At 47.2% G+C, this 57671-nt stretch carries 49 protein-coding genes (1 of these 49 running past the window's edge); 28 read left to right on the top strand and 21 right to left on the bottom strand.

The window, feature by feature from the left end:
* The 3 genes from KVT36_RS24680 to KVT36_RS24670 all read left to right on the top strand — a co-directional run.
* Window positions 1-460, top strand: partial view of a CinA family nicotinamide mononucleotide deamidase-related protein gene (locus KVT36_RS24680; protein ID WP_368670046.1) — the final stretch only. The gene continues 782 nt to the left of window position 1, outside the view; only the last 460 of its 1242 coding nucleotides appear in the window; its start codon lies off the left edge, out of view; the stop codon is at window positions 458-460.
* Between the two features lie 75 nt (window positions 461-535).
* Complete coding sequence (locus KVT36_RS24675; RefSeq protein WP_217606120.1) at window positions 536-1918, top strand: dihydrolipoamide acetyltransferase family protein; 1383 nt, start codon at window positions 536-538, stop codon at window positions 1916-1918.
* Window positions 1919-2221: 303 nt separating this feature from the next.
* Window positions 2222-2863 carry a response regulator transcription factor gene (locus tag KVT36_RS24670; protein ID WP_217606119.1) on the top strand — a complete coding sequence of 214 codons (642 nt, stop codon included), beginning with the start codon at window positions 2222-2224 and terminating at the stop codon, window positions 2861-2863.
* 383 nt (window positions 2864-3246) lie between these two features.
* Here the strand turns inward: KVT36_RS24670 and KVT36_RS24665 are convergent, their stop codons facing one another.
* Window positions 3247-3576, bottom strand: a complete 330-nt coding sequence (locus KVT36_RS24665) for an RNA-binding protein (RefSeq protein WP_089912948.1) — start codon at window positions 3574-3576, stop codon at window positions 3247-3249.
* Window positions 3577-3825: 249 nt separating this feature from the next.
* Between KVT36_RS24665 and KVT36_RS24660 the strand changes: the two genes are divergently transcribed.
* Entirely contained in the window at window positions 3826-4545 is a 720-nt protein-coding gene (locus KVT36_RS24660) for a hypothetical protein (protein WP_217606118.1), read from the top strand.
* 23 nt (window positions 4546-4568) lie between these two features.
* Here KVT36_RS24660 and KVT36_RS24655 read toward each other — a convergent pair whose 3' ends face one another.
* The 8 genes from KVT36_RS24655 to murC form a co-directional block, all read right to left on the bottom strand.
* Window positions 4569-5186, bottom strand: a complete 618-nt coding sequence (locus KVT36_RS24655; protein ID WP_217606117.1) for a DUF4230 domain-containing protein — start codon at window positions 5184-5186, stop codon at window positions 4569-4571.
* A 317-nt stretch (window positions 5187-5503) separates the two neighbouring features.
* Window positions 5504-6022 (bottom strand): cupin domain-containing protein, encoded by a 519-nt coding sequence (locus KVT36_RS24650; RefSeq protein WP_254640183.1) that lies wholly within the window; start codon window positions 6020-6022, stop codon window positions 5504-5506.
* A 189-nt stretch (window positions 6023-6211) separates the two neighbouring features.
* Window positions 6212-7060, bottom strand: a complete 849-nt coding sequence (locus KVT36_RS24645; RefSeq protein WP_217606115.1) for a helix-turn-helix domain-containing protein — start codon at window positions 7058-7060, stop codon at window positions 6212-6214.
* 246 nt (window positions 7061-7306) lie between these two features.
* On the bottom strand, window positions 7307-10093 hold the full coding sequence (locus KVT36_RS24640) for a S9 family peptidase (RefSeq protein WP_217606114.1): 2787 nt from the start codon (window positions 10091-10093) through the stop codon (window positions 7307-7309).
* Window positions 10094-10147: 54 nt separating this feature from the next.
* On the bottom strand, window positions 10148-11044 hold the full coding sequence (locus tag KVT36_RS24635) for a DMT family transporter (RefSeq protein WP_217606113.1): 897 nt from the start codon (window positions 11042-11044) through the stop codon (window positions 10148-10150).
* A gap of 84 nt (window positions 11045-11128) precedes the next feature.
* Window positions 11129-11872 (bottom strand): polyprenol monophosphomannose synthase, encoded by a 744-nt coding sequence (locus KVT36_RS24630; RefSeq protein ID WP_217606112.1) that lies wholly within the window; start codon window positions 11870-11872, stop codon window positions 11129-11131.
* A 73-nt stretch (window positions 11873-11945) separates the two neighbouring features.
* Window positions 11946-12719: a 3'-5' exonuclease gene (locus KVT36_RS24625; RefSeq protein WP_217606111.1), complete on the bottom strand. Its 774-nt coding sequence runs from the start codon at window positions 12717-12719 to the stop codon at window positions 11946-11948.
* A 97-nt stretch (window positions 12720-12816) separates the two neighbouring features.
* On the bottom strand, window positions 12817-14169 hold the full coding sequence (murC, locus tag KVT36_RS24620; RefSeq protein ID WP_217606110.1) for a UDP-N-acetylmuramate--L-alanine ligase: 1353 nt from the start codon (window positions 14167-14169) through the stop codon (window positions 12817-12819).
* Window positions 14170-14515: 346 nt separating this feature from the next.
* Here murC and ytxJ point away from each other — a divergent pair, with 346 nt between their 5' ends.
* Window positions 14516-14848 (top strand): bacillithiol system redox-active protein YtxJ, encoded by a 333-nt coding sequence (gene ytxJ, locus KVT36_RS24615; protein WP_217606109.1) that lies wholly within the window; start codon window positions 14516-14518, stop codon window positions 14846-14848.
* Window positions 14849-15019: 171 nt separating this feature from the next.
* On the opposite strand, the gene KVT36_RS24610 is transcribed toward ytxJ, so the two are convergent.
* Entirely contained in the window at window positions 15020-15604 is a 585-nt protein-coding gene (locus tag KVT36_RS24610; RefSeq protein WP_217606108.1) for a glutathione peroxidase, read from the bottom strand.
* Between the two features lie 105 nt (window positions 15605-15709).
* On the opposite strand from KVT36_RS24610, the gene KVT36_RS24605 reads away from it, so the two are divergent.
* Together KVT36_RS24605 and aroQ are read left to right on the top strand one after the other, a co-directional pair.
* Complete coding sequence (locus KVT36_RS24605; protein ID WP_217606107.1) at window positions 15710-16270, top strand: UbiX family flavin prenyltransferase; 561 nt, start codon at window positions 15710-15712, stop codon at window positions 16268-16270.
* Window positions 16271-16414: 144 nt separating this feature from the next.
* Window positions 16415-16831 (top strand): type II 3-dehydroquinate dehydratase, encoded by a 417-nt coding sequence (gene aroQ / locus KVT36_RS24600; protein WP_217606106.1) that lies wholly within the window; start codon window positions 16415-16417, stop codon window positions 16829-16831.
* Window positions 16832-16890: 59 nt separating this feature from the next.
* Here the strand turns inward: aroQ and KVT36_RS24595 are convergent, their stop codons facing one another.
* A complete protein-coding gene (locus KVT36_RS24595) occupies window positions 16891-17499 on the bottom strand; it encodes a Crp/Fnr family transcriptional regulator (protein ID WP_217606105.1) in 609 nt (202 codons plus the stop codon).
* Window positions 17500-17697: 198 nt separating this feature from the next.
* On the opposite strand from KVT36_RS24595, the gene KVT36_RS24590 reads away from it, so the two are divergent.
* Window positions 17698-18597 (top strand): SDR family oxidoreductase, encoded by a 900-nt coding sequence (locus KVT36_RS24590; RefSeq protein WP_217606104.1) that lies wholly within the window; start codon window positions 17698-17700, stop codon window positions 18595-18597.
* Window positions 18598-18929: 332 nt separating this feature from the next.
* Here the strand turns inward: KVT36_RS24590 and bioB are convergent, their stop codons facing one another.
* The 5 genes from bioB to KVT36_RS24565 all read right to left on the bottom strand — a co-directional run bounded on the left by bioB (window position 18930) and on the right by KVT36_RS24565 (window position 24319).
* Entirely contained in the window at window positions 18930-19922 is a 993-nt protein-coding gene (bioB, locus tag KVT36_RS24585; protein ID WP_089912901.1) for a biotin synthase BioB, read from the bottom strand.
* Window positions 19923-20070: 148 nt separating this feature from the next.
* Window positions 20071-21171: a M42 family metallopeptidase gene (locus KVT36_RS24580; protein ID WP_217606103.1), complete on the bottom strand. Its 1101-nt coding sequence runs from the start codon at window positions 21169-21171 to the stop codon at window positions 20071-20073.
* A gap of 118 nt (window positions 21172-21289) precedes the next feature.
* The gene (locus KVT36_RS24575) at window positions 21290-22126 is read right to left on the bottom strand and encodes a UbiA family prenyltransferase (protein WP_217606102.1); all 837 of its coding nucleotides are present in this window, start codon (window positions 22124-22126) and stop codon (window positions 21290-21292) included.
* 91 nt (window positions 22127-22217) lie between these two features.
* Window positions 22218-23756, bottom strand: coding sequence for an acyl-CoA carboxylase subunit beta (locus KVT36_RS24570; protein WP_217606101.1), 1539 nt, complete (start codon window positions 23754-23756; stop codon window positions 22218-22220).
* Between the two features lie 107 nt (window positions 23757-23863).
* On the bottom strand, window positions 23864-24319 hold the full coding sequence (locus KVT36_RS24565) for a hypothetical protein (RefSeq protein WP_217606100.1): 456 nt from the start codon (window positions 24317-24319) through the stop codon (window positions 23864-23866).
* A 99-nt stretch (window positions 24320-24418) separates the two neighbouring features.
* Between KVT36_RS24565 and KVT36_RS24560 the strand changes: the two genes are divergently transcribed.
* The 3 genes from KVT36_RS24560 (at window position 24419) to KVT36_RS24550 (ending at window position 28481) form a co-directional block, all read left to right on the top strand.
* The gene (locus KVT36_RS24560) at window positions 24419-25402 is read left to right on the top strand and encodes an acyl transferase (protein ID WP_254640182.1); all 984 of its coding nucleotides are present in this window, start codon (window positions 24419-24421) and stop codon (window positions 25400-25402) included.
* 127 nt (window positions 25403-25529) lie between these two features.
* Complete coding sequence (locus KVT36_RS24555) at window positions 25530-26432, top strand: hypothetical protein (protein WP_217606099.1); 903 nt, start codon at window positions 25530-25532, stop codon at window positions 26430-26432.
* A 261-nt stretch (window positions 26433-26693) separates the two neighbouring features.
* On the top strand, window positions 26694-28481 hold the full coding sequence (locus KVT36_RS24550) for a gliding motility-associated C-terminal domain-containing protein (protein ID WP_217606098.1): 1788 nt from the start codon (window positions 26694-26696) through the stop codon (window positions 28479-28481).
* 47 nt (window positions 28482-28528) lie between these two features.
* Here the strand turns inward: KVT36_RS24550 and KVT36_RS24545 are convergent, their stop codons facing one another.
* Genes KVT36_RS24545 through KVT36_RS24535 form a run of 3 tightly spaced genes read right to left on the bottom strand, consistent with a single transcriptional unit; the run spans window position 28529 to window position 31096 of the window.
* Window positions 28529-29605 carry an alpha/beta fold hydrolase gene (locus KVT36_RS24545; RefSeq protein WP_217606097.1) on the bottom strand — a complete coding sequence of 359 codons (1077 nt, stop codon included), beginning with the start codon at window positions 29603-29605 and terminating at the stop codon, window positions 28529-28531.
* 58 nt (window positions 29606-29663) lie between these two features.
* Entirely contained in the window at window positions 29664-30029 is a 366-nt protein-coding gene (locus KVT36_RS24540; RefSeq protein ID WP_217606096.1) for a response regulator, read from the bottom strand.
* Window positions 30026-31096, bottom strand: a complete 1071-nt coding sequence (locus tag KVT36_RS24535; RefSeq protein WP_217606095.1) for a HAMP domain-containing sensor histidine kinase — start codon at window positions 31094-31096, stop codon at window positions 30026-30028. The genes KVT36_RS24540 and KVT36_RS24535 overlap by 4 nt, the downstream gene beginning before the upstream one ends.
* Window positions 31097-31657: 561 nt before the next feature.
* On the opposite strand from KVT36_RS24535, the gene KVT36_RS24530 reads away from it, so the two are divergent.
* From KVT36_RS24530 to KVT36_RS24470, 13 genes are all read left to right on the top strand, one after another.
* On the top strand, window positions 31658-32344 hold the full coding sequence (locus KVT36_RS24530) for a response regulator transcription factor (protein WP_217606094.1): 687 nt from the start codon (window positions 31658-31660) through the stop codon (window positions 32342-32344).
* Window positions 32345-32570: 226 nt separating this feature from the next.
* The gene (locus KVT36_RS24525; protein ID WP_217606093.1) at window positions 32571-33380 is read left to right on the top strand and encodes a polysaccharide biosynthesis/export family protein; all 810 of its coding nucleotides are present in this window, start codon (window positions 32571-32573) and stop codon (window positions 33378-33380) included.
* Window positions 33381-33493: 113 nt separating this feature from the next.
* Window positions 33494-35887 (top strand): tyrosine-protein kinase, encoded by a 2394-nt coding sequence (locus tag KVT36_RS24520; protein WP_217606092.1) that lies wholly within the window; start codon window positions 33494-33496, stop codon window positions 35885-35887.
* Window positions 35888-36185: 298 nt separating this feature from the next.
* On the top strand, window positions 36186-36743 hold the full coding sequence (locus KVT36_RS24515) for a UpxY family transcription antiterminator (RefSeq protein WP_089914176.1): 558 nt from the start codon (window positions 36186-36188) through the stop codon (window positions 36741-36743).
* Window positions 36744-36777: 34 nt separating this feature from the next.
* Window positions 36778-37794 (top strand): mannose-1-phosphate guanylyltransferase, encoded by a 1017-nt coding sequence (locus tag KVT36_RS24510; protein ID WP_217606091.1) that lies wholly within the window; start codon window positions 36778-36780, stop codon window positions 37792-37794.
* Between the two features lie 144 nt (window positions 37795-37938).
* Window positions 37939-38880: a GDP-L-fucose synthase gene (locus KVT36_RS24505; RefSeq protein WP_217606090.1), complete on the top strand. Its 942-nt coding sequence runs from the start codon at window positions 37939-37941 to the stop codon at window positions 38878-38880.
* A gap of 159 nt (window positions 38881-39039) precedes the next feature.
* Window positions 39040-40383 (top strand): UDP-glucose/GDP-mannose dehydrogenase family protein, encoded by a 1344-nt coding sequence (locus KVT36_RS24500; RefSeq protein ID WP_217606089.1) that lies wholly within the window; start codon window positions 39040-39042, stop codon window positions 40381-40383.
* A gap of 50 nt (window positions 40384-40433) precedes the next feature.
* Window positions 40434-41546: a GDP-mannose 4,6-dehydratase gene (gmd, locus tag KVT36_RS24495; RefSeq protein ID WP_217606088.1), complete on the top strand. Its 1113-nt coding sequence runs from the start codon at window positions 40434-40436 to the stop codon at window positions 41544-41546.
* Between the two features lies 1 nt (window position 41547).
* A complete protein-coding gene (locus KVT36_RS24490) occupies window positions 41548-42486 on the top strand; it encodes a GDP-L-fucose synthase (protein WP_217606087.1) in 939 nt (312 codons plus the stop codon).
* Between the two features lie 67 nt (window positions 42487-42553).
* Window positions 42554-44128, top strand: a complete 1575-nt coding sequence (locus KVT36_RS24485; protein WP_217606086.1) for a hypothetical protein — start codon at window positions 42554-42556, stop codon at window positions 44126-44128.
* Window positions 44129-44788: 660 nt separating this feature from the next.
* A complete protein-coding gene (locus KVT36_RS24480) occupies window positions 44789-46687 on the top strand; it encodes an ABC-F family ATP-binding cassette domain-containing protein (protein WP_217606085.1) in 1899 nt (632 codons plus the stop codon).
* A gap of 212 nt (window positions 46688-46899) precedes the next feature.
* Window positions 46900-48219 carry a glycoside hydrolase family 2 TIM barrel-domain containing protein gene (locus tag KVT36_RS24475; RefSeq protein WP_217606084.1) on the top strand — a complete coding sequence of 440 codons (1320 nt, stop codon included), beginning with the start codon at window positions 46900-46902 and terminating at the stop codon, window positions 48217-48219.
* Window positions 48220-48235: 16 nt separating this feature from the next.
* The gene (locus tag KVT36_RS24470; protein WP_217606083.1) at window positions 48236-52021 is read left to right on the top strand and encodes a glycosyltransferase family 2 protein; all 3786 of its coding nucleotides are present in this window, start codon (window positions 48236-48238) and stop codon (window positions 52019-52021) included.
* Here the strand turns inward: KVT36_RS24470 and KVT36_RS24465 are convergent.
* Window positions 52016-52456, bottom strand: coding sequence for a hypothetical protein (locus KVT36_RS24465; RefSeq protein WP_217606082.1), 441 nt, complete (start codon window positions 52454-52456; stop codon window positions 52016-52018). The genes KVT36_RS24470 and KVT36_RS24465 overlap by 6 nt on opposite strands.
* A gap of 14 nt (window positions 52457-52470) precedes the next feature.
* A complete protein-coding gene (locus tag KVT36_RS24460) occupies window positions 52471-52791 on the bottom strand; it encodes a hypothetical protein (protein WP_089907734.1) in 321 nt (106 codons plus the stop codon).
* Between the two features lie 162 nt (window positions 52792-52953).
* On the opposite strand from KVT36_RS24460, the gene KVT36_RS24455 reads away from it, so the two are divergent.
* The 4 genes from KVT36_RS24455 (at window position 52954) to KVT36_RS24440 (ending at window position 57617) form a co-directional block, all read left to right on the top strand.
* On the top strand, window positions 52954-54531 hold the full coding sequence (locus KVT36_RS24455; protein WP_217606081.1) for a flavin monoamine oxidase family protein: 1578 nt from the start codon (window positions 52954-52956) through the stop codon (window positions 54529-54531).
* 295 nt (window positions 54532-54826) lie between these two features.
* On the top strand, window positions 54827-55996 hold the full coding sequence (locus KVT36_RS24450; RefSeq protein ID WP_217606080.1) for a histidinol-phosphate transaminase: 1170 nt from the start codon (window positions 54827-54829) through the stop codon (window positions 55994-55996).
* Window positions 55997-56016: 20 nt separating this feature from the next.
* Entirely contained in the window at window positions 56017-57024 is a 1008-nt protein-coding gene (locus KVT36_RS24445; protein ID WP_217606079.1) for a Hint domain-containing protein, read from the top strand.
* 62 nt (window positions 57025-57086) lie between these two features.
* Window positions 57087-57617, top strand: coding sequence for a polyprenyl synthetase family protein (locus KVT36_RS24440; protein WP_217606078.1), 531 nt, complete (start codon window positions 57087-57089; stop codon window positions 57615-57617).
* Window positions 57618-57671 lie beyond the last annotated feature (54 nt).

The raw sequence follows: 57671 nt of genomic DNA, 5'->3' as shown, positions 1-57671 counted from the left end.
CATGGGCGAAGTGCTGGGCCGCTATTTAAAGGCTAAAGGCAAAACCGTGGGCACGGCAGAAAGCTGCACCGGTGGCTACATTGCGCATAATATTACGGCTGTAGCAGGCAGCTCTGCCTACTATAATGGCAGCGTGGTTACCTACAGCAATGCTATGAAAACAAAACTGCTGGGCGTAAAAGAAGCAACCCTGGCCGCCTATGGCGCTGTAAGCGAAGAAACCGTGCGCGAAATGGCGGCCGGCGCGCTGAAGGTATTGAACACAGATTATGCAATTGCGGTTTCCGGCATTATGGGCCCTGATGGCGGCACACCGGAAAAACCGGTAGGCACTGTATGGATAGCCGCAGGCAGCGCAGATAATATTGTAACCGTAAAATACCGCCTGATGTATGACCGGGAACGTAACATACAGATGACGGCTATTTATGCGATGAATGAGCTGAGGAAACTGATTTAATGTGTGAATGTGCACATTTACACATTAAACTAATTGGCTTACATTTGTTGCCAGCTAAACACTAAAATACATCTTATGGCCATTGTAGAACTGGTAATGCCTAAAATGGGGGAAAGCATCATGGAAGCCACCATATTGCGCTGGCATAAAAAGCCCGGGGATCAGGTAAAAGCTGATGAAACGGTGCTGGAAATTGCCACGGATAAGGTGGATAGTGAAGTGCCCTCCATTGCCGACGGGGAGATTACCGAATTACTGTTTGCAGAGAACGAGGTAGTACCGGTAGGCGCCGTAATTGCCCGTATCAATACAACCGGTAATGCCGAAATACCTGTTGCCCCCACCACGTTTGAAGAAATTGCGCCTGCAGCGCAGCAACACCATCACGAAATTATTACCAATAACGAGGGGCACCACCAGCATACGGCTCCTGAACCGGTGGCGGCCCAGCATGCTGAGCCTAAGTTCAGCACCAGCGGCCCCCGTTTTTACTCGCCCCTGGTATTAACCATTGCACAGCAGGAAGGCGTAAGCTTTGCAGAGCTGGAAAATATACCGGGCAGCGGCAGCGAAGGCCGTGTTACCAAAAAAGATATACTGGAATATGTAGCTGCCCGCCAGCAGGGCCACCAGCCTGCTGCACGGCCAGCGGCTGCCACAGCGGTCCCTGAAAGCAGGCCGGTGCCTGTGGAAACATCCAAAGCTGTAGCTGCGCCGGTACCCACTTACAATGGCAGCAGCAGCAGCGGTAATGTGGAGATCATTGAAATGGACCGTATGCGCAGGCTGATAGCAGAGCATATGGTACGCAGCAAACAAACCAGCCCACATGTAACCAGCTTTGCAGAAGCAGATGTAACGCACATGGTAAAGTGGCGCGATAAAGTGAAAAAGGATTTTGAACAAAGGGAAGGGGAGAAGCTCACCTTTACCCCGCTGTTCATAGAAGCGCTGGTGAAATGTATTAAACGTTTCCCGCTGGTGAACTGCTCCCTGGAAGGTGATAAAATAATCCTGAAGAAAGATATTAATATAGGTATGGCCACGGCCCTGCCCAGTGGTAACCTGATTGTTCCCGTGATCCGCAATGCCGACATGCTGAACCTGGTAGGACTTACCCGGCAGGTTAATCAGCTGGCCAATGCCGCCCGCACCAACCGCCTGAAACCGGAAGATACCCAGAACGGTACCTTTACGCTTACCAACGTAGGCACCTTTGGCAGCCTGGCAGGTACACCCATTATTAACCAGCCGCAGGTAGCTATACTGGCTGTAGGCGCTATTAAAAAGCGCCCGGTGGTAATTGAATCCCCGGAAGGCGATTCCATTGCTATCCGCCATATGATGTACCTGTCGCTCTCTTACGACCACCGCATTGTTGACGGTGCATTGGGTTCTACTTTCCTGAGCGCCGTAGCGCAGGAGCTGGAGCACTTTGACCCGGAAAAAGTATATTAATCAGATCCATCCCTGCAGGCGTAAAGTGTGCAGGTATTATTTGCGCAGGGCAGCCGTATGAATGTACGGTTGCCCTGCCTTTTTATTGATACTCATATACACTTTCTAACACGAACGTTATCAGCCTGTTAACGATTGGTTAACCATCAATTGTTTAAATGGACCGTAATTTACGCGGCACAAAGTACATGAATCATGGGTCGGTAAAAATGATCCCAGCGTATAAGGAAGAGAATGGCCTATGAAGTAATCCCTGATGTTTGGTTAGCTAAATGACAATACACCCTACATATCCTTTTTCCCATGATCAATATTGGTATCATTGAAGACAACTATTTTCAGCTGAACAGCTACAAAGAATTTTTAGAAGATTTCCAGGATTGCAAGGTAGTGTTTGCCTGTAAATCAATGGAGGAATTCAGGGCGCTGCCTTCTTATGAAATGAATGTTGCGGTGATCCTGCTGGATGTAATGCTGCCGGGGGAATCCGGCATACAGGGCATTTACCCGTTACGCTGTCTTTTCCCGGAAGCCAGGATCATTATGTTATCTGCCCACGACCAAAAGGAACATATTGTATCCTCTATTAAAGAAGGGGCGCATGGTTACCTGCTGAAAACCGGCCGCCTGGCGGATATTTACCAGGGCATGATGGATGCGCTTAATTACGGCAGCACCCTCTCTCCAAGGGTTGCCTACCAGCTGATCAGCCATATGAATGAAGATCCGTTGCTGCAGCTGCGGGATAAGCTAACGGAAAGGGAATACGAGGTGCTGCATTTATTAAAGCAGGGGCATTCCTATAAAACCATGGCGGACCGTTTGCATTTGTCTGTATTCACCATCAATCATCACCTGAAGAAGATCTACCAGAAGCTGAACGTTTCATCCAAATCAGAGCTGGTATCCAGGATCTGTTTAAACAATTTGCAGGTGCCACTATAATAAGTAGGGGCCTAAGCGGTGCTTTTAACAACTACCACTATAATAAGTGGCACACAAAAAGGGCACTTGCTGTAATATTGCAGCGTTGCTTTCATTACTTCGTGTTCCATATCCTCTGAACAATACAGTGTGCTTCCATTTAGGGTATCCCCCGTGGATGATACACACAGTAGCGCAATATAACCAGTTGGCTGCTGTTAACACCATCGCAAAGTAAAAGATATATGGCGCTGTACACCACCGGCGCCATTTTCTTTTTATACCCGGGTTAATGAAAGGCTGTTGAAAGGGGCTAAAACAAAAGAACCGCCCTGTGGAACAGGACGGCTCTTTCAAATTTCATTTGGCCTTGAAAACCTGGCGCAATAGAATAAATAACTAAATTAATAGCGACGATCGCGGCCACCGCCACCATATCCACCGCCACCACGGTTTCCTCCACCACCACCACTCCTGAAGTTATTATTCGGCTGTTTAGGTCTTGCTTCGTTTACCATTAATTGTTTGCCTTCTATCTCAGTGCCATTCAAACTATTCATAGCCTTGGATCCCTCTTCCTGGTTAGGCATTTCCACAAATCCAAAACCGCGTGAACGGCCGGTTTCGTGGTCCTTAATGATTTTCGCGGAGGTTACTTCCCCAAATTCGCTAAATATCTGGTGAAGGTCCTCATCGTTCAACCTATAGTGCAGGTTGGCTACGTAAATGTTCATGACTAAAAGATTAAAAAAATGAAAAATAATACTGAAGATAAAGAAATTAAATTGATAAAATATCCTACCCTGGCAACATTTTCTAAAAAGAGGGTCTACGGGTAGTAACGGTATACCCCAAACGTGGTACAGTAAAGGTTTTACGGGGTTTTTTAAATATTCATTAAAATGAAATCAAATGCATTATAGCGCTATTTTTATGCACTTTTTTTTGTAAATTTAGTATATAATCCATTAAATTTTATTGTTATGGGTGTATTAAGTGAAACCTGGTTTGCAGACGGTTATATAGACTTTGAACAGAAAAAATATACCTTACTGGCTTACCTGCAGGAGATCAACCATTACTTCAACGAGAACAAGCTTTACCCGCAGCTGGCGGATGTTATTTTCCACTTCAACAACTTAGTAGCTTTCCGGGACAACAAACAATTCATTCAGCAGCAATTCCCTAAAAGACTCACCTCCCTGAACATGGAGAAGCTGCAGATCCTGTATGAGCAGATGATTGCAGACGATGAGCTGATGCAGGAGCTGGAAAGCATTATTCACTATGCCATGAACCGGATGAACCTGACCATTAAAGATGGAACGGAGATCTATGAAATGGTGGAAGATAGCATGAATATAGCGCCGGTAGGCCTGATACCCCTGGATACACAGGAGGGGTACCTGTTCCTCTCTGACGGGCGGCACCAGGATACCCTGGTGTATGAATACCGCCTCACCATTTTTGAGCGGCATGATGAAAAGTACCGGGGCATTCACACACAGCTGATAGAGACTTACCAGAAAGACCTGGTGCACTCCTGCGAGCATATTAAAACCATCCTGATACGGCAGCGTAAAAAGCTGCCTAACCCGGCAGTATACCGGGTAGATACGCAGCTGGTGTTTCCGCTGAATGAAACGCTGCTGCCTATTGCCAAGAGGTGTTTGGTGAAGTATATAACGAAGAATGCGGCGTAATTTGCATATCTGGATTTTGCGCATCATTTTAGCGGCAATACACTCTCTTCCCCATCAAACACCACCTCCAGCTCATGGTCCTGTAAAAAGGGTTGATAATACTGTGCAATGATCTTTTTGATCTTGTCTTTAGACTGCTGCAGGTAAAGGGTGTTGCCGGCCAGCTGCTCGCGGGAGGTCTCGTACAGCTTTTTTTGCACGTCGGTGTAGGTTTCATCATCCTGGAAAAGCAGCCAGCCTTTGCGGTTGGCAGTTTCCATTTTATCCAGTCTCAGCTCATAGCTGAGCAGGTGGGGAGCCGGGAGCTGTACGGTGATCTTTTTATCGGTAACGGACACACGGAAATTCTTTTCATTCACATCTACCCCATATTTGGCCTGGTAGGGGATAGAGACCCAGACGGTATTTTCCTGGAACATCTTTTTAAAGTTATCGGCCCAGCTACCATCATTTGCGAGGTTACTGCGCTTATGGCTGGCTACGCCCTGTACTTCCAGGCTGGCCAGCTCGGCTATTTCCCTTACAATCATACTGTTGCTCAGGATCTGCTGGCTTACGGACCGGCTGCCGAATTGCTTACCCAGCCAGAATATCAGCAGGACAAGGAGTGCAAAGCCGACTAAATAGAGGAATCGTTTCATAGTTAAGGCAAGCTAGAAATAAATTACGAATTACGAATTACGATTTACGAATTACGAATTACGAATTACGAATTTTCTTTATTACAGATAATATCACAAAGCAGATATAGACGCATCTAATATGTTTTGCATATTATATAGGGCGTTTTTATAACGTTTTGCAGCCGGCATTTGGTATTTGGCAGGTTACTTTCCGTGTAAAATGGCGCTGCGCTCTACCCAATGATTCATTATCATAATTATTTTCAATGGCATTCCCCGCTGGGCGGGCGCAGGCTATGCACCGCTTTGGGCGGGGGGTAATTGATAATTCATAATTAATCTTCCCGTGTAAGTGCAAAGATCAGCTCCTTATGCTGCGGGTATAACGCTTGTAGCTTTTTGCGCTGTGCCAGCTCAAAATCTTCAAAATCAAAACCCGGGGCTACGCTGCAGCCTACCAGGGCAAAACCGGCATCTGTATCCAGGCGGGAGGCAAACCAGTTGCCGGCCGTTACTACTACCTGCAGCTGCTCGCCCAGGTGCAGGTTACGTCCCAGCTTGTGTACCGTTAACCGGCCGTCTGAACCAATTTCGTATATGCTTAAAGGTTCTCCATCATAAAAATGCCAGATCTCGTCGGCCATAATGCGGTGAAAGGCGGAGAACTGTCCGGCTTCCAGTAAAAAGTAGATACAGGTAGCAGCATTACGGTTGCCCTTCATGCCAGGCGGCAGGGTGGATTTGTGTAATACCCAGGAGGAGCGGTAGGTTTCCCGGAAGGCGCCACCTTCCACATGCGGCTGTAATTGCAGTTGTTCGCGCCAGTACTCAGCTGTTTTAAGGGTTGTGATCATTGGGTGGTTTTTTAGTGCATGGTCCATGGTTGATGGTCCATAGCGTATATCATATGGTTTAGGGACAAAATAGGTAAAAAAGCATAAAGCTTAAAGCAGAAAGCATAAAGGTGGGGGAGAGCTGAAAAGAAAAAATGGAAGATGAATTGCTTCAGCTTCCATTTTTAAACCTTTCACTTTAATATTCTTTTATGCCACGGCAACACCTGTAGCGGGTACGGGCATTTGCGCCACTGCGGCGGTATTGTTATTGTTATTAAAAGTATTGAAGAAAGAAGGTGTTTGCCCGTTAAAATAAACGTAATCCTGGCGGAACACTGCTTCGTTATAATACTGGCTGTTATTAGCGGTCATGGGCTGCCATTGCGGTATGCTGGTTTGCTGTAACAGCTGCATGGCCTTTTTAAAGCGCAGCATGCGGGCATACAGCTTGGGCGGTAAGCCTACTACTTCCATAAACAATCTTTCCAGGGTGGGCCTTGACAAGCGGAAACGGGCGGCCAGGTCAGCGATGCTCACATGTCCATCTTTCTCCTGCAGGAAGTTGGCTACTTCTTCTACTTCCTGTTTGTTGTAAGCCTGCTGCTGCATAGCGCCTTCCAGGGCAGTATCCAGCAGGGAAGGTATGCCCGCGGCATCCGCAGCTGCCAGCTGTGCCGCCAGCGCATTCCAGTTTTGGCCGGGCATTTTGCCCAGATCACGGTAGTAGTTGCTGATGGCGTGCATGTTAATACCCAGCATGCGATAGCTGCCGTAAGCATTCAGGTGCACGATCACTACTTTTACCGGACCTTTTACCTTTAACTGGCTGGAACAGGTGAAATGCCCTACCACAGCAGTTTGCGGTAAGCTAAAGGTGGTATGCTGGCAAGGCTGACAGCTTACTTCGCCTTGTTGCAGGAATACCATATACTGATCACCTAATGATAACAGGTTCTGTGGCAAATTAATTACCCCTGAAGTATCATCGTGCCAGTAGTAATAATGCTTTACATAAGGATGTAAGTTGGCTGCAGGACGATAGATATGGAAATTCATAGGAAAAAAATTTCTAAAGATTATAGGAACATCTATCTAATCAACTCCCCGGAAAACTCTAACAGATTCTCTTGTTAATGTAAATATAGGTAAAATATATTATATAGTGATAATAAATAGTATGATACTTTTTTTACATTCAACATCAGGGATTTAGATAGCGGTTCTATGGTTAGTGGCCGTTTGGCAATAGGTTTTCAGGTTTTTCAAGACAAAAATAAGGCCACTAACCATTAGAACGGCTGTTTATGGATTATTATTGTTGAGATCCCAGCCCCAGCTCACTCCTTTTTCCGTGGCCGGCACTCCGTATAACAGCCACTGAGGCGCCGGAGCGCCTTTCAGGAAGTGATCAAAGAATTGTTGTTCCCGGCGCTGAATATCCTTACGGTTTTGACGTAATACCAGGTTATGGGCCTCATTATTATAGTTTAAGAGCCAAACGGGTTTGCCCAGGCGGCGAAGGCCGGTAAACAGCTCAATGCCCTGGTACCAGGGTACGGCGCCATCTGCATCATTACTCATAATTGCCAGGGGCGTAGTTACATTGGGTAAATGGAACAGGGGCGAGTTTTCCAGGTATAGCTCCGGCTTTTCCCATAAGGTAGCGCCAATGCGGCTTTGCGTATGCTCATACTGGAACTGCCTGTTCATACCGCTTTCCCAGCGTATGCCGCCATAGGCGCTGGTCATATTGGCTACCGGCGCACCGGCCCAGGCAGCTTTGAACAAATGCGTTTGCGTAACCAGGTAAGCTACCTGGTATCCGCCCCAGCTTTGTCCCTGTATGCCCATGTTGGTACTGTCTGCCCAGCTATGCTGCGCCAGCGCGCGGGCCCCGCTTACAATATAATTATAGGCGCTTTTGCCGGGGTGCCCGTTCTCATAGATAATATCCGGTGCAAACACCAGGTAACCCCGGCTTACAAAGAACGGGATATTGAGGCGGGAAGGGGTAGGCGCGGGGGGCGAGTAATTATACAAGCCATCCGACAGCTTTTCATAAAAATAAATGAGCACCGGGTAGTGTTTGGTGCTGTCAAAATCTTCCGGTTTGTACAGGATACCTTCTGCGGGCTGCCCGTTATAGGCCGTCCATTTAAACAGGGAAGCAGTACCCCAGTTATATTGCTGCTGCTGCGGGTTTATATGGCTTAGTTGTACGGCTTTGTTAAAAGACGGTGTTTTGCCGGAAAGTGTGGCGGCATATACATCCGGCGACAGCTCATAGCTGCTTTTAGTGAAAATGTAACTGGCTGCATTTTTGGCTTTGCCTGGTTGCTGGTAAGCATAAGGCCCCATGGCCAAAGCCTGCAGGGTACCGGTCTTCAGTCTTAACAGGGAAAAACCGTTGTACTTGGTAGTTTCGTTAAATGTGCTGAGCAGCAGGTCCTGGTCTTTTTTGAAAAAGCGTTCTTCCTCATCCAGCTTCTCATAACGGAAGCGGGTTTTATCTTTACGCCCTATGCCATGGGTTATGTTCACCGGCGCTTGCTGCCCGCCTGGATCCACCTGCCATACATCATAACGGTCATAGATATACGCATATTTATCACCTTCCAGCCAGCCGGCTACGCCATAGGTATCCGGTTCATCGGGATGGTCATCTACCTCATCATACATCTTGGTGGGTATACTGGCCGTAATGTTGCGGATGGCACCACTGCTTACCTGGTAGCTGAACCAGTGTCTGGCTACCCTATCATACCAATACAGGTACTGGCCTTTGGGGGAGATGTAAAAATCGCCGTCCAGCTTTTCTTTTACCATACGGCGGGTACCATCGCCAACATTCAGCAGCCACGCGGTTTTCAGCGTGCGGCCGGTCCACTGCATGGCAATGCGTTCGCCTTTATCCGTATAGCCAAGGGCGTAAGTGCCGTTACCTTCATCGGCTGTTACTACGGTTTCCAGGTCTTTATTACCCAGCTGTAATACTTTTTGCGTGGCGGGATCATATACTGCGGTGTAGCTTCTTTTCAGCTCCCGGTTCAGGTTTTTGAGCTGCATGGGCTGCAGAAAATCATCCTGGTAATTCCAGATGTCTACTTTGGCTACTTCAAAATCTACCAGGGTAGTGTCTTTAGGCGGGCGTATAGGCGCGGTACCAAAGAACAGGCGTTGCCCGTTCTCACTGAACTCAATCTTACTGCTGTCAGCCACACCCCAGTTATTGGGCAAGCCTGGTGTTTGGCGGCCGGCGGCAATAATGCCGGTATCCTGCCCGGGTTTGTAGTAGTAGAGCTGGAAAATGCGCTGCGGGGCTTTGGCGGTGTCGCGGGTGCTTACCCAGGCGGTCTGCAGGCCTTTATCATCAAAGGTTAGCAGCTTACGCTCGCCGCTGCCACGGCTCAGGGTATCCAGCTTACGGCTGGTTATATCCCATAACAGCACGCCTGCTTTGGTGAGGGGGTCTTTTTTAGCGGTGGTGATCTCTGCCAGCAGCTTGTTGCCTGGTTTACTGAAAGCGTATTCCAACACATGCGGCAGCGTATCCTCTTTATTATCTTTTAAGTTACGGATAATGAGCGGGGTGCCGCTGGTGCTGTCTTTATCCCATTCCGGCCTTTCCAGCAGGTAGGCTACCCAGCCGCTGCCTTTGGCCGGTGTTTTAAAAGACTTTACCATGGGGGCTTTCCATAGCTGCCATTGTTCCAGGGTTACAATGCCCAGGGAATCCTTAGGCATTTCTGCGGTTTTTTTCTTCTTGATCTTAGCCTGCCTGGTGTCTTTGAAATACGGATCAATGGAAAATACAACGTACCTGGAATCTTCCGTGATCACGGGTTTGCCGCCGCGCGGCACTTCCATGCTGCGGCGGGTTTTGTTGTCGTAGATCACTAAGCTGGCATCGCCTTCCTGCGGGGTAATGGTATAAACGATCCATTGGCCATTGTTGCTGATGGCTTTTTTGCCAATACTTTCCCAGCTGTTGTACACACTGTGATCCAGTGGCGGTTTAGATTTGGTTTGCTGTGCATAGGTAACCAGTGATAAGCTGGTAAGGGCTGCACATATGAGGGTGCTTTTCATGTTGGCTAAATTAATAGAAAAGCAGGCTATTGGAAAGGGGAATAGTAAGAGTGGTTAGTGGGCCGTTAGACTATTGTCCGCAGGCTGCTTTGCTACCCGCCACATTTGCAGGGCCACAGACAGCATAATGCAAAACAGGCCAACGTAAAAAGTCCAGCCCAGGTATTTGTTTTCCTGGAACAGCACAAAGGCCAGCAGTATGCTGTACACTGGTTCCAGGTTAAAACAGAGGTTTACGGTAAAGGCAGAGATCTTTTTTAAAGAGGTAAGGGTAAGCGCGTACAGCCAGATGGTGCAGGCCCAGGAAAGCACTATTAAATAAAGCGCATCCTGCCAGGAGGGGATGAAAGCCGACAGCGGCGTATGGGTGTTGTATAAATAGAATGGCAGCAGCAGCGTAATGCACAGTGTACCTATCATCAGCTCATAAAAGCCCAGTGTATAAGTATCAAAACGTTTAATGAGCCGTTTGTTAAACACCGTGAACAGTGCGGCAAACATGGCGGAGATAATGCCCAGTATAATACCGGTACGGTACTCCGTATTAAAATGGAATATAAGCAGTATGCCCAGCAGGGTAAGCAGGCTTAATAACAGCTCAGCCACATCAAACCGGCGGCGGTTAATGAGCGGATCAAATATAGCGGTGAACAGGCTGGTAAGTGAAAAGCACACCACGCCTATGGATACATTGGCGTATTTAATGCTGCCGTAAAAAAAGATCCAGTGCAGGCCTATGATAGCGCCATTGCTGCCAATGATCATTACATCTTTAAAGGGCACTTTTTTTAACAGGCCACGCCACAAAAAAATAAGGTAAAGTGTAACCGCGGAGATGAGTAAACGGTACCAGGTAAGCAATCCTTCATTGAGGGTGATGAGCTTTCCCAGGATGCCGGTAAAACCGGCCAGGAAAACAGAAAAATGTAGTTGTAAAAATGCTTTTTTCATTGTTAACAGTTTGCAGCAGGCCGCTCCTGGTCCGGGAATGTTTGCAACCATAACTGGCACCTGCCACTAATGACTGGTAACTGATCAGCGGGTAGTATGCCGGCGTTCATAACGCCGGAAAAGGCTTTGTGTTTGTATTTTCAGCACGCCCAGGATCCCTTCTTTCACAATGCCTTTGCTCATTTTAGAATAACCTTCCTTACGGTCGCGGAAAGTGATGGGCACTTCCTTCAGCTTAAAGCCCAGCTTCCAGGCGGTGAATTTCATTTCTATCTGGAACGCATATCCCACAAACTGTATGGCATCCAGGTTAATGGCTTCCAGCACTGCGCGGCGGTAACACACAAACCCGGCAGTAGCATCCCGTACAGGCAGCCACGTTATAATGCCTACGTAAATGGAGGCGCCATATGAAAGTACGGCACGGTCCCAGGGCCAGTTTTCCGTGCGGCCGCCCTTTACATAGCGGGAGCCTACGGCCAGATCGGCCCCTTCCTTTGCACAGGCATCATACAAACGTATCAGGTCTTTAGGGTTGTGGGAGAAATCGGCATCCATTTCAAAAATATATTCGTAGCCGTTAGCCATCGCCCATTTAAAGCCATGGATGTAGGCGGTGCCCAGGCCCTGCTTGCCGCTCCTTTCTTCCAGGAACAGCATACCTGCATACTGCTGCTGCAGCTGCTTTACAATGTTGCCGGTGCCGTCCGGCGAACCATCATCTATGATAAGTACATGAAAATCCTGCTGCAAGGAAAATACAGCGTCAATGATCTTTCGGATATTATCCTTTTCATTGTACGTAGGTATTATGACAAGCTTTTCCAATCAGCGAACATCGTTTTTGTGGACTGCGAAAATAGTATAATCAGGCCGCAAGATAGAGCGTTCCTGAAAAATATTACATTTTTTTTAACATCATACTATGATAAATTTCTGTCAGTTTCTGTTTGGTGTTTAGCGGGAAATCCGCTTTCATCATCCAGTCATAGTATTGGGGTTCTGATTTCAGCACATCCTTTACCGGGCGGCCTTTGTATTTGCCAAAGTTAAATACTTCCGTACCGTTCTGCATAACCATGCGGCGGGCAAAGTCGATGTACTCATCTTCCTTGGTAAATTCTGCCAGCCCCTCTACATCTGACTGCAGTGTTTCATACCGGTTCAGCTGGGCTTCCAGTATTTCAAAAGTGGCTAATGCATCGGCTTCTGCGCTGTGGGCATTTTCCAGGTTCTTATCGCAATAGAACTTATAAGCGGCGCTCAGGGTACGTTTTTCCATGAGGTGAAAGATCTTCTGCACGTCCACAAACTTGCGGCCGGATACATCAAACTCAAGCCCGGTACGTAAAAACTCTTCTACCAGCATGGGAATATCAAAGCGGTTGGAATTATAACCGGCTATATCACAATTCTCCAGGAACTGGCGCAGCTCATTGGCCATTTGCTTAAAGGTTTGGCAGTCCTTCACATGATCATCCGTAATACCGTGAATAGCGGTAGTGGAAGCGGGTATGGGGCATTCCGGGTTCACACGTTTTACTTTGGATTGCGTGCTTTTATCCGGGAATACTTTAACAATGGCAATTTCAATAATACGATCGGTGGCTACATTGGTGCCGGTAGTTTCCAGGTCAATAACCGCCAGGGGTCTTTTAAGTTGTAAAGTGGGCATTGTTGAAAAATGATGATTTGATATTTGGATGTAAGAAGTAAGATACATGCATTTTCCATATCTTATTGCTTACTGCTTGTTTCTTGCTGCTGACTTCCTACTTTATTTTTTCCCACAGCGCACGTATATCCATTCCTTCATAGTCGCCGGAGCTCATGAGCAGCAGGTTGGTATCCTTATACTGCTGTGCATCCAGGAAGGCTTCCAGCTGTGCGCGCTGGTTAAATACGTGGAGGTCTTTCCGGCCAAAACCGGCTGCTATCTGTTCCGGCAGCAGCTCCGGCATACGTTTTATTTCCAGCGCATGTTTGCTGTAAAATACCACGGCTTCATTTGCCGGGTCCATAGCGCCCTGGTACTGATCCATAAAACCGGCATTCAGGCTGCTGTAGGTATGTAATTCCAGTACGGCGATCAGCTTACGGTGCGGGTACTGCTGCTGCAGGGCCTGTATAGTGGCTTTTACCTTGGAGGGGGCGTGGGCAAAATCGCGGTAAACAGCGGTTTGCTTGTTTTTACCCACCAGCTCCAGCCTTTTGGCGGCGCCTTTAAAGGTGGCGATGGATTGCAGGAAAGCATCGTCTGCGATACCCAGCTCATTGCATACCAGGCGGGCGGCATGCAGGTTCAGCAGGTTATGATCGCCAAATACCTGCAGGTCGCTGAAACCTTCCTCAAAATACACGCGGGTTACCCCGTTTGTGATCATATGAATGGGCAGGGTATAGGGCACCAGCTTCAGGTGGCGGCCTTCTTTGTCAACCAGCGCGCTCAGCACCTCATCGGTACTATTATATATAAGGATGTGGCCGGGCTCCATTTGCCGGATAAAAATGGCAAACTGTTCCAGGTAATTGTCAAAAGTGGGAAATACGTTAATATGGTCCCAGGCAATACCGCTGAGCACAGCAATATGCGGGTGCAGGAAATGGAATTTGGGCCGTTTTTCTATTACGGAAGCCGGGTATTCATCGCCCTCGCATACGATCAGCGGGGCATCTGTAATGTTCACCGACTGGGGAAAGCCCTCCAGGCGGGCGCCTACCAGGTAGTCGAATGCCTTTTGCTGTGCCTGCAGCACATGCATGATCATGGCGGTAATGGTGGTTTTGCCGTGGCTGCCGCCTATTACTACCCGTTGTTTTTGCCGGCTTTCCCGGTAAATGTATTCCGGGAAGGAATAGATCTTAAGGCCCAGCTCCTGTGCGCGTTTTAGTTCCGGGTTATCGGCCCGGGCGTGCATACCCAGGATAACGGCATCCAGGCCGGGGGTAATACGGTTGGCATCCCAGCCCGTAGAAACCGGTAAAATCCCTACCTTTGCAAGGTTGCTAAGGGCCGGCTCAAATATTTCATCATCGCTGCCTGTTACCTGGTAGCTTTTATGATGCAGCGCAATGGCCAACTGGTGCATAACGCTGCCGCCAATGGCAATAAAGTGAACTTTCATAATTGGACAGTAGGAAGTTTTGGAGCAGGATCCAGTACTAATTTGTAATGACAATCAGGTTAAACCACTGCTCACACATCTTGTTGTTTTCTTTAATATATTTTTTATATTTGCAAAGTAACGTTACTAAGCACGATTAAAAAAGATTTTATACGCTTTCCCTATGAATTTTCATTTAAAGATTAAATTTCCAATCATGAGATCTCATGTTAAATTGTTGGGCGTTGCCGGCCTTATTGGTATTTTTGCAGTATTATTCACCTCGTGTGCAACGCATTCGAAGCTGGGCTGTCCGATGAAAATATCAAAATCGGTACCGGCTGAAAAAAGTAAGGAGTGTTAGGAAATGAACTGGAAGACGCTAGACAGCGAATCACAACTAGAACAAATTAAAGCAGCATCGGCCCAGCAGCCGGTGGTTATTTTTAAGCACAGCACCCGCTGTTCCATTAGTTTGATGGTTAAATCCCGGTTAGAGCGCGCCGAAGCGCCCGGAGATGTGGACTTTTACTACCTTGACCTGATCAGGCACCGCAATATTTCCAATAAAATTGCCCATGATTATGCCGTGGAGCATGAATCGCCCCAGGTATTATTGATCCGCAATGGAGCCTGCGTGTATGACGAAAGCCATAATGGCATTTCGATGGACAGCCTCAAGGAGCTAATTAAGAATTAATAATTAATTGGTGCGGTTGATTGCAGAGCTCTGTGATCCAAGGCATTTTATACCCGTAAATTATTGCATTCATGATCATTTTTGGATAATGTTCATGAATGCTTTTGCATTTTTAGTAGTTGATAAAAGCTGCCAGGTTTTACCATCCCCGCTGCATATTAATACTAATTACTACCTCACCGCCGCCAATATTTCTTTACTTAACGGCGATACTGCCGGCCCGAAATAATACAACAGCACGCCGGAGGTGTTTACCACATATTTGCTAAAATTCCATTCCGGGGCCTGCTGGTTCCAGCCATTATAACTGATATCAGACAACCAGCGGAACACCTGGTTTTGCTGCGCGCCCTTTACCACGCTGCTTTTAGCTGCCAGCATAAACGTAACCCCGTAATTGGCCTGGCAGAATTGTGCAATCTCTTTATCCGATCCTTTTTCCTGCTCACTGAAATCATTGGCCGGAAAACCAATGATCACCAGCTCTGGCACTAATGTTTGCAGCTGTTGCAGCGCTTTATACTGGCCGGTAAAACCACAGTCGGATGCTGTATTCACCAGCAATAATTTTTTGCCGTTAAACTTGCTCATAGGCACCAGGTTGCCCTGGTTATCAATGATAGTAAGGGATGAAAGCGGTACTGGTGGCCGTTTTCCTGCTTCATTAAACAATGTCGTATTCCTGCTGCCAAACAAACGGGAGAGGCGCATAATAAGCGGGTATAACTTTTTAAGAAAAGACTGTTTGCCTGTCATGACGGTTATTTGCTGCTGTGAAAAAGATAGCGGTTACAGGCATCATAGCTTGTAATGCTTGTCAATAGCGCAAATTTCCTAGTTTTGCGCTATATATACAAAAGAATGAAGCATCGTATAGTTGTAGCTGTTACCGGCGCCAGTGGTTCCATATATGCCCGCCAGCTTTTGCAGAAACTGCAGGCCGCGGCAGAGCAGATAGATACCGTAGCGGTGGTAATGACGGAGAATGCCAAAACCGTATGGGAAACAGAGCTGGGAAACCAGGACTATGCGCAGCTGCCATTCCGTTTTTATACCCAGCAGGATTTTCATGCGCCTTTTGCCAGCGGATCCGGGCAGTTTAAAACCATGATCATTTGTCCCTGTTCCATGGGTACGCTGGGCCGTATTGCTACCGGTGTTTCCAATGATCTTATTACCCGTGCTGCAGATGTGGTGCTGAAAGAGCGCCGTAAGCTGATATGCGTAGTGCGGGAAACGCCCTATAACCTGGTGCACCTGCGTAATATGGTAACTGTTACAGAAGCCGGTGGTATTATTTGCCCGGCCACCCCCTCCTTTTACAGCCAGCCTGCTACCCTGGAAGCAGTGGCAGCTACGGTTACCGACCGGGTGCTGGATCTGGCGGGGATTGAGCAGGATACGTATAGGTGGGGGAAGTAAGTAATTACGAATTATCAATTACGAATGGATTGAAGCGGTTGATGGTTATTTGTAATTGAATAATTCATAATTATATTTAATAGTACACTGGATATTTTGGAGTACACAATTCGTAACTCGTAATTGATAATTCGTAATTAAATCATGCATATCGCAATCATTAACGGGCCTAACCTGAACCTGCTGGGAAAGCGGGAGCCGGGTATTTATGGCAGCGAATCCTTTGAGGACTACCTGGCTACTTTGAAAACGTTGTATCCCACAGTGCAGTTCAGCTATTTTCAAAGCAATGTAGAAGGGGAGATCATCAACCACCTGCATGAGCAGGGTTTTAGCGCCGATGGTATACTGCTTAACGCCGGCGGCTATACGCATACCTCTGTAGCTATACGGGATGCTATTGCAGCTGTTAAAACACCGGTTATAGAAGTACACATCAGCAATGTATATGCACGGGAAGAGTTCCGCCATACTTCATTAATAGCGCCTAAATGTGTGGGCACTATCTGTGGCTTAGGCATGAAAGGGTATAAGCTGGGAGTGGAGTATTTTTTGAATTGAGATAGTGATACATTTAAATAAACAGGCTGTTCCGGAAATAATGGAGCGGCCTTTTCTTTTTATTGTTGCCCGTTGTCATTAAACTCTTTTTGCCGCTTCAGCTGTGCATGCCGGATACGGCTTAGCGTTTCTCTTGATACCCCCAGGTAAGATGCTACCATATGCAACGGTATGCGACTGAAAACATCCGGGAAAGAAGTAACAAATTCCTGGTATTTTTCTTCAGCCGTATAACTGATATTCATGAGTATACGGTTCAGGTTTGCATCGTGGCTGCTGGTTTTCAGCTTTTCTGAATAAGACCTGAATGCAGGAATGACCTCAAATATTTTATCCATGTTTTCCCGGGACCATAATAGTATTTCCGTGTCTTCCAGCGCCTCAATATTATATTTGGATGGTAACTGGCTATTGTAGCTTTCCGTGTCCAGCATCCAGCCATTTTCAACTGCAAACCGCATATTGTATTCTGCCCCGTCATCCCCGGTACGGTAGGTTCTTAATAAGCCTTTCATCACAAAGGCCTTAAACCGGCAAACTTCGCCCTCATGCATCAGCAGCTGCCTTCTGCGTAACTTTTTTTCCGTTGCCAGTGAACGTATGAGCTTCACCTCATCTTTAGTACAAGCTGTTTCAGGAGTGATAAATCTTTCAAAATTATCCATCATACTTAAAGGTAAGCGTTTAGTGATAAATAGCCGTTCCCAGGCTGTTTTTGCTGCTTATTCCAGCGGCTGAATACGGCAAAATTAGGTCAAATGACCTCAAAAAGTTGTGTCAAATCTCCTTGCTGAAGGGCCGCCTTCGTCCCAATTTTGTGACATAATTGGATCGATTACAAATTGTTATTAAAACAGAACAAATCTATGCGTGTTTTTGTCACCGGGGCCACGGGTTTTGTAGGCTCCGCCATTGTACAGGAATTAATAGGGGCGGGCCACCAGGTACTGGGCATGGCCCGCTCAGAGGAAGGGGCCAGATCCCTTGCCGCTACAGGGGCTCAAGTGCACCGGGGCGATCTTACAGACCTGGAAAGCCTGCGCAGTGGCGCAGCTATGTCGGATGGAGTGATCCATACCGCTTTTAACCACGACTTCTCAAAGTTCAAGGAAAGCTGTGAAGCAGACCGGCGTATTATTGAGGCGCTGGGCGCCGGGCTTGCCGGCTCTGACCGTCCGCTGGTTATTACCTCCGCGATCGGGATCCTTGCGCCGGGCCGCCTGGGGCTGGAAGAAACTCTGGCCAACTCCAGCACCACGGCAAATCCCCGGGTGGCTACTGAAGAGGCAGCCGGTGCCGTGGCTGCCCGCGGGGTGCATGTTTCGGTGGTACGCCTCCCTGCGTCCGTACATGACAATGGTGATCATGGTTTTGTTCCGATGGTTATTAGCGCTGCGCGTGAAAAAGGCATTTCAGCCTATGCCGGCGAAGGGTTAAACCGCTGGCCTGCCGTGCACCGGCCGGATGCAGCCCGGCTTTACCGGCTGGTGCTGGAAAAAGGCGCTGCCGGCGCCCGGTATCATGCAGTAGCGGAGGAAGGCATAACTTTCTGGGAAATTGCCGCGGTTATTGGCCGGCGGCTAAATGTACCGGTAGAGGCTAAATCACCGGAGGAGATTGCGGCCCACTTTGGTTGGCTGGCACATTTTGTGGCGCTTGATATTCCCGCATCCAGCCAGCGCACCCGGGAGCAGCTGGGATGGGAGCCAACAGGGCCCGGGCTGATCGCTGATGTTGACCATGAGCGTTATTTTAAAGCCAAATAGCGGCTGGCGGTGTTTGCTCTCCTGGTCTGTGATCAGGCAAAAGCTTTCAACAATCTCAAATAGGAGGCTGACCTAAAAGGTCGGCCCTATTTCTTTGCAGATTTTCCCGGCATACTGCTGTTACAATTCAGCATCTATTTCATAAACCTTTCTGTATACCGTCTGTAAAACAATTATGAGGTGCTGTAAAACTTATTGATTGCCCAATCCTTTACTGTAAAATGTATGATATCATCATACCTTTCTAATCATCAAAATACACTCAAAAAAATGGACCGACCTAAAAGCGCTTTTTTACTTTTTGGTCAGCCCCTATTTTTAGTCATTACATTTTAACAGGCAGCAGCGGTTTCCTTCTCTTCTTTAAAAGCTTCCCTGGCTTTTAATCCCAGCAGCTCAAACATCATATGGTCTTCTTCAAAAGAAGGATTTTTTGTGGTCAGCAGCTTCTCACCGGTAAAGATGGAGTTGGCGCCTGCCATAAAACACAGGGCCTGTTCAGATACGCTCATCTCTGCACGGCCGGCGCTCAGGCGTACCATGGCGCTGGGTATCAGGATGCGGGTGGTGGCTATCATGCGCACCATATCCCAGAATTCTACTTTAGGCATATGTTCCAGCGGCGTGCCTTTTACGCGGGTAAGCGCATTAATGGGCACTGATTCAGGATGCTGGGGCAGGTTGCTGAGGGTGTGCAGCATTTTAATGCGGTCCTCATGGGTTTCGCCCAGGCCAATAATACCGCCGCAGCATACGCTTACGCCGGCTTTGCGCACATTATCCAGCGTTTGCAGGCGGTCGTCGTAAGTACGGGTGGTAATGATCTCGCTATAATATTCATCTGAGGTATCCAGGTTGTGGTTGTAGGCGTACAAACCGGCATCTGCCAGTTTCTTAGCCTGTTCTTCCGTAAGCATACCCAGGGTACAGCATACTTCCATGCCCAGCTCATTAACACCTTTTACCATATCCAGCACACGGTCAAAGTCGCGGTTATCGCGTACCTCGCGCCAGGCAGCGCCCATGCAAAAGCGGGTGGATCCGGCTTCCCGGGCTTTACGGGCATATTCCAGCACAGTATCTTTCTGCAGCAGGCCATGTACTTTAATATCAGTATTATAACGGGCGGCCTGGGGGCAGTACGCACAATCTTCGGAGCAGCCGCCGGTTTTAATGGACAGCAGGGTACAAACCTGTACTTCTGCAGTATCCTGGTATTGGCGGTGTGCGCTGGCAGCGCGGAATATCAGTTCCAGCAGCGGAGTATTATAGATAGCTTTTATTTCTTCAATGGTCCAGTCATGACGGATCTGCACATCTTGCATAAGTATAATATTTAATAGGAAGCAAACGTACGGAAAAAAGCATAAAGCGCAAAGCTTAAAGCTGAAAGCTGAAAGCTCAAAGCATAAAGCTCAATGCATTAGACGTGCCGGGCTTTAAGCTTTATGCTTTCTGCTTTGCGCTTTCTGCTCACAGGTATTTAAAATTCGTCTTGGGCGTAATGCCCAGCAGCGTATGGTAAATGAGCATAATGGTGTTCTCAATATCCTCTTTCTTTACCATTTCAACGGTGGTATGCATGTAGCGCAGCGGCAGGCTGATAAGGGCAGAGGGGGTACCGTCATTGGAATATGCAAAGGCATCTGTATCGGTACCGGTGCTGCGGCTTACGGCATGGCGCTGGAAAGGAATATCGTGCTTTTGCGCGGTTTTAATGATCAGGTCGCGGAGAATGTTATGCACCGCAGGGCCGTAGGTAATGCTGGGGCCATTGCCGCAACGGATCTCGCCTTCCACGTTCTTATTGATCATGGGGGTGGTGGAATCGTGCGTTACATCCGTAATAATGGCCACATTGGCCTTAATACGTTTGGCTATCATTTCTGCGCCCCGCAGGCCTACTTCTTCCTGCACGGCATTTACAATGTACAGGCCAAAGGGCAGCTGCTGCTTATTTTCTTTCAGCAGGCGGGCCACCTCTGCTATCATAAAACCGCCAATACGGTTATCAATAGCGCGGCAAATAATATAGTCGTAGTTCAGCTCTTCATAACCATCTTCAAAGGTGATCACGCAGCCTACATGAATACCCAGGTCTTCCACCTCTTTCTTGGAGCGGGCGCCGCAATCCAGGAAAATATTATCCACCTTGGGTTGCGGCTCTTTACCTTCCGGGTTGCGGTTACGGGTATGAATGGCAGGCCAGCCGAATACGGCTTTTACAATACCTTTTTCTGTATGAATGTTCACCCGCTTGGAGGGCGCTATCTGCTGATCAGAGCCACCATTACGGATCACATAGATCAAACCTTCTGCTGAAATGTAGTTCACAAACCAGGAGATCTCATCTGCATGGGCTTCAATCACCACTTTAAAAGGCGCATCCGGGTTAATGATACCTACTGCAGAGCCATAGGCATCTACGATCTGCTCATCAATATAGGGTTGCATGTACTGCAGCCACATTTTCTGACCTTCCTTCTCAAACCCTGTAGGGGAGGGATTGTTCAGGTAATTCTTCAGAAAGGTCATTGATTCTTTAGTCAGTACGGTTTTTTGTTTTTTAGCCATGTTCTGCATGATTATCCGGCAAAAATAGGAAAATACATTTAGCAGTTGGCTTTTAGCTATTAGCTTTTAGCGGTTGGCATTTGGTGATGATGTTCTGCTAAAAGCTAAAAGCCAATGGCTAAAGGCTAATAGCCAGGTGCAGCAGGGCTGACAGCATCATCAATCCATCCAGTACAAAATAGTACATATAGTCAGAGCGGTTATACTTTGCATTTCGGGTAAGCAAACCGGTAATAAGCACCGGCGCCAGTAAGGTACCAATCACGGTGGGCGTTGTAAAAGGCCATAACAGCAAGGCGCTTACAGCTGCCAGCAGCAGGGATATATAGTATACCAAGAACAGCTGTTGCTCTGAAAGAATAGTGATCAGGCTGCGGATGCCTTCTTTTTTGTCAGACTCCACATCCCGGTAATCAAACAAAATGCAGATGGCGTAGATGAGGAAAAAACGGTGCAGTGTAAGGTAAATAACGGCCGCGGTAACCGGCGTACCGGCTATGAACACCGGCAGCAGGGTGCTTACATAGGTCCATACAAAAGTAAGGAACAGTGTTTTGCCGATAGCGATGGTACGCAGCCATACAAAAATGCGCTGCGGCAGCTTGGGCGCCGTGTAAAGAAAGGTAAGCACCGCGCCACCGGCCAGCGGCAGCCAGTGTTCCTTTAGCTGCCAGAAGAAAAAGAGCGCACCTACCGCCCCTGCCAGGTAAAACACCACCATCAGGGTCCTGTGCCGTGCGCCCCATAGAATGCGCTGCGAGGTAGAGTATTCAGCCGGTGTAAGGTACCAGTGAAAATTATAGCTGCAAATGCTGGAAAAGAAAACAAAGGCATTGTACGTGAAATAGTCGTAATGCAATCCCAGCAGCGCATTGGTTTGCCATACCATTAGTACTGCGCACAGGGAAATATAGATAGAGCTAAAAAGTAAAAAATTAAATATTGAGCGTAACATAGTTAATGTGCGGTGTGCAAAAATGCAAATGTGCAAATTTAACGCTGCAATTTATAATCATTTGCACATTCGCATACCTGTACTTTGTACATTATAAAGGAATGTTGCCGTGTTTTTTCCTGGGCATGTTCACCACTTTATTCTCCAGCATTTTAAAGCCTTTCATTAGTTTAATACGGGTTTGGCCAGGGATGATCACTTCATCAATATAACCCTTTTCTGCAGCCAGGTAAGGGTTGGCAAAACGTTCTGTATAATCTGCCACCAGCGCATTCATACGCGCTTCCGGATCCGGGGCGGCATCTATTTCCCGTTTAAAAATGATCTCTACCGCGCCTTTGGGGCCCATTACCGCTATTTCTGCCTGCGGAAAAGCAAAGTTCAGATCAGCGCCAATATGTTTGGAGTTCATTACGCAATACGCGCCGCCATAGGCTTTGCGGGTAGTAACGGTTATTTTGGGCACCGTTGCTTCACTCAGCGCATACAACAATTTAGCGCCGTTAGTGATAATGGCATTCCATTCCTGGTCTGTACCTGGTAAAAAGCCCGGCACATCTACCAGCACTAACAGCGGAATATTAAATGCATCGCAAAAGCGGGTAAAGCGGGCGCCTTTTACAGAGGCATGTATGTCCAGCACACCGGCCAGGTGCGCGGGCTGGTTGGCTACAATGCCTATGCTGCGGCCACCTATCAGCGCAAAACCTACAATAATGTTCTCTGCAAAACCCTGGTGCACTTCAAAAAAGCTGTCAGTGTCGGTGATCTGCGCAATCACCTCCTTCATATCATAGGGCTGGTTGGGATGTTCGGGAATAATGTTGTTAAGCGCTTCCCGGTTCTCATCTGCCGGTTCGTAGGGGTATACCGGCGCATCTTCCTCACAGTTCTGCGGCACATAACTTAACAGGCGTTTTATATATTGGATACATTCTACTTCATTATTACAGGCAAAGTGCGTAACGCCGCTTTTGGTGGCATGTGTTTGTGCGCCGCCCAGCTCTTCGGCCGTTACCTCTTCATGCGTAACGGTTTTTACTACGTTGGGCCCTGTTACAAACATGTAAGAGGTTTGCTCCACCATCAGTATAAAATCTGTAATGGCAGGGGAGTATACTGCGCCGCCGGCACAGGGGCCCATTACTGCGGATATTTGCGGTATTACGCCGGATGCGCGGGTGTTGCGGTAAAAGATATCTGCATAACCACCCAGGCTTACCACCCCTTCCTGTATGCGCGCGCCGCCGCTGTCATTTAAACCTATCATGGGCGCACCGTTCTGCATAGCCAGGTCCATTACCTTGCAGATCTTACGGGCATGCGGTTCTGATAAGCTGCCGCCATATACAGTAAAGTCCTGGGAAAACACGTATACCAGCCGGCCGTGAATGGTGCCGTAACCGGTTACCACCCCATCGCCCAGGAACTGCTCCTGTTCGGCGGTAAGGCCGCGGTTGCGGTTAGCTACCAGCATATCCAGCTCCTCAAAAGAGCCTTCATCCAGCAGCAGCTGCAGTCTTTCGCGGGCTGTAAGCTTACCCTTTTTATGCTGGGATGTTATCCGGGTTTCGCCGCCGCCCAGGGCTGCTTCCGCTATCTTATTGTGTAGTTGTGCAGTTTTATCCATACGTGAGTTGTTTGCGATGGTGCCTTTAAAAAGTGGGTAAAGCTAAAAAATAAAAGGATTCCCGTAAAAAAGGAATCCTTTCACAAACTACGTGAAATATTTTGGAACTAATTTTTCAGTATTGCCAGCTTGGGAGTGGTAATGGTATCGCTGCTATGTCCTGCATCATCCACTATAAACACCTGCATGCGCATGCTATCCGGTTTGGTATTGGGATCATAGAACTTAAAATCGGATGCCAGCAGGGTATAAATTACTTCTGCATCTACTTTACTGCCTTTGTGGGCGCCTATTTCCGGCATTTGCCGGGGTTCAAAAACAGAGTCTTCCAGGGTGGAGGGATCACTGTCTAAAATTATGCGGAAATTGAATTTGTTCTGAATGTCCCCGTCGCCGTCTGTAACCTGGAAAGTAGCGTCAAACTGATCTACCAGGCTGTCAACAATAAAAGGGATAGAATAAGACTTGAAGGTTATCGTTGGTTTGGTACCTGATCCGCCATCCTTTGAACAGGCCATGAAAATCAGGCAAACTACCGTGGATAATAAAAGTATTTTCTTCATATAACAAACGTACGTTAATTTATTTATATTAATAACGCGTTTTGCCTGCCTTTTGTTACCTGAGCCGCCGTAACTTTGTGCGGTTTTTAAAAGTGATACATGAACGGTAACACACCGGTACCCGATTTTAATATGCAGGCGGCAGACCTTACCCCCGCCGCGCTGGAGCTATTCCGTTACCAATACCGGCACAATGCCCTGTACCAGGCGTATACAGATGCGCTGCATATACAGCCGCAGCATGTACAAACCCTTACGGATATTCCTTTTTTACCCATACAGTTCTTTAAAACGCATGCCGTGGTATGTGGGCAGTTTGAACCGGAATTAGTGTTTGAAAGCAGCGGTACTACGCAAACCATTAACAGCCGTCACCTGGTAAAAGATGCGGGCTTGTATGAACGCAGTTTTATAACGGCCTTTGAGCAGTTTTACGGCCCGGTAACGGATTATGTGGTTGTGGGTTTGCTGCCCTCTTACCTGGAACGTAAACACTCCTCGCTGGTAGTAATGGTGCAGGAAATGATACGCCGCAGCGGCCATGCCGGCAGCGGTTTTTACCTGTATGAGCATGAAAAGCTGTATGCCCAGCTGCAGGAGCTGGAAGCCCGCGGGCAAAAGGTGCTGCTGATAGGCGTAACCTTTGGCCTGCTGGACTTTGCAGAAAAATACCGGCTTTCCCTGCAGCATACCATTGTAATGGAAACCGGCGGTATGAAAGGCCGGCGGGAGGAGTGGACCCGCGAACAGGTGCATGCCTTTTTACAGGAAAGGCTGGGCGTAAGCGCGGTGCATGCGGAATATGGTATGACGGAGCTGCTGTCGCAAGCCTACTCATACGGCAAGGGCATTTTTAATACCCCGCCCTGGATGAAGATATTGCTGCGCGATGAAAATGACCCCTTCCAGCTATTTACCACGCAGGCTGCCGGTGTAATAAATGTAATAGACCTGGCCAACGTGTATTCGTGCGCGTTTATTGCCACAGAAGATATTGGCAGGCTGCATGCAGATGGCAGCTTTGAGGTGCTGGGCCGCCTGGATAATTCCGCGCTGCGCGGCTGCAGCCTGATGGTGAGCTGACCGGCAGGCCGGCCACTGGCTGGTTACCCCTGCGGGCTGGTAATGGCGCCATGGGCATTGGAGGTGATTTTATCAGCGTTACATTTTATATTTTTATAATTTGTATCTTGCCTCCTGAAATATTCCTATGAAAAAGCCGCTACTCTTGTTGATATGGTTAACCATATGCTGCGTTCCCGTGCAGGCCCAGTGGTTAAAGAAAATGACAGATAAAATAAAAGGCACCAAAAGTACTACCGAAGTACCTGCCGGTAATGAAACCGCCCATGCAAAAGCTGAAGGAGAAGAAGAAGCGGAGGGCGATCCGCTGAAAGCAGCAGCTGCGCATAAACATGATCCATCCCTGATCATTGGCGGCGATGATGCAGTGACCATTGACTCTACCTACGAATTTGATGTAGCTGTGTACCAGGAAAGCACTGCCCTGCAGGGCAACCAGGTAATAGCAGACGGCGGGCAGGATATTGTGATCTACTACAGCAGCAAGGCCCCGCAGTTCAGCATACAAATGCTTAGCAAAAGCACCTCTGCACGTTATCACTTTTATGCAGATTTTCAGCGGGAATCACAGCTGAGCATTACCGCTATTAACAAAGTAGCCAGCGGTGATAAAGAAAAGCTGGATCTGGAAAATATGGAACCTGTATTTCCCGGTGAAACCGGCTACCTGAGCCAGCTTATAAAAACCGGTGCCAAAAAGGTAGTAGCCGGTGTGGCCTGTGAGGAATATGTGGCGCAGAACACAAAAGATGATCCCCGCGTAAATGCAAAAGGCACCAATCATTCCCTTATTACCGCACATGTATGGATCCCTATGGAACCGCATACCCTGTTCCATGCCTATGGTTTAATACCGGATAAGTACAAGATCCAGATTGAGAAAATGCGCATTGAAGGATCTTACGCGCCCGTGGTATTACCGCTGGAAATGTACCTGGATTATGGTAATGGCGACCGGGTGTATACTACCACCACAGAGATCATAACCGGCGAGCCACGTAAAGTAAATATTGCAGATATCAATAAATAATTCCCAACTTACCTTTGCAAGAGCCCGCCAGCAGGGCTTTTTAAGAAAACCTTAACAGACAACCCCCCGTTTTTACTGGAAGTAGTAAATACTCCCCTATCCGTTTATTTGTACTTTTACCGGATTCATTATTCCCGCTTAATGGGAGCACAACATTAGAGAAGAGCGGTTTAGCCGCATCATAACCATATTACCTGAGCTATTTGCTGTTGTACAGTGAATGATTACCGCGCCCTGTTGTAAGGGCGCATACCAGTCTTTATGAAAGATCGTAACCTATGCATCATCACACTGCTGTTCCTGTTGCTTATTGGCATTACGCTGCCACTGTGCGCACAAAACATACCGCTGCAAAATCCATCTATGGAAGGCACGCCTTCCGGGAAAGATGTGGTACCGCATGGCTGGTATAAAATAAGCGGCACACCGGATGTGCAGCCCGGCATGTTTTCGGTTACCCTGGCCCCGGTTGACGGGCAGCATTTTGTAGGCATGCATAGCGGCCCTGATAAGGTGGAGGGTATGGCGCAAGTGCTGAAAAGCCCATTGAAAGCAGGTTTACGTTATACTTTATCATTGAACCTTGCCTTTGTAACCGTTTATTCTTTTTATACCTGTTATGGCAACCTGGCTATTTTTGGGGGCAGCAGCTCAAAGGATACGGCAGAAATGTTATGGTCGTCCGGGCCATTTACCCACCAGAACTGGAAAGCCTATACCGCGGTTTTTACCCCGCATAAAGATTATAAATACATTTCCCTGTGGGCATACCCTACGCTGCCCTGTAACAAAAGCAAGGTGGGCGTGGCTTTGCTGATCGATGGCCTGTCAAAGGAAATTCAGCAGACCGTAGTTACGGAAACGCGCAGCACACCCTCCTGTAGTAACAGTAATACCGGTACTGCTTCTATTAAGATCACCGGCGGGCAGGCGCCTTATGATTATACCTGGAGCCCCGGTAATTACAAAACAGCCGCTGTTACCAAGCTGGCGCCCGGCAGCTACCAGGTAACCGCCAAAGCCGCTAACGGACTGGTAGTGCAAAAGCAGGTAACGGTACCTGGCTCCGGCTTTACTGCAGATGCGAAAGTAGCAACGTCCTCCTGTTACGGTGATAACCAAAGCCAGATCAATATTACTGCTGCCGGGGGCGTGCCGCCTTATGTTTATTACCTGAATGGCGATTCTTCCCATACACCGGCATTCCGGCAGGTAGCGCCCGGCCAGTACCAGCTGGTGGTGCAGGATAAGCAGCTGTGTGCAGATACTTTTGCATTAAACGTACAGCCCCCGCCGCCTATTTCCACCCAGGTGGCCGTAACACCGGCCATTTGTAAGAATGATAGCAGCGGGCAGCTGGTGCCGCATGTGCAGGGAGGTACGCCACCCTTTAGCTACCGGCTTGGTAATGGCAGCTGGCAGGCAGACAGTGTGTTCACTAACCTGGCTGCCAACACCTATCATTATGAAGTGCTGGATAACAATCAATGCAGCTTTAGCGGAACCGCTGCTGTACCGGTGGATGCGGACCGGCTGCCCGTGGTGAAGGTGACCATGGTGCCGGCCAGCTGCAGCGGCGCTAATAATGGGCAGCTGATACCGCAGGTACAGCAGGGCGGCATACCGCCATTCTCCTACCGGTTAAATGGCGGCCCCTGGCAAACAGACAGCGTGTTTGCTAACCTGCCGCCAGGTAATTATGCATATGAAGTAAAAGACCAGAGCGTATGCACCGTAAGCGGTACGGTGGCCGTAACCTCGCCCTATAATAACTGCACGTTAATAATGCCCACGGCCTTTAGCCCTAATGGCGACGGAAGTAATGATGTGTTCCGGCCCAGGGTGTACGACAACATCAGCCAGTACCACATCCGCATTTTTAACCGCTGGGGTATGGTGATCTATGAGGGTAATAACTGGCAAACCGGCTGGGATGGCACCTATAAAGGCGCTGCGCAGGACCAGCAGACCTATGTTTATATATGTACCTATACGGACGGCAGAAATACCCCGCAGGAGCTTAAAGGTACGGTTACGCTTATACGTTGATTTTTTTCTACATTTCGGGACAGACACAGCAATATTCTCCCCACCCGCTACTGTTGAGTTAACTGAAGTAGTTCCTGCAGGTAATTATTCCATACGGCAGGCATTGAGTTGGTACCATGCCCTGAAGTACGGGCGGTAAGCGGTAATAAGATATACCGCCCTTTTGGTACCTTTTTTATTTCCCGCTCCATGATGCCCAGTTCCGGCGGGTTAATTTCGTCATCTGCAGAATTAACTGCAAATACCGTGGCTTTTATTTTTGACAGGTAAGGCGCAGGGTTATAGTTGCGGGAAGCTTCCAGCGCATAGATCACATCATTTGCATCCAGGCTGCGCAGGTTACCCTCCCTTATTTTAGCGGCCATCACATCTGCCTGCTCCCGGGTAGGGGCGCTTTCCTGCAGGTGCAGGGGGCTGCTGTTCATAAAAAAGAAGGAGGAGGTAGCGCCGGCAAGGCCCATTACCGGCTGGGAAGTATAGTTGCCATGGTTCCAGGCAGGATCCATTTCAATAAGGTCTATAGCCATTTTCCGCATCATGCGGTTACGGCCGGCAATTTCAGCCGGTGCGCTGGCCAGGGGCATCAGGGCATCTGTAAAACCGGGCCAGGTATAACCCCATACCCAGGCGTGCATGGCGCCCATGGAGGTGCCTAGTATTAACCGTAAATGGTTTACGTCCAGGTGTTGGGTAAGCAGCAGGTGCTGGGCTTTCACCATATCGTTATAGGTATACTTCGGGAACTGCATGCGCAGGCCGTCGCTGGGCCGGCTGGACTTGCCATGGCCAATACCATCTGCCAGTATAATAAAGTACTTGGCAGCATCCAGCAGCTGGCCGGGGCCAAACAGCTGGCCTGCAAACTGTGGGCTCAGAAAGTTGCGCGCTGCGGAGCTGGTGCCGTGCAGGATGAGCACTGCATTTTTTACAACCCCGTTCTTATCCTTTTGCGGGGCGCCCAGGGTATAATAATGCAGGCGCAGGCTATCCAGCTTTTCGCCGCTTTCAAATATAAAGTTACGGGTAAGGTAAGTGCCTTCTGCAGGTGCAGGATAGTTTTGCTGTGCGCTTGCGCTGAAGGTAAAGTACAGGAGCAGGGCTGCCAGCAGGGATGTGTATTGCATAAGAACCTGGGTAAGCCCCTAAAATAATACATATTCCGCTCAGATGCCAGCGGGGGAGTTATTGAATGAATTTTTTGATAATAGCGTGCAGGTTCTTAAAAACAAAGGGTTTGGTCACATAACCGTCTGCGCCTTTTTGCAGGGCCATGTCTATTTCTTCTATTTCAGTTTTGGCGGTAAGCATAATTACGGGAATGTTACACAGGGTTACATCCTGTTTAAACTGCTCCAGCATATCGTACCCGTTCAAAACGGGCATATATATGTCGCTGATCACCAGGTCGGGGTGGTTCAGGCGGGCCTGCTGCACACCTTCTGCGCCGTTAGCTGCCACTATTACAGTGTACTGGTATAGTTCAAGCAGGCTTTTAAGCGTATCCGACAGGGTGGGCTTATCTTCTATGAGCAGAATGGTCCTATTCATGCCTGGGCCGTAATTTCCGGCGGGTATTTAAATACAATGGTAAATGAGGTTCCTTTATTCTCTTCACTTTCAACAAGGATGGTGCCGTTGTTCCTTTCAACAAAATCCTTTACTATAGAGAGGCCCAGGCCGGTGCCTTCAATACCATCTACATTGCTGCCGCGGTAAAAGGAGTTGAACAGGTAGGGAATATCCTGCGGGGGAATACCTACGCCCTTATCCATTACCTTGATCACCAGCTTGTTCTTCAGGAACTGCAGTTTCAGCACCGGGTTATCAGTGGAATATTTAAAGGCATTACCAACCAGGTTGGTAAAGATCTTTGACAGCTGGTTCTTATCAGCATATATTTTACGGCGGGCGCCGGATACCTGTACGTTCAGCACCCGGTCGTCCTTGCGTTCGGAAAAGTATTGGTATTTAATATCGGCAATTACCTGCTCCACATCCACCGCCTGTTTTTTGATCTCTATATTATTAGATACAATGGTGCTAAGGGTGAGGATCTCATCCAGCATGGTATTGAGCTTAAATATTTCGGATGAGATCTTGGAAATGTTGTGCTGGTAGAACGGGTTCAGCAGGTTATCCATCTGCAGCTTGGTTTCCAGCAGGTCTATGGTAGAGGAGATGGCTGTTAACGGTGTTTTAAATTCGTGGGAGGCCATGGAAATGAAATTGGATTTCATTTCATGGAGGGATTTTTCTTTTTCAAGGGACTGGATCATGGATAATTCTTTGGATTTTCGAGCACTAATGTCAATAATAGTAAATACGTTGTATTGATCCTTGCCTTGCATTACTGTTGTAGTGGTTACCTCCAGCCATAGATGCGTATTTTTACCGGGGATAGGTTGCCTGGTTTCAAAAGTGGAACCGTTTCCTTCAGTCTGGCAAATGTCATGTAAAATTATCTTAATATCTGATAACAATACTTCCCTTTTCGTGTTAATTAATTGTTTACAAAGCGCCTTAGCTGCTTCATTGGCGTACACCACCTGGCTTTGCGGGTGCTGCTGCACCACAACAGGGTAGGGAAGCGTACTTATGAGCAGGTCGTGTGGCATGATAATTGACTGTTGAGGTTTCATTTTTCAGACATGGCTAATTACATGCCCGAAAATAAAGTAAACATTTGAAACCATACTGTTAGAAGAAAAGCATGGTTTTAGGTTATCACTTAAATAAGTAAAGAATTTGTTTTTTTATTTTTTGGATAAGAGACGATGTAATGGAATTGATACAGACGCTATTATTATTCAAGTAAATCAAGCATGCACATAAAATGTTAATGTGTATGTGGCATTTAAGGTCATAACCAATAAAACAGGCACACAGATTGCATCAAACAGGAAAAAGAACAAGCTACTTATGCCAGTAATATCGAAAAAGAGCAGAGCAATATCATTTCGTAATAAGGTGAACAGTTTTTAACTACAGTAAGTCAAATGTAATTTTTTATAATGAGTGAACAATCTTGCAATCGTATAAAACTTAACGTATAATTAATACAGTTTCAAGGTTGTGTGAACTTGATCTTTTTTCTTTGGGAATTTGATTTTATCTTTGACTTATATTATTGAAAAACCATATCGATTAAGTCCATATCAATTGTTACCCTTATTACGATGATCAATATTGGAATCATAGAGGACAACCATTTTCAGCTGAACAATTACAAGGAGTTCCTGGAGGATTTTCAGGAATGCAAGGTAGTGTTTGCCTGCAAATCAATGGAAGAATTTAAGGCTTTGCCTTTTAAGAATCCGGATGTAAAGGTGATACTACTGGACATTTCCCTGCCTGGCGAATCCGGCATACAAGGTATGCAGGAGCTAAAGCAAACCTACCCGGAAGCCAAGATCATTGTGCTTTCCGGCCATGATGGTAAACAGTACGTGATTGAATCTATTAAGAAAGGGGCCAGCGGTTATATAATAAAGACCAGCCGCCTGATGGAGATCTATCACTCAATACTGGATACTGTGAACCAGGGTGGCACTTTATCGCCCAAGGCAGCGCACCTGCTGATCAGCTACATTAATAAAGATCCGCTGGAGAATATAAAGCATAAGCTTACCAAGCGGGAATATGAGCTGCTGGCGCTTTTGAAGGAAGGGTTCTCTTACAAGGAAATGGCCGATAAACTTTTTGTAACGGTATTCACCGTAAACCAGCACCTGAAAAAGATCTACCAGAAATTAAATGTGGCCTCAAAGTCAGAATTAATTTCAAAGATCTGGTCCAACAATCTTTTTAGCTGGTTTGTGGCAATGATATCGAGCGCTTCAATGATAAATTTAATATTTATTTAATGCAAGCGGGGCGCGGTTTTAGCGCACTACTTTAATAAGTAATGAGGTATCACCTGAAGGTTGTATTTATACTTCAGTAAGTAGTTGTAACCGGGGGCATGTTGGAGTAATATTGTAGCGTGAAATAATGATCGTGATGTGATGTTAACAACAGTGATAAACAATGATGCCTCTGTCCCCCATGCAATCTTAAACGTGTAAAGCTTTAAACAACATAAACATTAAAATGCACCTGAGAACGGAATCCAGTTTAAAATTGCTTGTTGTAGGGTTAATGATCGTTAGTTTTTTATTTGCATCGTGCAGTACGCCGCAGCATACACTTTATTTACAAGACATACGGGATACTACAATAACAGTAAACGGGAATTTTGAACCGCTGATACAAAAGAATGATGTGCTGCAGATCACTGTAAGCAGTCTGAATCCGGAGGATGCTGTTATTTATAATGCATCAAATACGGTAGTACCATCCGGTGGTGGTGGCGGTGCTTCATCAGGAAATATGGCCGCTTTGGGCGGTTTCCTGGTAGACCAGCAGGGATTGATACAATACCCGGTGCTGGGGGCCGTTAAAGCAGAAGGATTAACCAAGAAAGGGCTTACCAATTATATACATGATCAATTAGTGCAGCGTAAGCTGCTCGTAGATCCGGTGGTAAGCGTACGCTTTCTGAACTATAGGGTAACGTTGCTGGGAGAAGTAACAAGGCCCACCGTAGTGAATGTAACGAACGAGAAAATTTCTATACTGGAGGCTATTGGAATGGCAGGTGATATTACCGTATATGGTAAGAAAGAGAATGTGCTGCTGATCAGGGACCAGGAAGGTCAACGGGTCATCAAAAGGTTGAACCTGAATGACAAAAACATCCTGAACTCCCCTTATTATTACCTGCAATCAAATGATGTAGTGTATGTTGAGCCTAACAAGGCAAAACAGTACAGCGGTGAAAAAAGCCGTCTAGTATTACCCATTGTTTTCAGCAGTCTGTCACTGGTCGTGATCATACTTGACAGGCTTGTGCTGAGATAAAAGCAGCCATTTATTGGCAGCAACCCGGAAAACCAGACCATATTCATGCGAAACCATATCGAGATTGTTTTTTAAATATTGAATAAACCAATTTGATGAGGCCTGGAACAAACATGCAACACTCAAACCGACGTGCGCAACAGGAGGAACAGGTTGATCTGATGGCATTGATCAGACAACGATACCTGCCCTACTGGCCGCTGTTTTTACTGTCGGTGATCATAGCGCTTACTATAGCGTTTGTTTACCTCCGTTATACAACGCCTGTATATTATGTATCTGCTACCTTACTGGTAAAAGATGAAAAAACAGGAATTGACGAAGCAGACATTCTGCAATCCCTGAACATCGGAGGCTCCAAAAAAGTAATTGACAATGAAATCGAGATCATAAAATCCCGCACACTGGCCAGGTCTGTGATCCGTAACCTGAACCTGTTTGCAGAAGTATCTGTAAAAGGTAAAGTAAGGGACATCGTGGCTTATGATGCCAGCCCCGTGAGATTTAAATTCCTGGAGCCGGATTCTGTAAAGCCCATGGCATATACCATATTACCTATGGTTTATGATGCCCCCCACCAGCGCGTAATATTGGGTAAAAAGGCCTATCCTTTATATGATACCGTTTCTACCCAGTGGGGAAAAATGGTGATCACACCCAAGCCCGGCACACCGGTGGATATTACCGGTAAAACCTACACTGTACGGATAGCCGGTGAAAAGATACTGGCCGGTTTACTACAAAGCAGCCTGAAAGTAGATCCCACCACCAAGGCAGGTACCATCATCTCCCTGGGCTACAGCGATGTGGTGCCGGAGCGGGGTGAAGATATTCTGAATGAGCTGGTAAGGGTATATAATAATGCCTCTATAGAAGATAAGAACCGCACCTCTTCCAATACCATGGCTTTTGTAGATGACCGCCTGCGTATTGTGAACCAGGAGCTGAGCCAGGTAGAATCGCAGGTAGCCACTTTTAAAAAGCAACAGGGGATAGTAGATATTTCTGCGCAAAGCAAATTGTTCCTGGAAAGCGTTTCTGAAAATGACCGCAAGCTGGCTGAAAGCAATATGCAGCTTTCCGTGCTGGATTCTATAGAACATTATGTGGCAGGCCGCAAAGATGGTGAAAGCACGGTACCGGCTACACTGGGTTTATCGGACCCTGTGATGCTGGAGCTGGTAAGCAAACTTTCTGAAACAGAACTGCAGCTGGAAAGACTGCGCAAAACCACCGGTGAGAACAGTCCTTTACTGGAAAGCCTGCGCCGCCAGGAAGCACAGCTGAAACCCGCCATACTGCAGAACATCCGTAACCTGCGCTCTAATACACTGGCGGGTCAGGCAAGGCTGCAAATGGAGAACAGCCGCTATAACGGCATTTTGAGAGGCGTACCGGAAAAGGAAAAGGCCTTTGTTGAGGTAAGCCGTCAGCAGGAAATAAAGAATAACATTTATACTTTCCTGTTACAGAAGCGGGAGGAAACAGCCGTAGCATCTGCTGCTGCCGTATCCGACAGCCGTATAGTAGACGCAGCAGAAGCGCTGGCCATTCCGGTAAGCCCCAAGAAACCTTTGGTACTTGCTATAGCGGTATTTGCAGGCCTGGCTTTTATTGCCGCTCTTATTACCCTGCGGGATATGATGAAGCGGGAGGTGACCTCACGCGCAGAAATAGAAAAAGCTACACAAGCGCCAATTCTGGCAGAGATATTGCAGGATGTGAACAAGCAACCGATAGTGATAGCTGAAGGTAAACGCAGCTATGTGGCAGAACAGTTCCGCACCTTACGTACGGCACTCTCTTACATAGGGCTGAATAACCTGAACGGTTCCTTAAATGGCAACGGCACTAACGGGAGTTCCCACCGTAAAACATTATTGGTAACGTCATCCATTTCTGGCGAAGGTAAAAGCTTCGTATCCGTTAACCTGGCTACCAGCTTATCACTGGTAAAGAAAAAGGTAGCCCTGCTGGAGTTTGACCTGCGCAAACCGCAGATCAGCAAAATGCTGGGCGTGTCCAGAGAACCGGGTATTAGTAATTACCTGGTAGGACAGGCGGAAATAGCAAGCATACTGCAACCTGTGCCCGGTAACGAGTATCTCTTTGTACTGCCGGCAGGTGCAATACCACCTAATCCCACAGAGCTTATATTAAATGGTCAGCTGGAAAAGCTGATCACTAACCTGAAAGCACGTTTTGACTATGTGATCATTGATACAGCCCCCGTGGGCCTGGTTACAGACGCGCGGCTGCTGGCTGCCTATGCCGATGCTACGCTGTATGTGATCCGCCACCAGATAACGCCCAAGCTGTACCTGAAAATGGTGAACGAGCTGTATCAGAGTAAGGAGCTGGGTAACCTGAACTTAGTGTTCAACGGTATTCAGCCGCGGGGTGTAACGGGTTACGGACCTAACGGGTATGGCTATGGTTATGGCTATATTGAGGATGCAAAAGGTACCCGCCGTAAACAATTTTTGAAAGGGATTTTTAACATATAACAACAACGGGTGTAAAAGCGGGATCCAGGATCTATATCCTGTTCCCACATCCGGAACATAAGAGCGGCAGGATTTACCTGCTGCAAAAGTTAAAATCATCCGGAACAGCACTGCCAACGGCTCCTCATGTGAGTGAGAGAGCGAAGCTATTCCGGAAAGAAGATATAACGAGTCTTTATTGAAAAAAACCGAATAGTATGAGAATGCATTCAATGGCATTACCATTGTCTTTAGAAATCCCTCGTTATAGAAACTGCGCAATGTTAACCAGAGTATTAAACTTTTAAATGAGATGCCCATGCAACAGGAAATGTCAACTTGGTATGCAGTATATACCAAAGCAAGATGGGAAAAGAAAGTGGCTGATCTGCTCACCCGCAAGCGCGTGGAAAATTATTGCCCCATGAGCCCCGTAGAGCGCCAATGGAGTGACCGCCGCAAAGTGATCAGTGAACCCTTATTTAAATCCTATGTATTCGTGAGAGTACCTGAAAGCAGGAAATGGGTGGTACGCGAAACGGAGGGCATTGTGAACTTCGTGTACTGGCTGGGTAAACCGGCTATGATACCTGATCATGAAATTGAGCTGATCAAACGCTTTCTGCGCGAGTACAAGGATGTAACGGTAGAGCAGTTCCCGCTGCATGAAAATGACCTGATCCAGGTAAAATCAGGTCCGTTAATGCACCAGCGCGGCAGGATCATTGAGGTTGGAAGGAACACGGTTAAGGCACAGTTATCCAGCCTGGGTTACACGCTGGTGGCTACTTTGCCAACTACAGAAGTGATCCTGATCGGCAGTGATGCAGTGCCCAGCGAAGCAGAAACGCCTTACGCGGGACTTTACCATCAATAACCAGGCAACAGCCATTATTACTACTATAAGAACTATGATGCAGCATATCATATTATGTGGCGGGTCGGGAACCCGCCTGTGGCCCTTATCAAATAAACAAACGCCCAAACAGCTGTTACCGCTGTTTGATGGCAGCAGCTTACTGCAGCTGGCTTACCTGCGCAACCAGGTAGCCTGTGACAGTGTGCTGGCTATTGTGAATGAACAACATTCCGCTACGGTGGAAGAACAGCTGTTACATGCCGGCGCTACCAACCTGCGTATGCTGGCCGAACCCGTAGGCCGCAACACGGCTGCCGCTATAGCCCTGGCAGCCTTTGTATCTGCCCCGGAAACTATTTTGCTGATCACGCCTGCAGACCACCTGATAGGCACTCCGGATATTTACGCACAAACCATTGAAACCGCCCAGCTGCTGGCTGCCGGCAATAGCCTGGTAACCATTGGCCTGCAGCCCACTTACCCGGAAACCGGTTTTGGTTATATACAATACAGCGGGCATGATGTGATCCGTTTTGTTGAAAAACCTGATCTGGAAAATGCAACCATCATGCTGCAGAGCGGCGACTTCCTGTGGAACAGCGGTATCTTTTGCTGTAAAGCAGGCATCCTGTTACAGGAGCTGCAAAAGTATGCGCCTGAAATTTATGAAACAGCTGCCATTGCTGCCAATGAATGGCTGCGTACCGGCCAGCTAAGTCTGGCTGCTATGGAAGAAATACCTTCTACCAGCATTGACTACGCAGTAATGGAAAAAAGCAATAAGGTAAAAGTGGTGCCCAGCACAATGGAGTGGAGCGATGTAGGCAGCTATGAATCCCTGGCACAGGCGCTGGTACAGCATTATCAATACCATAACCACCAGGCCGTATCTATTGAAAGCGGTAATAACATGGTGATCGGTAAAGAAAAGCTGGTTGCGCTGGTAGGGGTAGAGAACCTGGTAGTGGTGAACACGCCGGAAGCGCTGCTGATCATGAAAAAAGGAAAAGGGCAGGAGATCAAACAACTGCACCAATGGGTGAAGGAGAACAGACCGGAATTATTGTAGTACAAGAAACCGATGTACACCGCTGCTGCCGGATTAATAATACGTCCCTTTACCATGGCTGTAACTCTTAGTATTGATCACTTTCAATCCCTTGGGAAAGTTCCTTCAAATTATTCATTATTAATTCTTAATCATTAATTATACATGAAACTCACGGATAAGATCTACATCGCAGGCCATCGCGGAATGGTGGGTGGTGCTATTAAGCGCAGACTGGAAACTTTAGGCTATCAGAATATTATTACCCGCACATCCGCAGAGCTGGACCTGCGCAATCAGGCTGCTGTAAATGAATTTTTTGCAGCAGAAAAGCCGGACTTTATATTCCTGGCTGCAGCCAAAGTAGGCGGTATACACGCCAATAACACTTACCGTGCAGAATTTTTGTATGATAACCTGATCATGGAAGCTAACATTATACATGCAGCTTACCAGCAGCAGGCTACTAAACTCATGTTCCTGGGTAGTTCCTGTATCTATCCCAAGCTGGCCCCCCAGCCTTTACAGGAAAGCAGCCTGCTTACAGGCCCCCTGGAATATACCAACGAACCTTACGCCATTACCAAGATAGCCGGTATTAAACTGTGCGAATCTTACCGGGATCAATACGGCTGTAACTTCATCTGCGTTATGCCTACCAACCTGTATGGCGTAGGTGACAACTACCATCCTGAAAATTCACATCAGCTGCCGGCGCTCATCCGCAAGTTCCATGAAGCCAAGGAAAGCAAAGCAGCCAATGTAACTATATGGGGTACGGGCACGCCTAAACGCGAATTCCTGTATGCCGATGACCTGGCAGATGCCTGCGTGTACCTGATGCTGCATTATGATGGTAAGGAGCTGGTAAATATTGGTACCGGTGAAGACCTGACCATCCGCGAGCTGGCAGAAACCGTAAAAGAGGTAATAGGTTTTGAAGGTGAGCTGGTATTTGATACCGCTATGCCGGACGGCACCCCCCGCAAGCTGATGGATGTAGCTAAGCTGCATAGCCTGGGCTGGCAGCACAGCACCGGGTTAAAAGATGGCATAGAAATGGCTTATGCGGACTACCTGAAGAAAAAACAGACACAACTGGCGTAATACAATTACGGATTATCAATTACGAATTACGAATGAAGTGGGACAGTGAACAATGTAATTGATTAATTCGTATAACAGATTAATACATAATCCATCATTTCGTAATTCGTAATTGACAATTCGTAATTAATAATTGAGTACCCAAAAACAACCTGAAAAATGAAAGTAATAGTTGTAGGAACAGGATATGTAGGATTAGTAACCGGCGCCTGCCTGGCAGAAGTAGGCACCAATGTAGTGTGTGTGGATGTGAATGAAGCCAAGATCAAAGATCTGCAGAACGGAATTTTACCCATATATGAGCCGGGCCTGGAAGAGGTGGTACACCGCAACTTTCAGAACGGCCGCCTGTCCTTCAGCACAGATCTGGCATCTGTAATACCGGGTGCTGAGCTGGCATTTATTGCCGTAGGCACCCCTCCCGGTGAAGATGGCAGCGCTGACCTGAAATATGTACTGCAGGTAGCTAAGGAGATAGGTACTTCTATGACCAATTACCTGGTAGTGGTTACCAAGAGCACCGTACCGGTTGGTACTGCTGTGAAAGTGAACCGCGCCATTAAACAGGCCTTACAGGAAAGGGATCAGCTGCTGGATTATGATGTAGCCTCTAACCCTGAGTTCCTGAAAGAAGGCGCTGCGGTGGCTGACTTTATGAAGCCCGACCGTATTGTGGTAGGTGTGAACACAGAAAAAGCGCAGCAGGTGCTGGAGCAGCTGTATCATCCCTTTGTGCTGAACGGCCGTCCTATTGTATTTATGGACATTGCTTCTGCAGAAATGACCAAGTATGCCGCCAACGCTATGCTGGCTACCAAAATATCTTTCATGAATGATATTGCCAACCTGTGTGAGCTGACCGGTGCGGATGTGAACAAGGTGCGTAAAGGTATTGGCAGCGATCCGCGTATAGGCGACCGCTTTATATATCCCGGTATTGGTTACGGCGGGTCCTGCCTCCCCAAGGATGTGAAGGCGCTGGTACGTACCGGTAAAGAGTATGGCCACGCTATGCGCATACTGGAAAGCGTGGAAGCGGTGAATGAAGATCAGAAGAAAGTAATGTTCAGCAAAATAGACCGTCATTTTGAGAGCGATCTGCAGGGCAAAACTTTTGCCATCTGGGGTTTATCCTTTAAGCCTAATACGGATGATATGCGTGAAGCGCCATCCATAGTGCTGATAGAGGCGCTGTTAAACGCCGGTGCAAAAGTGCGGGTGTTTGATCCGGTAGCTATGCACGAAGCTAAGAAAGAGCTGGGCGAGCGCGTAACCTGGGGTACCGACCTGTATGATGCTGCCAATGGTGCAGATGGCATAGTGCTGGTAACAGAGTGGAATGAGTTCCGCCTGCCGGATTGGAACCGCATTAAAGATTCCGTGAAAGCAGCGGTAGTGTTTGACGGCCGTAATATTTATGATGATGTAGTGCTGCAGAAGAAAGGCTTTATATACTACGGCATTGGTTTGGCCCGCACAAACAGTACAACTGTACTGGTTTAGTTGAATGAATAATTAAGAATTTAGCATTAATAATTAATATAAAATCGAATATGAAAGTTGCCTTAATTACCGGTATCACAGGACAAGATGGCGCCTATCTGGCAGAGCTGTTGCTGGAAAAGGGATACATGGTGCATGGTGTAAAGCGCCGTGCATCCCTTATTAACACGGAACGTATTGATCACCTGTACCAGGATCCGCACAGCGATAACGTGCGTTTTCGCTTACACTACGGTGATATGACCGACAGTACTAACCTGATCCGTATTATCCAGGAAACACAGCCCGATGAGATCTATAACCTGGCTGCTATGAGCCATGTGAAAGTAAGCTTTGATACTCCGGAATACACTGCAAATGCAGATGGTATTGGCACTTTACGTTTACTGGAAGCCCTGCGTATCCTGAAGCTGGAGAAAAAGACCCGCATTTACCAGGCCAGCACTTCAGAGCTGTATGGCTTAGTACAGGAAGTACCGCAGAAGGAAACCACTCCTTTTTACCCCCGCAGCCCGTATGCAGTAGCTAAGCTGTATGCATACTGGATCACAGTGAACTACCGCGAAGCATATGGTATGTATGCCTGCAACGGTATCCTGTTCAACCATGAAAGCCCGTTACGCGGCGAAACTTTTGTGACCCGTAAAATTACCCGGGCCGTAGCCAAAATAGCAGCCGGTATGCAGGATAAGCTGTTTATGGGCAACCTGGATGCCCGGCGTGACTGGGGCCATGCCAAAGATTATGTGGTAGCCATGTACCTGATATTGCAGCAGGAGCAGCCGGAAGATTATGTAATAGCTACCGGTATCACCACCACGGTGCGTGATTTTATTAAAATGGCCTTTGCAGAAGCCGGGGTGGAAGTGGCCTTTAAAGGCGCTGCGGAAAATGAAACCGGCATCGTTAAAAGTGTAGCCGCGCACGTAACTGCATTAAAGCCCGGTCAGGAAATAGTAGCCATTGATCCGCGGTATTACCGCCCAACGGAAGTGGACCTGCTGATCGGCGACCCCACCAAAGCACAAATGAAGCTGGGCTGGAAACCAAAATACGACCTGCCATCGTTAGTAAAGGAAATGGTAGCGGCAGATATTGAATTATTCCAGCGGGAAAAAATACTGAAAGATGCCGGTTATAAAGTATTGAACCAATTTGAATAACATGTACCCAGCCGATAAAATATATGTAGCCGGCCACCGCGGCATGGTGGGTAGCGCAATTATCCGCAGGTTACAGCAGGAGGGCTTCTATAATATTATTACCCGCAGCTCACAGGAGCTGGACCTGCGTAACCAGCAGGCTGTAGGGACTTTTTTTGTACAGGAAAAGCCGGATCACGTGTTCCTGGCAGCTGCTAAAGTAGGCGGTATTATGGCTAATAATACCTACCGTGCGGAGTTCCTGTATGATAACCTGATGATCCAGAGCAATGTGATACACCAGGCTTTTGTGAATGGAACAAGAAAGCTGATGTTCCTGGGTTCTTCCTGTATTTATCCCAAGCTGGCCCCGCAACCGTTGAAGGAGGATTATTTACTTACAGGCCTGCTGGAGCCTACCAATGAGCCCTATGCAATAGCTAAAATAGCCGGCATCAAAATGTGCGATGCTTACCGGGCGCAATATGGCTGTAACTTTATTTCCGTAATGCCTACCAACCTTTACGGGCCTAATGATAATTATGATCTGCAAAACTCGCATGTATTACCGGCGCTGCTGCGTAAGTTTCACGAAGCAAAAACAGAGCAGGCGCCTGCAGTTGTCATTTGGGGAACGGGTACTCCTAAACGCGAGTTCCTGCATGCAGATGATATGGCCGATGCCTGTTTTTACCTGATGCAGCATTATGACCAGGGAGGGCTGGTGAATATAGGAGTGGGAGATGATATCAGCATTGCGGACCTGGCCCGGTTAATAAAGGACATTGTAGGGTATACCGGCGCCTTACAGTTTGATGCCTCCAAACCGGATGGCACCCCGCGTAAATTAATGGATGTAAGTAAATTGCATAACCTGGGATGGCAGGCCAAAATAGAACTGGATCAGGGTATTCGCCGGGTATACGAAGTTATATTGCAAACTGGCTGGGACAAAAACTAAAAGGAAGGAAGGGCCTATTACTTTTGTATTATACATATCTTTGCCCCCATTGCACAATTAAATAATTATGCTAAAAAAACTCCAAGTATTATCCCTGCTGCTGTTCGGCTGCCTGGTCGCAGCTCATAATGTGCAGGCACAGAGCGCCGGCCGCCAGTATTCAGTAGGCTTTTACAAACCGGTAGCAGATACCGGTGGTTACAGCTACCATTCCTCTCTACGTGATTATATGGTACAGCCTACTTTTATCCTGCCGGAAGATAGTACCCGCAAAAGAAGCTGGTTCCACCGCAAGCTTTTCCAGGAGCACCTGCTGGAGTATAAAGGGGACGATTATGATTTTTACGCCAGCTTTTTACCGGATTTCCAGGTAGGGCACAGCAACTGGAATAAAGGTACCTGGCTCAATACCCGCGGAGTCATTGCCGGCGGTAGAATAGGAGATAAACTTACCTTTTACACGGAGTTTTATGAGAACCAGGGTAAGTTCCCTAAGTATGTAGATAATTTTGGCCGTACAAACAGGGTAGTACCCGGTCAAGGGGAATGGAAGGATTATAGTAATGGAAAAGCTTTTGACTTTGCCTACGCCTCCGCACTGATTAACTATGAGGCCAGCCGGCATTTTACCTTTCAGCTGGGGTACGATAAAAATTTCGTAGGCGATGGTTATCGTTCTATGCTCCTGTCTGATGTGCCGTTTAACTATCCTTTTCTGAAAATTGTTGCTAATGTAGGCCGCATACAATACACCACTATGTGGGCGCAGTTTATAGATATGAAGTATCCCAAGGCATCTTACGATAACGGCTATAGGAAAAAATGGGGAGTGTTCAACTACCTGGATTGGAATGTAAGCAGGAAACTGTCCCTGGGTTTATTCAGCTCTGTGATCTGGCAGGATTCCGACTCCACCGGTAAACGCGGTTTTGATGTAAGTTACCTGAACCCGATCGTATTCCTGCGCCCTGTTGAGTTTTCTGTAGGATCTTCTGATAACGCGCTGATGGGTTTAAATGCTAAATACGCCGTAACAGCAAACAGCACTTTCTACGGACAATTTATCCTGGATGAATTTAAGCTGAGTGAAATGACCAAAGGCCGCGGATGGTGGGGCAATAAGTTTGGCGGGCAGGTGGGCTTCCGGTCTAATAACATTTTTGATGTAGAAAAACTGAACATATTAACGGAGGTGAACGCTGCGCGCCCGTTCACATACTCTCAGCGTACTTCACTGAATAATTACGGGCATTATAATCAGCCGCTGGCGCATCCCATGGGCGCTAACTTTGTGGAGTGGGTGAGTATAGCGGATTACCAGTACCGGCGCTGGTTTCTGCGGGGTGAGGTTATGCTGGCCAAATACGGCTTGGATACTGCGAATACCAATTTCGGGAAAGATATTTTCAAATCATACTATACACGTACATTGGAATATGATAATCATATCGGACAAGGATTATCTACCAATCTTTTGTACCTGCAAGGTACGATTGCTTTCCTGCTGAATCCTAAGAACAATATGCGTTTAGAAGTTTCTGTGGTAGGACGGAAGGAGAGCAATGATGCGTGGAAATTCAACGAATTGATCTTCCAGGTAGGCCTGCGCAGCACGTTCCGGCAGCTCTACTACGACTTCTAGCAATGTCTAATAATCACACGAAATGGTGGTTTGCAGGGCATATAATTAGGTTAACTTAGTATAGTAGCACATACACAACGTTACTCAAAGTTATGCCGATACTCGTCTTACATTGCATCGTTATGGTGGAGATCACTGCACTGTACATGCTGGTGAACAATGTTTTAAGAAAAGCAGGAAAATAAAGCTGGAAAACCGGATACACATTGATCATCCACTTTATTCAAGCACTTAGCATCTCCGCATTTAAAATGGTGAAAAGCGTTTTAGCCCTCCCGTGTGTAACGGGAGGGTTTTTTTACGCCCTCAGGGTACATGCTCTGTAATTGGAAAATGAATAAACCAATGGATAAAGGGCCGATCTCGTATAGCAGCCTTTTAGGATGTAAAAAAACCTGGTAAGCATACACTATACTACAGTCAGAACCTGTGACTTGCTGTTGAATGTAATGGAGCGGTGGTTAGCAGCACTCCATACAGATCTGGAGACAGAAAAATAGACAAAAGCATTTGTAACCAACATAAAAGGTATCAAACGTTTTTTGATATAATTCCTAAATGAATGTACGAAAATTTTCCGGATGACGCAATAAGTGCCCGCCCATACCTGTAACAGCCCAATTTGCCGCTTATTAGCGGCCCAATTACTATCTTCGCCCCATGCATTACGTAACGGTTGAAGGGATCACAAAATCATACGGCGAAAAGCCACTGTTCAATAATATTTCTTTTCACATTGAGGAAGGCGATAAAATAGCGCTGGTGGCCCTGAACGGCACCGGCAAATCTACCCTGCTGCGCATACTTTGCGGTAAGGAAACTGTAGATGAAGGAAAAGTATGGGTACACAAAGAGGTGACCGTGGTAATGCTGGAACAGCAGAATGCTTTTGACCTGAAGAAAACCATCCTGGCTAATATTTTTGCCCAGGACCACCCCATCTTAAACGCCATCCGGGAATATGAGCACCTTACTGACGAGGACGGTGATCCGGATCCCGGCCTGTTAGCGAATGCTATTACCAAAATGGATGAGCTGGGTGCATGGCACTTTGATGCTAAGGTGAAGCAGATCCTGGGAAAACTGAATATCCACCACCTGGATCAGCACATGGGTACCCTTTCCGGCGGACAGCTAAAGCGCGTGGCATTGGCCAAAGTGCTGATAGATATTGGTTTTGAGCACAAGCATACCCTGCTTATCATGGATGAACCTACCAACCACCTGGATGTATCCATGATCGAGTGGTTGGAAAGTTTCCTGAACCAGGAAAACGTAACCCTGCTGCTGGTTACCCACGATCGCTACTTCTTGGACAGCGTATGTAATGAGATCATAGAGCTGGACCAGCAGCAGCTGTTCATCTATAAAGGAGATTACGAAAACTACCTGGAAAAAAAGGCCGCCCGTGAAGAGAGTGATAAGGCCAGCGTGGAAAAAGCCCGTAACCAGTACCGCAAAGAGCTGGAATGGATGCGCCGCCAGCCTAAAGCCCGCACCACCAAAGCTAAATCGCGCATAGATGCGTTCTATGATGTAAAGGAAAAAGCCAGCGTACGCATAGAGCGGCAGCAGCTGGAGCTGAACGTAAAAATGACCCGCCTGGGCGGAAAAATACTGGAGCTGAAGAAAGTGTACAAAGCCTATGGCGACCTTGCCATTCTCAAAGGGTTTGACTATACCTTTAAAAAAGGGGAGCGTATAGGCGTGGTAGGTAAGAACGGGGTAGGAAAGTCCACCTTTCTGAATATGCTGCTGGGACAAGAGCCTGCAGATTCCGGTAAAATTAATATAGGCGATACCGTTATATTCGGCAACTATAACCAGCAGGGTCTTGTGATAAAGGAGGATGTGCGCATTATTGAGTTTGTGAAGAACATTGCCGAACATTTTCCCCTGGCAGACGGTACAAAGGTAAGCGCAGCCCAGTTCCTGCAGCTGTTCCTGTTTCCGCCGGAAAAACAATATACCTATGTATCCAAGTTAAGCGGGGGAGAAAAAAGGCGTTTGCACCTGTTAAGCATTTTATTCCGTAACCCTAACTTCCTGGTGCTGGATGAACCTACCAACGACCTGGATCTGCCCACCCTCAGCATCCTGGAAGATTTTTTACAGGAGTACCAGGGCTGCATCATCATTGTTAGCCTCGACCGTTATTTTATGGACAAGCTGGTAGATCACCTGTTTGTATTTGAAGGCGGCGGCGAGGTGCGTGACTTCCCGGGTAACTATACCCAGTTCCGGGAATGGGAAAAAGAAGAAAGCCGCAGCCAGAAACAGGAGGCTGCTGCGCCGGCTGCCGGTGTTAGCAAAGAAACCCCGGTAACAGAAGCACCCAAAGCGCGTAAACTATCTTATAAGGAGAAACGTGAGCTGGAGCTGCTGGAGCAGGAAATAGCCAAACTGGAAACAGAGAAGAAAACGATTGATGAAAAGCTATCCAGCGGCAGCCTGCCGTATGAAGAGCTGGAACCCCTTACCCGCCGGGTAGGAGAAGTAATACAGCTGCTGGATGAAAAGGGTATGCGCTGGCTGGAGCTGAGTGAAATGGAACAATAAAATAATGTAATAATACACTAATGTAATTACGTGCAGCTGGTTTGCAGGGCCCTGATCCCGGTAAACCAGCTGTTTTATTTAATACTGAAGAATCCGGCATGAAAAATGCTAAGATTAACCCCGAAAAACCGAACCTTTTTTCGTAAATTAAAAGAGGGAATGTTAAGACAATACAACCAAATTACAATACGCCATACTTATTTAAACTGAACATGGAAAATGGGATCAACCGGAAAAGGTTTATCCGCTTGCTACAGGTATTAACTGGCTTTACTCTTTTTTTCTTTTTTATTCATTGTCCAACCACTAAGTCTCCTCCTAATAACCGTAAAGTATTTATTCAGAAAGAAGGGAAGCAGTATGTGCTTTACCGCAATGGCAAGCCATTCGTGGTAAGAGGAGCATCCGGATACACACATCTTGAAAAGTTAAGCCAGATCGGGGGTAATACCATCAGAACCTGGGACACGGTAAACCTGGGGAATATACTGGATGAGGCGCAACGTAACAATTTAGCCGTTATTGTAGGCCTGCCAATGCCTGGCAGCGCCTACCTGGATTATTTCTATAAAGATACTGCCAAGGTACAGGCATTATTCCTTGCGTTGCAGCATACCGTAAAGCAATATAAAGGTCATCCTGCCCTGTTAATGTGGTGCCTGGGCAATGAGCTGGGCTTTAATGCAGGTATTGGCTACAGTCCCTTTTATAAAGCATTTAATAACCTGCTGGATATGATCCACACTGTTGATCCTGACCATCCGGTAACCAGCACCATGGCTAATTTTAATGTGCTGCAAACCATCTTGATCCAGCTGCGTGTAAATAACCTGGATCTTATTTCCTTTAACACATTTGGGAAGCTGAATATATTAAACAACAAGCTCCGGTTATACCGGTGGTGCTGGAACGGCCCTTACCTGGTAACCGAATGGGGTGCATATGGTCCCTGGGAGGTAAATAATACTGCCTGGGGTGCACCCATTGAAAATACAAGTACAAAAAAGGCGGAGCATTACCGGAATATGTATGGCATGCTGCCAATGAATGATCCGCGGTTCCTGGGTGCGCTGGTATTTTATTGGGGGCAAAAGCAGGAAACCACGCCTACCTGGTTCAGTATGTTTGATGAGCAGGGGGCAGGTTCGCAGGTAGTGAGTGTGGTGCAGGAGCTGTGGGGCGGCCACCCGGTAAATGTAAAACCACCGCTTATCAGGTACATGTTGTTGAACAGCAAAGGCGCTGCAGATAATATTATGGTGATGCCGCATAGCCTGCAGGCGGCAGAAGTGCTGATGGAGGGCGCTGTACCGGATAGCCTGGTATACCATTGGGAAGTAATGCAGGAGGACTGGTTCCATGAGCTGGGGAAAAATACAGCGCACATACTGGACACTATTATCACAGGCCGTGATACAAAATGTGTATTCAAAGCGCCTCTGAAAGAAGGCCCTTACCGTATATATGTAAAAGTATTGGATGGCCGGGGCCATTTTGCAACAGCCAATACACCTTTTTATGTAGTTGAGTAACAGTGAAAGTGTAATTATGCAAACAGCCAAGTATGCAACGGCGCCTACCCGTATGGAGATATGGACCCTGCGGATCATGATCCTGATGGGAATTATTGGGATGGGTCATTTTTTATATTGCCTGCTTGATCCGCAGCAGGTAGGTTATGCGCCTTTCTATTGGTTGCTGATGGCAGCTACTATTTTCAATTGTTTGCGGGTGCTGCATGAATGGTATCATTACATGTTTATAACAGTACCTCCAACACCACCGCTCACTAAAAAATTCACTGTAGATATTTTAACTACCTTCTGCGCCGGGGAACCCTATGAAATGATCGTTGAAACCCTGGAAGCCATTCAGGCCATACACTATCCGCATGAAACCTATTTGTGCGACGAGGCAGACGACCCCTACTTGAAAAGTGTATGCCTGCGTTTGGGAGTGCACCATGTAACACGCATTGATAAAAAAGATGCCAAAGCAGGTAATATTAATAATGCATTGCAGCAGGCCACCGGCGAGCTGTGTGTGGTGCTGGACCCTGATCATGTACCGCTGCCTGATTTCCTGGACCCTATTATACCGCATTTTAGTGATGATGCAGTGGGTTTTGTACAGGTAGTGCAGGCTTATGGTAACCTGGGAGATAGCCTGATTGCTAAAGGCGCTGCGCAGCAAACTTTCCAGTTTTATGGCCCCATGATGATGACTATGAACCGCTATGGAACCGTGCTGGCTATTGGCGCTAACTGCACTTTCCGCCGGCAGGCGCTGGATTCTATTGGCGGGCATGCCGCCGGCCTGTCGGAAGATATGCATACCGCCATGCAGCTGCACGCCAAAGGCTGGAGATCAGTATACGTGCCTGCAGTGCTTACCTATGGGCTGGTACCTTCTACTTTATCCGCTTACTATAAACAGCAATTAAAATGGGCAAGGGGAACTTTTGAATTGCTGGTCACCACTTTTCCCCGCTTATTTAAGCAGTTCACCTGGGCGCAGCGCCTGCATTACGGCACCATTCCATTTCATTATTTCTCCGGTGTTATATTCCTGCTTAATTTTTTAATTCCCATCCTGTCCCTGGCGCTGGGTCTTATTCCCTTCCGCATGGACCTGTTATCTTTTGCATTAACAGGCTTGCCTTTTATCAGCGCTACCCTTGTTATACGGCATTTTGTGCAGCGCTGGGTGATGGGTGAGAATGAAAGGGGGAACCATGTAGTGGGTGGCCTGCTGCTGATCGGTACCTGGTGGATCTATATACTAGGGCTCTTTTATACAATCATCCGCAAGAAAGTACCTTATATACCTACTCCCAAAGATGATAAGGAATCGGATAACTGGCGTCTTAATATTCCCAATGCCGTTATTGCGCTGGCTTCCCTGGGCGCTATTTTTTACGGGCTGCATGTAGACTGGAACCCTTATGCATGGGTAATGGCGGGCATTGCCGGCATGAACTTTTGTATCATGTTGTTTAACATCATCATCAGCCGCCGTAATGATCAGAAACGTTTTAAGGAAAGGTTTGCTATCATAAAGCCCATGTTCTTTTACTGGCTGTCGTTCAAAAGACAATTGTGGTATTTCCGGCATGGTGTGTATACCGGCATCCGCAGGTTTGCCCTGGTATTTATGCTGCTGATCACTTTTACCGCCTTACATTTTCTGACCGGCGCCTCCCGGTACCCGCAGCCGGTTAACATGCGTGTTTTTAAACAATATGTTTTCTATTCAGGAATATTCAGCCCGTCGGCTGCGAATGGCCTTACATCCATGCAGCAGGTACACCGTTACCAGCAAAATTATAATACACATTTTGGGATTGTTTCCTTATACATTCCCTGGGGGGATGAGGAACGGTGTTATTTGCCGCAGCCGCTGATAGATTCCATTTACAACAACGGCGCTTACCCCCTCATTACCTGGGAGCCCTGGACCCACCTGTTCAAATGCGCGGCAGATAATGAAGCGCTAAGCCAGGAAAAAAAGGTATTCCACTACCTGGTTAAAGGTATCTTTGACCGTTACCTTGAAAAATTTGCGGCACAGCTAAAAGCCCTTAACCGGCCGGTATACCTGCGGTTTGCACATGAGGCAGATAATCCTTTTTATCCATGGTCGCCAAGCGGGGATAACACCCCGCAGGAGTTTATCAACGCCTGGCAGTATGTGCATGATTTTTTTGTGCGTAAACAGGTGAGCAATGTGGTATGGGTATGGAACCCCTGGAAGGCAGCGGCAGTACCTGCTTACTTCCCGGGCTCCGGTTATGTGGATTGGTTAGGCGTAACCAGCCTGAATTACGGCAGCTATAACGGAGATGGTAAATGGTATGATTTTAAAGAGCTGTACGCGCCCTTTCATCAGCAACCCATCTTTCGTTCAGGCTTTCCTGTTATGCTAACGGAAGCCGGCTCGCTGGGCGCAGCAGGTAACCAGCGCGTATGGTTATCCGGTCTTTTTGAAGGCATCAGCAACTCATATAAAGAAATAAAGGCGGTAGTGCTGTTTAATTCAGCAACAGATAGTAATGTGCCGGCTGACAGTGGCGCGCAGATGCTTAACTGGCGGATGAATAACCCCGGCGCTTATTTTACTGACCTGGCAAATTATCAATCTACCAAAGGCTATCATGAAGTAGGCGCTTATGCGCCTGTTCCGGGTCTTTCTGTATATAACACACCTGTCAAAGAAAAACGCAGGCTCCCGGATACAATACGGGGCATCAATTACCAGAAAGGGCAGCAGTGGTATAAGAATTTTTATACCCTTACCCGGCGGGAAATAACCAGGGATTTAAGGCTGATGCAGCACCTGGGCATTAACACCATTAAACGCACAGGTCCCGGTGTATACGACCGGAATATACTGGCAGTAGCAGGGCAATGTAATATGCGGGTGCATTATACCTTTTGGGTACCTGCTGTATCAGATGTACTGAGTAATAAAAAAGAGCTGGACCGTACTGCAGATGAAGTTATTGCCACGGTAAACGAGCTGAAGGATAACAAGGCCATAATTGCCTGGAACATAGGTGATACGCTGTGGCAGCGGCTGGCCGGACAATTTTATAAACCCACGCTTTTATACCATCAGCAGGCATATATTACCTGGCTTAAAAAACTGGTGAGCCGTATTAAAGCTATTGATCCTGTAAGGCCGGTGACCATGGACGTGAGCGCAAACAAACAGCTTGCAACCGTGCTACGGTCTTTGCAGCAGCAGTTACCGGAAATAGATGCTTTTGGATTGATCGTTACACAGGATACCGCTGGTATAAACCAGCTAAATAGTTTGGCGGTTCCTTACTTTCTTAGCCAGGTGCCGGTAACGCAATACCAGCAGCTAGCCAACCATCGTGTGGGAACATTTATTACCAACTGGCAGGATGTTGGCGAACGTGATTACCTGACGTTTGATGGGTTGCTGGACCATCTTGGCCGTTACAGACCTGTTTTTTACCAGTTGGGAAATCAATGGGCGGGATTAGGTGGCAAAACGGCATTTCCGGAGCTGCATATCCTGCGGCCCTCTAAGCTAACCAAGGCAGATGATGTATTAAATTACCAGGTTATTATAAAGAACGGGAAAAACTGGGTACTGGCTTCGCCTGCTTCACCATTGTGGCATTTTGAATGGCACCTGGTAAAAACAGATCATTGGGGAAATGCGATGTATATGAAAAAACTGGGGCAGGGTACAAGTATTAAGATCAGCATGCCGGAAGATGCCGCTTCTTATCGTTTATACCTTGCCGCCAGTAAAGGAAATGATGTAGTGGCCGTACAAACACCATTAAATATTCCGCTATGATATCACCCCTCTTTCTTTCAGGAGCTGCTGTTCATCGCCGGTGATATAGGCAAAGATCTTCAGCTGCTCCTGCTGCTGTTGCAGAAAATAGGTTACATCAAACTCTATCAGCAGCTCACGCTCATCCTTAAGGTAATAAGATTGCCAGCGTACTTTAACCATGTAATGCAGATCGTCCAGGGCCGTCACCATTAAATGCTCAATGTTCATTCTGCTGATGCCAATGCTTTTGTAAAAATCATACCCTTTGGGAATGGATGCCCTGAATGTATCATCATTTTTACCACAAACCACACCCCGGGGACTGGCTTCTATAAAGGAATCCGCAAAAACTGCTGTGGTAGCAGCTACATCGGCCTTACCAGCCAGTCCTTCGGCAAATCTTTTTTCATAGTCCTTAAAGAACTGTTCAATGGTTTGCTGCATTTGTTTCATAAGCGGTCATTTAATTATTCCGGCTTATCACTGATCTCTGATTTTTTCAGGTATACTTTTTTGCCCTTATCATCCACAATGTACTTGCGGTCCATTTTATCAATGTACACGGTTTCGCCGTTGGGGCCTTGCTTGCCCTTGTAGGTTTTATCAGTAACCTTGGAAGCGCCTTTCACCGCAACAGAAGCGGTTTTGTGGCCAACCTTTTTACCGGTGTTGCCTACTTTTTTGATAACGGTATCTACCTGTGCATATGTATTGGACGTAATAAGGGTGCCGGCTATGCCAATAGCTGCGGCAAATAAAAGGGTCCGGATGTTTTTGATCGTGTTCATATAATGTAGATTTTAATAGAGGGTTTCAAGAAGCATGCCAGTGCAATTTCAATTGTATTACCGTATTTGCTCATATAAATTCACTCGTATAAAAAATGATCATCAACTGCCTTTTTTTGATTAACTTAAGAACATAGATTATTTAATAATGTAATTGGGAAAATGCCAATTTCAAGAAGGGAATTTTTAACAACAGCCGGCAAATCAGCCATTGCCGCTTACCCGGCCATGATGGCCCTGGGATTACTAAAACCAGCCCCTGCACATGCTTTTGAGCTAACAGGTAATGGTAAGAACAAACACATCATTATTTTAGGCGCAGGCCTGTCCGGTATGACAGCTGCCTACGAATTAGGCAAGTTGGGTTACCGTTGCACCATATTGGAAGCGCGCAACCGTGCCGGCGGCCGTTGCTGGAGCATTCGTAAAGGTGCCACCTTACAGGAGACAGGACAGCCGCTGCAAACGGCCCAATTTGATGAGGGATTGTATTTCAATGCAGGGCCTTCCCGTATTCCGCACCACCATGCGCTTACACTGCATTATTGCAAAGAGCTGGGTGTGCCCATACAGGTGTATAATAATGTAAACGAAGCAGCCTATTATTTCAGTGAAGGCAAAGGCCCGCTGTCCAATAAAAAGATCCGCATACGGGAAATACATAACGATGTGCGGGGCTATATCACGGAAATGCTGGCCAAAGCTATTGACCAGCACCAGGTAGATGCCGGTCTTACCAAAGAAGATGCACAAAAGATCATTGAATACCTGCGCGCAGAAGGCGGGCTGGATATAGATAAGCTCTACAAAGCCTCTAACCGCCGCGGTTACATTGAAGATGCCGGCGCAGGCGACAAGGCCGGTAAAATAGCCGATCCGTACAAGCTGGCTGATATTATCCAATCCGGCTTAATGGATCCTGACTTTTACAATGTAGCGGAATATACCTATGAGCTGCAGATGACCATGTTCCAGGCCATTGGCGGTAATGACATGATCGCTAAAGCGCTGGAGAAAAAGGTGGCGCCGCTGATCCGGTTTGGCTGTGAGGTAAGCGCCATACAAAACCAGCCGGAAGGGGTGAAGATCACCTATAAGGACAAATTTGGTGAAAAGCAGCTGGAAGGCGATCTTTGCATATGCACCCTTCCTTTGCCGGTGCTGAGTAATATACAACACAACTTTTCATCGGATGTTAGCCGGGCAATAGATTATATCCCTTATATGATTACCGGCAAAATGGGACTGCAGTTCAAACGTCGTTTCTGGGAAGAAGACGAGCATATTTACGGCGGCATTACACACACGAACAATGAATTGACCCAGATCTTCTATCCATCCAACGATTATTTAGGAAAGAAAGGCATCCTGATCGGCTATTATAACTTTCATGAAACTGCAGATAAGGTAAGCGCTTTATCATTACAGCAACGGCAGCAGCTGGCGCTGGAAAAAGGCAGTTTGATACATCCGCAGTACATGAAGGAATTTGAGACGGGGTTTTCCATCAGCTGGCATAAAACACCGTATAGCATGGGTGGCTGGGCGCTGTATAATGCAGAAACCCGGCAAACTTTATACAAGGCCATGCTGCAGCCGGATAAACAGGTATACTTTGCCGGTGAGCATATGACTTACCTGAATGCCTGGATGGCAGGGGCCTTTGAATCCGCCAGGAGCGTCGTAACAGCCGTGCATGCGCGGGTAACGGATCAGCGGCTGGCGTATCCGAAGGCATAAAGCGCAAAGCAGAAAGCATAAAGCTTTTTGTAGTGCGTAATGCTGAATGCTTAATGGAGCGGATAGAATAGTGCGAATAGTTTGTCCAATCACGTCATTGCTTCGTCGCCCCACAAGCCCCGGCTTTACTTTGCTCCTGGCAATGACGCGATTGGTATATGAAAGCGGATAATCATTTAAAACAATAAAAGTTTAAGCAAAACATCCTGGAAGCAAAACACAATCAGCTTTATGCTTTATGCTTTCGGCTTTCAGCTTTCAGCTAATATCACCAACCTGTAAATTCTAAACGCTTATGTCAACCATGAATCGTCGTCACTGGTTAAAGACCAGTGCACTGTTTACGGGAAGCCTTCCTTTCCTGACAGGAACATTGAATGGCGTAGCAGCCGTTTCTGCCACTACCATCAAACATGCCTCCCCGGGCCAGCTCACAGATGCTGAATTTGCACGCCGCATACCGGTGGAAATAAAGGCCCGCCTTTTTGCCAATGAAAATCCTTTTGGTCCTTCAGATAAAGCCAAGCAGGCTATTATTGACAGCCTGGCCAACAGCTACCAATATCCCTTCATGCACCTCACCGACCTGGAAGATAAAATAACCAGCTATGAAGGGGTGGGGAAAGATATGATCTTGTTAAGCGCAGGCTCATCGCCCTTATTAATGGCCACGGCTATTTATTGTTGTAAAGATGGGGGCAACGTGGTAACCGGTGACCCTACCTATGACGATCTGCCTAAAAGCGCAGAAAAAATAGGCGCGCAATGGGTAAAAGTACCGCTTACCGCAGAATACAAGCTGGACCTGGATGCCATGGAAAAGGCGGTGAATGCCAATACTAAGCTGGTATACGTTTGCAATCCCAACAATCCTACCGCCACTGCTGTGGATACAGAAAAGCTGAAGGCCTTTTGCGAACGTGTGTCCAAAAAAGTAACCGTGTTTGTGGATGAGGCCTACATAGATTATTTACCGGATCCGCAGGCATCCACCATGGTTGGTTGTGTGAAGAACGGGCAGAATGTAATTGTAGCCCGCACCTTCTCCAAACTTTATGGGTTTGCAGGTTTGCGTGTTGGTTATGTAATGGCGCAGCCGGATATGCTGGAAAAAATAAGCATGTTCACCAAAGATCAATACGCCATTTCTGCACCGGCATTATATGCCGCTATTGCATCTTACCAGGACAAACCCTTCCTGGCAGAAGCCCTGAAGAAAACGCTGGCCAGCAAAGATTTCCTGTATAAAACATTAAAGGAAGAAGGTTATGAATATATTCCTTCTGTTACCAATTTTGCCATGTTCCCTTTAAAGATGGAGGGGACGCGTTTTGTAGATGAAATGATGAAGCGTGGCGTAGCCCTGCGCAACTGGATGGTGAACGGGAAGGACTGGTGCCGCATCAGCATTGGCCGCATGGATGAAATGGAAATTTTTGCCGCTGCATTTAAAGAGTTATCATAATTTATTTATTACTGAAGTTTATGCAAAAGATTATTATCGCCCTGTTACTGCTGTGCAGCTATTATAATGTACATGCCCAGGGAGGCGCTGCTGCACCTGCTGCTGCCCGTGCGCTTACCATGGAAGAATATACAAAGGCAAAAACATTCAAGGTAAAAGACCTGGATAACGATACCTATGTAAAGTTTGATAATACCTATGTGCTGGACCGCTATGAAATGCGCAAGCCTTATTTTATTACCGGCGATGACGGCCTGAAGAAACGGATCGATCTTTATAAGCTGGTAGCTAAAGATGGTATGCAGGAGCTGGGCACTATGATCTATTATACCAATGAAAAAGGAACGCTGTACACCGCCGTGCTACCGGGTTTCCGTGCAACGGGAGAAATATGGGAAAAATATTTTGAAGATATTCACAGCATCGACAAAGAAGAAAAGAACTTTGTGCTGAAGCTGTCTTACGTATTATCCAAAGAGTTTGGCTTTCAGCAATACAAAGCTGCCAGCGGCGGTAAGAACCTGAAAGAAGAATCTGCCACTTACAGCAATAACATTTGCTTCCCGGGCAACCAGGAAGTGGCTATGGCTAATGGCGCTAAAAAAGAATTGAGAAATATTCAGCCCGGTGATGAGGTGATCACCATTGATCCCGTTACGCAGCAGCCCAACACAGTGAAGGTAAAGGAGCTGGTTGTGCACGATGCGGAGAACTATGCCATTACCAGCCTGCTGGTGATAGCTGCACATGAACAGCAAACTGCGTCCGGTAACCTGGTAACGCTGCACAGTAAAGTGCTGCAGGCCACGCCCAATCATCCCATGATGACGGCTACCGGTAAAAAAACGATCGGGGAAATTACAGCAGGTGAGCAGGTGCTTTGCCTGGATGAAGCCACCCATACTTATGAAACCTTTACCGTATTCAATAGATCAGAGGCTGCCGGCGGCGTACAAAAAGTGTACAACATGGTTACCAGTGGCGGCAGCACTTTTATGATGAACAATGTAATGGTATTACAAAAATGATGTAAGCCTTACTGCAATCTTATTTCAGGCGGGAGGGGGTATCTTGGTAAAAACCAGAAACTATGGAACCCCCTCTCCCTGTTGAAAATACAGCCGCTGTTGCCCACTCCTTTGATGTGTTGCTGGCTGCCTTTGAAAACCAGTTCAACGACCGGCTTTTTCCCCAGACACCTGTTAACCTGTATAACGCCATTGACTACCTGTTAAGGAGCGGCGGCAAACGTATCCATCCTGTTTTATGCCTGATGGGGAATGTGCTCATTGGTCCCCTGCAAATGGATGCTTTCCTGGCTGCCAATGCCCTGGAGCTGTTTCATAATTTTACGCTGGCGCATGATGATGTAATGGAAGCGGCGCCGTTGCGCCGTGGCAAACCTGCCCTGCATATTAAGTACAGCGCGCCCACCGCCATCCTCACCGGCGATACATTGCTGCTGTATGCCTACGATTACCTGAACCGCATACAGGGCCGGCACAAGCAAAAGGTCATCCACCTGTTCAATGAAGCGGCAAGGGCCGTGTGTGAAGGCCAGCAAATGGACCTTGACCAGGAAGCGCAGCCATTGAATGTGTGTAAATTCCGGACAAAGTGAACCACCATTCCGGCGCAAAGTGAACCACCTATAAGGCGCTTTAAGTAGCGTTGT

The sequence above is a fragment of the Chitinophaga sp. GbtcB8 genome (assembly GCF_019091455.1).
In the GTDB taxonomy this organism is placed as follows: Bacteria; Bacteroidota; Bacteroidia; order Chitinophagales; family Chitinophagaceae; genus Chitinophaga.
The sequence above is the reverse complement of the archived record's forward strand: the minus strand, read 5'-3'. Positions and strand labels throughout refer to the sequence as shown.

Coding starts and splice junctions, on each gene's coding strand:
- KVT36_RS24470 (WP_217606083.1), top strand. CDS start 48,236: ATGCAAACAGCCAAGTATGCAACGGCGCCTACCCGTATGGAGATATGG.
- KVT36_RS24510 (WP_217606091.1), top strand. CDS start 36,778: ATGATGCAGCATATCATATTATGTGGCGGGTCGGGAACCCGCCTGTGG.
- KVT36_RS24650 (WP_254640183.1), bottom strand. CDS start 6,022: ATGATCACAACCCTTAAAACAGCTGAGTACTGGCGCGAACAACTGCAA.
- KVT36_RS24595 (WP_217606105.1), bottom strand. CDS start 17,499: ATGATGGATAATTTTGAAAGATTTATCACTCCTGAAACAGCTTGTACT.
- KVT36_RS24665 (WP_089912948.1), bottom strand. CDS start 3,576: ATGAACATTTACGTAGCCAACCTGCACTATAGGTTGAACGATGAGGAC.
- KVT36_RS24575 (WP_217606102.1), bottom strand. CDS start 22,126: ATGTTACGCTCAATATTTAATTTTTTACTTTTTAGCTCTATCTATATT.
- KVT36_RS24500 (WP_217606089.1), top strand. CDS start 39,040: ATGAAAGTAATAGTTGTAGGAACAGGATATGTAGGATTAGTAACCGGC.
- KVT36_RS24460 (WP_089907734.1), bottom strand. CDS start 52,791: ATGAACACGATCAAAAACATCCGGACCCTTTTATTTGCCGCAGCTATT.
- KVT36_RS24445 (WP_217606079.1), top strand. CDS start 56,017: ATGCAAAAGATTATTATCGCCCTGTTACTGCTGTGCAGCTATTATAAT.
- KVT36_RS24565 (WP_217606100.1), bottom strand. CDS start 24,319: ATGAAGAAAATACTTTTATTATCCACGGTAGTTTGCCTGATTTTCATG.
- KVT36_RS24555 (WP_217606099.1), top strand. CDS start 25,530: ATGAAAAAGCCGCTACTCTTGTTGATATGGTTAACCATATGCTGCGTT.
- KVT36_RS24540 (WP_217606096.1), bottom strand. CDS start 30,029: ATGAATAGGACCATTCTGCTCATAGAAGATAAGCCCACCCTGTCGGAT.
- KVT36_RS24515 (WP_089914176.1), top strand. CDS start 36,186: ATGCAACAGGAAATGTCAACTTGGTATGCAGTATATACCAAAGCAAGA.
- KVT36_RS24550 (WP_217606098.1), top strand. CDS start 26,694: ATGAAAGATCGTAACCTATGCATCATCACACTGCTGTTCCTGTTGCTT.
- KVT36_RS24490 (WP_217606087.1), top strand. CDS start 41,548: ATGTACCCAGCCGATAAAATATATGTAGCCGGCCACCGCGGCATGGTG.
- KVT36_RS24505 (WP_217606090.1), top strand. CDS start 37,939: ATGAAACTCACGGATAAGATCTACATCGCAGGCCATCGCGGAATGGTG.
- KVT36_RS24450 (WP_217606080.1), top strand. CDS start 54,827: ATGTCAACCATGAATCGTCGTCACTGGTTAAAGACCAGTGCACTGTTT.
- KVT36_RS24560 (WP_254640182.1), top strand. CDS start 24,419: ATGAACGGTAACACACCGGTACCCGATTTTAATATGCAGGCGGCAGAC.
- KVT36_RS24660 (WP_217606118.1), top strand. CDS start 3,826: ATGGGTGTATTAAGTGAAACCTGGTTTGCAGACGGTTATATAGACTTT.
- KVT36_RS24635 (WP_217606113.1), bottom strand. CDS start 11,044: ATGAAAAAAGCATTTTTACAACTACATTTTTCTGTTTTCCTGGCCGGT.
- KVT36_RS24625 (WP_217606111.1), bottom strand. CDS start 12,719: ATGCCCACTTTACAACTTAAAAGACCCCTGGCGGTTATTGACCTGGAA.
- KVT36_RS24475 (WP_217606084.1), top strand. CDS start 46,900: ATGGAAAATGGGATCAACCGGAAAAGGTTTATCCGCTTGCTACAGGTA.
- KVT36_RS24455 (WP_217606081.1), top strand. CDS start 52,954: ATGCCAATTTCAAGAAGGGAATTTTTAACAACAGCCGGCAAATCAGCC.
- KVT36_RS24545 (WP_217606097.1), bottom strand. CDS start 29,605: ATGCAATACACATCCCTGCTGGCAGCCCTGCTCCTGTACTTTACCTTC.
- KVT36_RS24610 (WP_217606108.1), bottom strand. CDS start 15,604: ATGACAGGCAAACAGTCTTTTCTTAAAAAGTTATACCCGCTTATTATG.
- KVT36_RS24520 (WP_217606092.1), top strand. CDS start 33,494: ATGCAACACTCAAACCGACGTGCGCAACAGGAGGAACAGGTTGATCTG.
- KVT36_RS24570 (WP_217606101.1), bottom strand. CDS start 23,756: ATGGATAAAACTGCACAACTACACAATAAGATAGCGGAAGCAGCCCTG.
- KVT36_RS24485 (WP_217606086.1), top strand. CDS start 42,554: ATGCTAAAAAAACTCCAAGTATTATCCCTGCTGCTGTTCGGCTGCCTG.
- KVT36_RS24590 (WP_217606104.1), top strand. CDS start 17,698: ATGCGTGTTTTTGTCACCGGGGCCACGGGTTTTGTAGGCTCCGCCATT.
- KVT36_RS24655 (WP_217606117.1), bottom strand. CDS start 5,186: ATGAAACGATTCCTCTATTTAGTCGGCTTTGCACTCCTTGTCCTGCTG.
- bioB (WP_089912901.1), bottom strand. CDS start 19,922: ATGCAAGATGTGCAGATCCGTCATGACTGGACCATTGAAGAAATAAAA.
- KVT36_RS24535 (WP_217606095.1), bottom strand. CDS start 31,096: ATGCCACACGACCTGCTCATAAGTACGCTTCCCTACCCTGTTGTGGTG.
- KVT36_RS24640 (WP_217606114.1), bottom strand. CDS start 10,093: ATGAAAAGCACCCTCATATGTGCAGCCCTTACCAGCTTATCACTGGTT.
- KVT36_RS24530 (WP_217606094.1), top strand. CDS start 31,658: ATGATCAATATTGGAATCATAGAGGACAACCATTTTCAGCTGAACAAT.
- KVT36_RS24645 (WP_217606115.1), bottom strand. CDS start 7,060: ATGAATTTCCATATCTATCGTCCTGCAGCCAACTTACATCCTTATGTA.
- KVT36_RS24580 (WP_217606103.1), bottom strand. CDS start 21,171: ATGGCTAAAAAACAAAAAACCGTACTGACTAAAGAATCAATGACCTTT.
- KVT36_RS24480 (WP_217606085.1), top strand. CDS start 44,789: ATGCATTACGTAACGGTTGAAGGGATCACAAAATCATACGGCGAAAAG.
- KVT36_RS24605 (WP_217606107.1), top strand. CDS start 15,710: ATGAAGCATCGTATAGTTGTAGCTGTTACCGGCGCCAGTGGTTCCATA.
- aroQ (WP_217606106.1), top strand. CDS start 16,415: ATGCATATCGCAATCATTAACGGGCCTAACCTGAACCTGCTGGGAAAG.
- murC (WP_217606110.1), bottom strand. CDS start 14,169: ATGAAAGTTCACTTTATTGCCATTGGCGGCAGCGTTATGCACCAGTTG.
- ytxJ (WP_217606109.1), top strand. CDS start 14,516: ATGAACTGGAAGACGCTAGACAGCGAATCACAACTAGAACAAATTAAA.
- KVT36_RS24675 (WP_217606120.1), top strand. CDS start 536: ATGGCCATTGTAGAACTGGTAATGCCTAAAATGGGGGAAAGCATCATG.
- KVT36_RS24465 (WP_217606082.1), bottom strand. CDS start 52,456: ATGAAACAAATGCAGCAAACCATTGAACAGTTCTTTAAGGACTATGAA.
- KVT36_RS24670 (WP_217606119.1), top strand. CDS start 2,222: ATGATCAATATTGGTATCATTGAAGACAACTATTTTCAGCTGAACAGC.
- gmd (WP_217606088.1), top strand. CDS start 40,434: ATGAAAGTTGCCTTAATTACCGGTATCACAGGACAAGATGGCGCCTAT.
- KVT36_RS24440 (WP_217606078.1), top strand. CDS start 57,087: ATGGAACCCCCTCTCCCTGTTGAAAATACAGCCGCTGTTGCCCACTCC.
- KVT36_RS24525 (WP_217606093.1), top strand. CDS start 32,571: ATGCACCTGAGAACGGAATCCAGTTTAAAATTGCTTGTTGTAGGGTTA.